Genomic DNA, 57,671 nt, shown 5'->3' with positions numbered 1-57,671 from the left:
ATACTCTGCGTTTGCAGTTTACCGGTACCTCCCATCACATCGGCAATCATATTATTGAGTTTGACGACGCCGATCATGCCCACGGCGTGGTCTACTCCAAAAACGAACACGAAACCCCCTGTGCCAATGGCGATACAGAATGGGTCATCATGCAGATGGTCTACTGGGATAATTACGAGCGCATCGACGGCCGCTGGCTGTTCCGCAGACGCCTGCCTTGCTACTGGTACGCCACTGATCTCAACAAACCGCCGGTGGGTGACAACAAGATGCGCTGGCCGGATCGCGATACTTATGAGGGCGGTTATCACGAACTCTTCCCAAGCTGGAAGGAGTTCTGGAAAAACCCACCCACCGAGGACGAACCTCAGGTAGCCGAACCGGCACCGCTGGATGAATTCCTGTACCGCATGCGCGGAGATGCTCCTTTTCCGCGAATTGTTGTGCGTTAAAAACTCTCTCTATAGGCGAACAGATAATGACAAAATCAGAAGACTATGGATTAGGGCCGGCATCCTTCCCCCGGGGATGGTTTATCGTTGCCGACAGCACTGAGTTGAGTGTCGACAAGCCCCAGGCGGTGAAACTCTTTGGCCGGGATCTCGCCCTGTATCGGGGAGAGAGCGGTAATCCGGTGATGCTGGATGCCCATTGCCCGCACATGGGTACGCATCTGACCGCCAGCGACAGTACCGCACTGGTCAACAGCGGGCAGCAGATCGAAGGTGACTCAATTCGCTGCCCCTATCACGGCTGGCGCTTTGGCCCCGACGGTCAGTGTGACGACATTCCCTACTTTGACGGACCCTGCCCAAAGGCTGCCAAGATCAGATCCTATCCGGTAAAAGAAGTGATGGGCTGTGTGATGGTGTGGTTCGATCCCGAAGGTGGTGAACCGCTGTTTGACGCCCCCGATCTACCGGAATGGAATGACCCCGGCTGGGTCCAATGGAAGCTCAATTGTCTGGGCGAGCTGGACGTACATCCGATCGAAGTGCTGGACAATATGGCCGACGTGGCTCATTTGGGACCTACCCACGGGGCACCTTGCGAGTACTTTGAAAATGAACTGCGCGATCACATTGTGATCCAGCGCCAGGGCGGTGTACTGAAGCAGTATGGTTGTCTGTTGCAGTCCACCACCTGGTACACGGGACCTGGTCTGTTGTTATCCAAGCAGAAGTTTGGCGATCAACTGATTTACGAGTTGATTGCCAACACCCCCGTTGAAGACGGCAAAGTACGTGTTTGGCACGGCGCGCTGGTGCGTTCGGCGAATGAGGTGGCCACAGAAGCGGATATCGCCAAAGCACGCGAAGCCCAGGCCGGGGCGCTGCAGTCGTTTTCCAGTGACTTTACGGTGTGGAAAAACAAGCGCCCTGCCACTCAAATCATGAAGGTTCCGACCGATGGGCCCTTCCACAAAATTCGGGCATGGCACCAGCAGTTCTATTGCGAAGCGGACAAAGTGAGCGAACTGCAAGCCAAGCACAACGGTATCTACCATGTTCGCGGCATGGAGACACCGGATGATGATGCCAGATCACTGGACGTCGGGCTCTTTGATTGAGTGTTGTGCCCTCAAGCATGCCTTTTAAAAACTATGAAACGAGTGAAGAATCCATGAGAACACCGATCTATAAATCACGCCCCGTCGCACCATATCCCGCTCGATTTGAAGCGGAGAGAATCAACGACTTTATCGTGATGTCCGAAGGTTACTCCAATACCTACCTGATTGAGACGCCTGAGGGCAGTATTCTGGTTAACGCGGGCATGGGGTTCGAGGCACCGGTTCACTATGAAAACTATCAGGGTGAGTCTACGCAGGCCAGTGATATCAAATATCTGATTACCACCCAATCCCATCCTGACCATATTGGCGGCGTGCAGTTTTTCAGGGACATAAGCCCTGATCTCACTTACATTGCCCAAGCGGGCGGCGATGAGCACAAAGCCTATGAAGCCAGACTCACTGAGTTTCGCTCCCGGCGTTTTGCATTTCGCTTCAGAGAAGAGTTCGACAAGACATTTTCTTACTATGCCGCCCACGGCTATACCAAGCTCAACAAGCAGGATTCTCCAACCCCTGATCTCACCTTCGAGCACCGCCATGAGTTCAGCCTGGGCGGTCTGGATGTTGTGTTGATTGCCGCCAAAGGGGCGGAAACCAATGACTCATTGATTGTGTGGTTGCCGCAGCACAAGATCTGCCTGACCGGTAACCTGTTTGGCTGTCCGTTTGGGCACTTCCCCAATCTGGTCACCATCCGCGGTGATCGCTACCGGGATGCACTGACCTGTGCCGCTGCCGCACAGACTGTTCTCGACCTGGAAGCAGAGCTGATCCTCTATGGTCACCATGCGCCGATCGCAGGCAAAGAACTGATTAAGGCCGAGGTAACCGCCTATCGCGATGCCATCCTTTATGTGCACGACGAAACCGTCAAAGGCATGAATGAGGGTAAGGACCTGCATACCCTGATGCGCGATATTCAACTGCCCGCCGAGTGTGAAGTCGGCCAGGGCTACGGCAAGGTTTCCTGGAGCGTTCGCGCCATCTGGGAAAGCTACACCGGCTGGTTTCATCATCAATCCACCACAGAACTCTATAGCGTTCCCCAGCGTACGATCAACAGGGATCTCATTGAACTTGCGGGAGCCGATAATTTGATCGAACGTGCCCAGGGTAAATTCGCCGATAATCAACCGGAGCAGGCGTTGCATTTGTTGGACATCGTGCTGGCGGAAGACCCGGATGCCGAGGAGGCAAAGGCTCTGGCGATTGCCATTCACGAGAAGCTGTTGAGTGAAAGTGAAAACTTCTGGCTTAGCGGGTGGCTGGAAAACCGCATCAAACTGCTCAAGGGTGGCAATACCGCACCTCTTACCTTGAAATAAACGTTGTGATCAAAAGAATAGGAGCCGCGTGATGTCTGGCGGAATATTAATTGAGGATCTGGCTGAGCCTGTGTTCACCGACAAGCAACGTTCAGCACTCCAATATGGAGAGTCGCTGTCTGTTGACTTGAGCAGGGCTTCTATCCTGGCAGCAGCGGAAAAGAAAACCGGGCTCAGTGATTGGGGCCCGGAGGATTTTCTACAGCGACTGGATCTGCTCTGTGATGAGTGGAACAGTGACGATGGGCTGAATAATCTGGGCCGCTTGTCGCTGCGCAATAAGCTTGTTCAGCACGCCACCAGTCGGTTGCTGATTCAGCATCAGTTTAATCTGCATCCGGAGATCCGTGCGGTTGAGATTGACTCTCCGATCATCGTGGCGGGTTTGCCCCGTTCCGGCACCACCCATCTTCTTAATTTGATGGCGTCGGACTCACGTTTGCGTGCACTGCATCTGTGGGAAGCGTACGAACCGGTACCCATGCCGGGGGAGACACTATTGCCTGATGGTACAGACCCCCGTTACCAGCGTTGTCAGAAAGCCTGGGATTCATTGCAGGAGCTGGCCCCGCTGATTGGTGCCATGCACCCCATGAACCCGGACCACATCCATGAAGAGCTGGAGCTCATGGGGCCCAACTTTGGCTCTTATAACTACGAATGGCTCAGTCTGTCACCGCGCTGGCGTGATCAATACTTCGCCGAAGATCAGACCTATCAGTACGAGTACATGCGGGATGTGCTGAAATTGCTGACCTGGCAACAAAAGGATTCCGACAAGCCAACGCGGTGGGTACTCAAGTGTCCGCAGCACTTGGAACAACTGCCCGTGCTGCACAAGGTATTCCCTGACGCCACTGTTGCTATCACCCATCGTGATCCTGCGTCGGTGATTCAATCAGCGGTCACAATGTGGACCTATAGTCAACGGATGAGCCGCAGCTCCATCGATCTGGACGCAATTGTGGCCTACTGGATTGACCGTATTGAACATCTCTTACGCGCTTGTGCGGAAGATCGTCATCGGTTGCCATCGGACCAGAGTATCGACGTTCCCTTCCACGTGCTGGTGGAGGACGATATCGGTATGGTTGAGAAGATCTACGAAAAGGCCAATTTGGCCATGACGGATCGCGCCAGATCGGAATTGAGTCGTTTCGTGCATACTCACAAAGAGAACTACGGTAAAGTGATCTACGATATGAAACGCCAGTTTGGCATCGATCCGGATGAGCTTCGAGAGCGGTTCAATTTCTATTTTGATGCGTTTCCTGTAAAACGCGGACGAGGTTAAGTACCCTATGCGCCTATCTAACATGCCGTTTGGTGTATCCATTGTCGCTGCCGCGTTCGCGGCTCAAGCGCTTGCATTGGGGCTCGGTGCGGGTATTTATCCGGTGTTTATGGCATACATCGAATCCGCCTACAGTATCAACCGTGCGCAAGCCAGTCTGGGCCTGCCGCTAATATTTATTGTCGGCGCACTGGTGTCTCCGCTGATCGGCGCACGGGTGGACCGCGGTTCGCCCAAAACCATTATGAGCGCTGGTGCGCTGTGTATGGGGGCCGGCCTGGCTCTGTTGTCCCAGGTGCAGTCTCTGGCCTTATTCGTCTTTATATGGGCCATTCTGGTTGGTGCCGGACAAGCCATGCTGGGTACCATTCCCGCCACCTCGGTGGTAAGCAACTGGTTTCTGGCCAGACGCAGCACCATGGTCGCCGTTGCGGCCACCGGTATCACTGTGGGCATGGCTATTGCCCCTCTATTGGCGGAATGGTTGATAGAGATGCTCGGCTGGCGGCAGGCGTTGTTCGGTCTGGGGATCATCTGCACCGGATTGGGAGTGCCCGTCGTGCTGTTGGGCATTGTCAAGCGACCACAGGATGTCGGCCTGGCCGTGGATGGCGCGGTCAACGCCAGTGATCCCACCAGTGGCGACCCGGTATCGGGGGCGGCCGATGCTGGAGCTGATGAATCGACACCGATCTTTGGTGATAAACGCTTCTGGTTGATGGCCGCCACCTTTGCCACCCTGGCCGGTCTGTCACTGGCTTTTACCACACATGTTGTCAGCTGGGCGGGAGAAAGCGGTTTTGAACGCAGGTTTGCGGTGATGTTACTGTCAGTAGCTGCGATATCGGCAGCGATTGGTAAGCTGTCCTTTGGTTTCCTTTGCGATCTGATTGGTCTGCGCAAGTCTCTGTTGACCGGTGTCGGGGCACAAGTGCTGGGGTGGTCGTTGATGTTGATGGCTCCGCATCCATTAGTGTTTGCTGCGGGCACCATGTGCTTTGCGTTCGGCACCGGTTGTATCGTTCCCTTGCAGGCAGCCACCATCAGTCATATCTGGGGGGGTGCCAATTTCGGTCGTGTGATGGGTTGTACCGGACTGGTGGCCATTATCAGTATCCTGCTGGCACCGACGGTGTTGGGAATCGCCTACGAGGCAACCGGAGGGTACGACCTGCCGATGCTGGCGGTACTGCCGGTATTGTTTGTGCCCGGGCTTCTGTTTATGGCGCTGCAACTGGACGCCGAAGACTCTCCCAAGGCGGTAACGCCGGCGGAACTCTCATAACGTTGAAATAGGGCCGCGTCACAGGTTCGTACTCCACGCGTTAGACCCGTAGAAGGGTGGATTAGCAAAGCGTAATCCACCTTGGATCAGGCGCTTTGGGGCTAATTGGTGGATTACGCCTTCGGCTAATCCACCCTACGCTCGGACAGCCAATTTCTATTTAACCAACCATAAAGGTGATGTTGTAACAATGAAGAAGCTAATGTCGTTTTGTATCGCATTTACTTTAGCGCTGAGTTTTTCACTGAATGCAGCCGCTAATGACGAGGTTAAGAATAGCGGCGAGGTTAAGGAAAAAGCGGTTCAGCATTTGATAGTGAAAGATGTAGAGTCAATGGATCAGGCCAGGAAAATTCTTATTGAAAAAACAGCAGAAATTCAAAGCAAGAAGAATCTGGATGCGCAGACCCTACACCAGATCCACATGATTACCTACACTTTGGAAAAAGGCGTGGCTTATTATGCCGAGAACCTGACCGGTGAATGGCAGGCATTGGCAAAGGAAATTGCGGTAGTTGTGGAAGATATTCATATCAACTCTGAAAACAACCGCCCGCAAAAAACAGGGGATCACTTGAACAAGTACTTTGCGCTGGCAGATCGCTTTATCTCGGGGCTTTAGTTGACCGGCAGCGGATGCAAGCTGATAAGGTTTCCTCTGCCGTAATGCCGGTGGAGCCCTCTCGGCAAGGGACAATATCAAGGCCGCCTCGATATGCTGGAAGATGCTAAGCTACTGATAAAAGTGATAGAGAGCGGAAACTTTTCTGAAGCGGCGAGGGAGCTGAACGTGGCTGTCTCGTCCATCAGCCGTCGAATCAAGAAACTTGAAACCAGGCTGGGGGCACCGCTCTTTTATCGAAACTCTCGTAAGTTTGAATTGACCACCGAGGGCAGAGCTTACTATAGCTACATGAATGAAGCGCTTCGCAATGTTGTTAAAGCGGAGCGTGCGGTTCAGGTGCTTTGCGGTTCTTATGAAGGCTCTATCCAAATCGCGTCTGGAAAAGCGCTGACCAACCATGTATTGGCGCCAATCGTGGCGAGATTCTCACGAGAGCACCCGAATATCTCGATTAAGATTCACAGCTCTGATGAATCACTGACCTTTGCACCGAAGGATGTCGATATCGTTTTTTATATGGGCGAGCTGAAAGACAGTGAGCTGATAGCGACTGAGATTATGCAAGAAACACTGGTTCTGGTCTGTTCACGGAGTTTTTTGGAAGAAAATGACGTTGACCGCAACGACAAGGTGGAGCTCTTCAAGCATCACATCACTTACCCATCGAATTACGCCAGTGACCTGCGCAAACAGGAAGGTCTGGCATCCTTCAGTGGTAACGCCTTCCCAAAAATTGTGATTAATGACTCTGAGAGTACCTACCATATGGTGAAGGCGGGCATTGGTGTCGCCGTCCTGCCCAGATTTGTTGTCAGCGAGGATGTCTCAAGCGGCAACCTTATTGAACTTAATGATATCCTTGCGCCTATTAAGGCCAAGGTGAATGCCGTCTTTCAGGTGCCTCCGTCCAAAAGTCCACGTATCAATAAGTTTATGCACTACGTGAATCTGCATCTGCGGGGCGGTTGAATTCCACTATTCGCTTCAACACCTGCACTTGAAGTACAGGTGTTGAAACCATATCGCGTAATCCCCTAAAAATAGTGCCAATCCAGAAACTAAGCTGTCACAACCCCGCATGGAATGGGCTATATTCGTAGGGTGGATTAGCAAAGCGTAATCCACCTTTTATCTGCTGCTTTCCCCGCAATCGGTGGATTCCAAAAGTAGGCGCTCTAGGCGACGGCTTCGCCTAATCCACCCTACACTTCAGACTTAAGTAGTGTGTTCAAATGGGCACTAACTACCAGCTGTAGTCCACGCCCACGGACCAGCTGCGCGGCGAATTATAGCCCCCGGTCACCATACCGAGACCCAAATCAACGGCGTCGGTCAGTACACGCTTATTGTTCAGGTTCTTACCTGCGGCATAGACGCGCCACTGCTCATCTTGCGAGACCCAGGTCACCTGTGCATTCCATATGCCGTGTGAATCAGAAATGGCATTACGCAGAGAAGCTTCGCGACTGTCCCAGGGTTGGGTGGCCGGAGTTTCATCGGTATAGGCATATTGCAGGAACAGCTCAACACCTCCGATTGCGTCCAACGGCAGTTGGTAACGAGTACTGATGTTACCGCTCCACTGAGGGGCTCGACCGGTCTTCATAAATTCGGCGACGTCCACGGCTACGAACTCACCATCCACTTCCTGTTGTTCCATAGACTCTTTGACCTCGGCATCGAGGTAGCTGAGGTTCAAGTCCATGCGCCAGTCCTGCGTGAACGCGTAGCCGATGGTCATATCGACACCCTCAGTAACGGCCGCACCAAAGTTGCCCACAACGGCTTCAAGATCAAGGCTGCCGTCTTCGTTTTCCAAAACAATAAAGTTACGGAACTGAACATCATCAATTTCGTTTCTGAACCACTCGATATTGAATAACATACGACCGTTCATTAGCGTGGATTTAAAACCGATGGCGTAGGCGGTCAGGGTTTCTTCGTCAAAGTTTGATGTGTCTGAATCGGGGATGCCATTAAACCCCCCGGATTTAAAGCTGGTCGATACACTGCCGTATACCATACCCAGGTCCGGTATGCTGTAACTCAAGCCAACCAGATAATCGAAGCTGCTCCATTCGCCCTCTTCGTCAATCACTTGCACACCGTCATCAAGATGCATGACCGATTGAGTGAATAAGGGCGCCCCGAGCTGAGCCGTCATTGCCTCGGTGGCGCCGGAAATTCTGTCATCGTACCAATACTGGTTGCCCAAACCATCGACAAACAAGGCAGCCAGAATATTGGTGTTCTTGTCTATATTGATGCTCTCTTTTTCTTCCTCGGTGTAACGGCCGCCAATGTTAAGTGTCAGCTGTTCCGTAATATCCCATTCAATGTTCACAAAGGCCGCTTTGCTTTCGAGCTCGGATTTTGCTTCCAGTGATTCCTCAAGGATGATCATCCCGGGGTTCAGTTCCTGTCCGGCCAAAGGCAACCATTGATTCAGGGTATCTTCAACGCTGGGCTGTGATCCAAGGATTCCGGTAAAGGCATCCCGGACTCCGGCGACGGTGAGATTATTAAACAGGGAAGTTGTTAACAGCGCATCCTGAACACTCGGATTATTCTCGTGGTCGAAGTAGTAAAGACCCGCGATAACGTTGAGATTGTCTGAAGAGTAGGATAACTGCAATTCCTGCGAAAACTGCTTGTCTTGTGGGCCTGAGGTCGTAGCGACATAGCCGTGGGCCGTGCCATCTACTTCCGTGTTACGTATGGTTTCGCTTCGGTAGCTGGAAGTGATTGATTTCACCGACCAGAGATCGTTGATTTCATAATCCACCACCAGGTTGGCGAGCTTGGACTCCACATTGAAGCGGCCGGGATCAACGTCGGTACTGACATGGTCTTCGTTGCTATGCTGAGCATCAGTCGAGCGATCGATGGGCAAAAATTCGTAGGCTTCCAGACCACTGGGTAAGATGAAATTGGACGCTTCAGCAATCTGAAGCTGTTCTTCCCGCGTGAGCACCGAGTAAATTTGCGTGGGTACCCGACTGACCGAATCATTCTCGATATGGCTGTAGGAGAAGTTTACCGAAAGGTCGTCGGTTGGGTCCCAGGCCAGGGCAATTCGAGCCCCCCCCAAGTCCTCGGTCCAGTATTCCTCACCGGTATTCACATCTTCTTGTAAGCCGTCCCTCTCTTTATGGCTTATGGTGATAAGCCCGGACAGGGTTTCGGTAATGGGCCCGGTCACACTGGCTTTTATCCCCAGCATTCCGTCGCTGCCAAACTGGGTTTCAATGCTGCCACCGAATTCGTCCGAGGGTTTCTGGGAAGTGAATTTGATGGCGCCGGCGGTGGTATTGCGACCGTACAGCGTCCCCTGGGGACCTTTGAGTACTTCCACCTGCGCCACGTCGAGCAGATTTACGAATTGACCGGATTCCCCCAGAATATAAGTATCGTCGATGTAGATGGCGACACTGGGTTCAAAGGAGCCTCCGAAGGGGGAGCCCACGCCACGGATCGAGGCGTTGGTGGATCCCGACGTCAAGCCACCGGTCTCCGCGATGTAGACGTTACTGACTGCGCTCTGCAAATCGGTAACATCATTGATCTGCATCTGCTTGAGGGCATCTGCATTGAACGCAGACACGGTAATAGGCACATCCTGAATGCTTTCCAGGCGTTTACGTGCTGTGACTACAATTTCTTCCATTGCATAGGATTCATCCTCCTGTGCTTGCACACCAGGGGTGACGGCCAATTGAATCGCTATCGCCATCCACGTTGGCCTAAACACCTTATTTACCTTAGCTAATTGAGATTTGTTGATCATCGTCGACTCCCCATTATTATTTTCGGGTTTTGGGTTCTGCTATACGCTCTAACAGCTTGTCCCAAGCTAGCAGAATGGCAGCGCAGGGAAATAGCTCAAGGTATCAAATTGCTTTCCTCAAGCTACCAGATTGTCTGTGTCTGGAACCTAAGGCCTGTTTCCGGCGTTGCCAGCAAGTCAAAGCAAGGAACTTGTTAGTCAATGATAAGTTTATGGGCACCACAGCCCTTTTAACGGATGTATGCTGGCAGTACCTTGACTCGTATCCTTGCTTGATTCGCAAAGCAGCTTGGCGCTTCAGGGTATCTCAGTGAGGTGCAACTTTACTTACACTTGATCATTCGCCAATACATTGAGGACAAGACAAATCATGGATTCTCTCGCTGACATTGAAAGCATTAAACAGCTGAAGTCGCGCTATTTTCGCTTCCTGGATAACAAGCAATGGGACCAGTGGAGATTGTGTTTTAGCGATGATTTCTCTGCGGTCTATGAAGGCCCTCACCCCGATATTGAGTTCAAAAGTGCCGAAGAACTGGTCGAGAAGCTCCGCACCGCCCTGGCGGAGGTACCGACGGTACACCAAGGACATACTTCGGAGATCACCGTTACGTCGGGCGATACGGCAACCGGCATCTGGTCTATGTATGACCGGGTTGTATCACCTCAATCCTCCTTTGAAGGCTGGGGGTTTTACCACGAGCAATACCGCAAAGTGGACGGTGAATGGAAAATCAGTCACCTGCGGCTCAAGCGGCTGCTGATCAGCCCATTGGCAGGGGAGTGACAAGCCATGAAACAGTTTACAGGCAAAGTGGCGCTGGTCACTGGCGCCGCGTCCGGTATGGGACAGTCCATCGCCATTCGCTTGGCCGGCGACGGCGCCACCGTAGTGGCTGCTGACATCGATACCGAAGGTCTCGAGGCGACGGTTGCCAAAATCAGGGAGGCCGGCGATCAGGTAACCGCTCATCACTATGACGCGGCGTCAGAAAGTTCCTGTACTCAATTGGTGCAACAGGCGATTAAACTTCACGGCCAGTTGGACATTGTCGCCAATGTCGCCGGCATCGCCGGGTTTTATCATCTTCACGAGACCACCACGGAGCTGTTTGAGCGATACCTGGCAATTAATTTGACCAGTGTCCTGGTGATCTGCCGTGAGGCAATGCCGCATCTGAAAGAAAGTCGCGGTTGTATCATTAACTTCGCCTCGATCAATGCCCGCATGCCAGTGGCTTATCACGCCGCCTACGATGCCTCAAAAGCCGGGGTACTGGCCCTGACCAAGAGCATGGCGCAGGAGTTTTCCGAGTTTGGTGTCCGCTGTAATTCGATCTGCCCCGGTGGCTTTGATACCCCCATGAACAAAAACCTGAGATGGGCAGAGGGCATGGACTTTAAACTGATTGCCAAATTACACAATCCCAAGATTCCCATGGCTCACCCGGATCGAATTGCCGGGGTTGCCGCTTTTCTGGCCTCGGAAGACGCCTCTCACGTTAACGGTGAACAAATTATTGTTGATGCCGGTGTAAGTTCAATCATTTAACGGAAAACCAGAGATGAATATAGCCACAGATATTCGCGAACAATTGCAACTGCCTCCCCTGGATCAGATCGGGTTCGTGGTCAAGGACCTCGATAGCGCCATTGCTCTCTATGACCCCATGTTTGGGCCATTTGATGTGCAAAGGTATGGTGAGATTACTTATAACTATCGCGGACGCGAGGAAGCCTGCGAACTGGATATCGCCTTTGGAAAAATCGGCGATATCGAAATAGAGTTGATTCAATGGGTGTCAGGTGGTGGGCCTCACAAGGAGTTTCTGGATGCGGGCCGCGAGGGTATGCATCACCTGAGATTCCTGGTTGAAAACCTGGAGGAAAAAGTATCCGAAGCGGAAAAACTGGGTTATCAGAAAATTTGGGGCAAGCGTTTCGGCAAGGGCCTGGCGGTTGCCTATATGGAACGGGAAAATGACCCACTCATTGTTGAGTTTCTTGAAAACCATCGCGGTGTCTGACTATGAACTTGCATGAACTCAAAAAGCACTACGGCCCCGTGGCTTTGGTGACAGGAGCTTCCTCCGGCATTGGTGAGCAATTTGCCGAAGTATTGGCAGAGGTCGGGTTTGATCTGGTGTTAGTCGCCCGCAGGCGTGATCTGTTAAACACCTTGTCGGCAAGGCTGACAGAAAAATTCTCCACCATCACAACGGTTGTCGAGGCGGACCTGACGGACGCGGCGTCCATTGACCAAATTATGGAACACTGTGAGGGCCTGGATATTGGTCTCTTGGTCAGCAATGCCGGTTTCGGACTGAAAGGCCTGCATCAACACAATGCCCCGTCACAATTGTTGGATATGTTAATGGTTAACTGCCAGGCCCCCATGCAGCTGACGCACCGGTTTATACCCGGTCTGCGCCAGCGGCAGCGGGCGGGCGTTATCCTCACAAGCTCCGTGGAAGCGCTGATGGGGTACCCCTATTCGGCCGCCTATGCCGCCAGCAAAGCCTTTGTCAGTAACCTGGCGGAGGGTTTGTGGGGTGAGCTCAGCACGGAAGGTGTTGATGTCTGTGCCATATGCCCCGGCAGCACGGACACACCGGCACACGATCTTCAAGGTATTGATCGCAGCAAAATTGATGAATACATGGCTCCCCGCGAGGTGGCAGAGCTGGCGCTGACTCATATTGAGGACGGCCCTGTCTATATTGTCGGCGAGAAAAACGAGCACAGAGCCCGGGCCCTGGCAAAAATGCCGCGCAGAGAATCGCTGCCCTTGGTGCGAGAAGCCATGCAGCAGGTGTTGTTGAAGTGACTGAGCGCTACAGCCCCTGTGTTTGAGCGCTTGTGACCTCACGGCAATGGCGCCGGCTTTGTCAGAATAAATCCACTGAACTTTAAACTTCGCCCAGGGGGTGCGCATAAGACAATGCCCAGGAACTCACTACACGATATAGCCATTATCGCTACACATAACACCCGCCAGGCCCGGCGCCTGGAGGGTGAAAACGATATGTCGTTGATCATGGAGGCCATCCGCGGGGTTATTGCCCAGGCCGGTATCAAAGCCACCGACATTGACGGTGTCAACGTTAATACGCCGGTGTGGGGATTAAGCCCACGAGAGGCGAGCCAACTGCTTGGCACCCAACCGCGCTGGGTCGGCAACGACTTTATGGGAATTGCCGCGGTGATGGAGGCCGCTGGAGCCATTGCCACCGGCCAGGCGGAAATGGTGCTGGTGGGCTCCGCCCAGGCCGGTGAATACGGTGGTGGTGGCGCCGTCGCCCCCTGGACCCGACCGACGCACGAATTTGTTGAAAGCTACGGTTTGTACACGGCTGCGGAGTTCGCGTTCAGCGCCCAGCGTCATATGCATCTCTATGGCACCAAGCAAGAAGCCCTGGCGGAAGTGGCCGCGACCGTTCGCAACAACGGCGCTCGTCATCCGCTGGCGAGTTGCTATGGCAAAGACCCGATTACCGCAGACGATGTTCTGGCGTCTCGCATGGTGGCATCACCGTTTCATCTGCTGGACTGTTGTCTGACTTCCGAGGGTGGCGCCGCGCTGCTGATCACCACCGCCGAGCGGGCTCGTGATCTGGACGTTGATCCGATTTACATCCTGGGTGCCGGTACCGACCGTCAAGGCCTTTCCTACACCCGTGCGCCGGTCTGGGATACCTATGGTGCCATTGGTCAGCGCGCCGCCAAGCGTGCTTATGGGCAAGCCGGTATGGGTCCGGGGGACATCGATGTTTGCGAATTCTACGACCCGTTTTCTTTTGAAATCATTCGCCAATTTGAAACCTTTGGTTTCTGTGACCTGGGAGAGGGCGGCGACTTCGTGATGGATGGAAATATCGGTCTGGATGGGAAGTTTCCGATTGTTACCAACGGCGGTCTGATGTCCTTTGGCCACGCTGGCACGGTACAAATGCTGCAAAAGGTGATTGCGGCGGTTGAGCAACTGGCCGGCCGCGTGCCCGATGCACTGAAAGTACCGGGGGCAGAGGTCGCCATGGCTACCAACGGCGGCTCGGCCGCACTGTTTTGTGATGTGATGATATTGGGACGGGAGCAACTGCAATGAGTACATGGGGCAATACAGAACTACTGAACAAACCCGGATTGCCTGAGCCTCGGCCGACGGAACTCTCCAAACCTTTTTGGGAGGGTTGCAAGCAGGGCGAGCTGCGGGTGCAGCAGTGCCAGGACTGTAAGGGTTATGTGTTTACGCCGGAGGTTGCCTGTACCCACTGCCTGTCTGACCAGTTGCAGTGGGTCAGCAGCAGCGGCAAAGGGACGCTGTACAGTTACACCGTTATTCATCGTCCCCAGCGCCCAGAATTCGAAGCGCCTTATGTGGCGGTGATTATTGAGTTATCGGAAGGCTGGCACATGCTCAGTAACCTGCTGGACTGTGACCCGGACAATCTGACCATTGGATCGCCGGTGCAGGTTGAGTTCGTACCCCGCGGCGAACAGGTTCTGCCGATGTTTCGTCTGCAGTCATAACACTATCCTCTGGTGCACCGACAATGAGTAATCAGGAACAACAATTGCTGCAAACGCTGCGCGCCCATGTGGGCGAGCAGGCCACTGCCGTGGTGGCTCGTGACCCGGTCAACCTGCCGACCATTCGCAACTGGTGTGACGCCATTGGCGACACCAATCCGGTGTACACCGAGGTGGATGAGAGCGATATCGAAGCGCCGGCTGCGATGCTGGACGTCTGGACCATGGCCGGGAATATTCCCCGTAGCTATGACCCCAATGACCCGCGCAATAAAGTCTTTGCCTTGCTGAATAAGGCGGGTTACCGAACGGTGGTCGGTGCCAATACCAAAGAGATTTACTGCCGCCCGCTGCGTCTTGGAGAACTGCTCACCGGAAAGATGACATTGATCGATGTGTCGGATCTCAAGACCACGGGTTTGGGCTGCGGCTACTTTGTCAGTACATTGACCGAGTTTACCAACCAGCAGGGTGAGCTGGTGGGCAGTTGGGAATTCAGAACCTTCAGCTTTAAACCCCGCGAGCGCTCAAGCAAGGGGAGCAAAGACCGGCAACCGGTTCCAGAGCATCTGCAGGTGCGGCCACGCCCCGGTAAAATGCAGGAGACCGAGTTCTTCTGGGACGGTTGTGATCAGGGCGAACTGCGTATCCAGCAGTGCAATGGCTGTGAGCGACTGGCACACCCACCCGTGGTGCGCTGCCCCGAGTGCGGCAGCTATGATCTGGGCCACCGGGCGGCCAGCGGCAAAGCGACGCTGCACGCGTTTGTGGAGCCCGTTCATCCACCGATGCCATTTATGCAATACCCCTATATCTGTGGTGTTGTTGAATTGGAAGAGGGCACGCGGCTGATCACCAACATTGTTCACTGTGCACCGGAGCAGGTGGAAATCGGTATGCCACTGGAGTTGGTATTCCAGCAGCCGGACCCGGATCTGACACTGCCCATGTTCAGGCCGGCAGTGCCCTCGATCAACAAAACCACGCTCAATTTTGACGACTTGCAAGAAGGGCAGACGTTACCGCTTTATCCCATTGATGTGACCACCAATCTGGTGGTGGGTGGCGCCATTGCCACTCGGGACTTTGAGGATATTCACCATGAAGTGGCCGCAGCCAAGCGGGCGGGCCTCAAAGATGTGTTTATGAATGTGCTTACCACTAACGGTATCTGTGCCCGTTATGTGAGCGAGTGGGCGGGACCCGATGCCCGTGTCAAAGAAATTGATATCCGCCTGGGAGCCCCCAATGTGGTGGGCGACACCATGACGCTCTCTGCGACTCTGGTATCCAAGCAACGCGTTGATGGAAAAGGACGGGTAACCTTGAATCTGCGCGTCGCCAACAGCATGGGTAACCATGTCACGGGTACCGTGACACTGGAATTTCCAACACAGGCCGCCGCCGGAGGAAGCCTCTGATGACAATGACATTTTCGGGTAAAACCGCCATTGCCGGCATCGGTGCCACGGATTTCTCCAAAAACTCCGGCCGCAGTACCCTGCGTCTGGCTGTGGAAGCCTGTGAGGCTGCCATGAAAGATGCCGGTGTCAGTGCCGATATGATTGACGGCATGATCACCTATACCACCGATGAAAACCATGAGATTGATCTGTGTCGCAGCCTGGGGGTGGAAAAGCTGACCCATTTCAGTCGCATTCACCACAGTGGCGGCGCCGCCTGCGGTACCATTCACCAGGCGGCCATGGCCGTTGCCAGTGGTGCCTGTAATTACTGCCTGGTTTACCGGGCTTTTAACGAGCGCTCAGAGCAACGTTTTGGCGCCGGTGTGCAGGAACGGCCGCCGACACCAACGCCCATGGATGTGGATTTTGGCTGGAGTTCTCCCTTTGGCCTGTTAACGCCCGCCAGCTGGGTGGCGATGTTCGCCAGTCGTTATATGCACGAGTATGGCGCGACAACAGAAGATTTTGGTCGTGTGTCGGTGGCGGCGCGTCGTCACGCCGCTAATAATCCCAATGCCCATTTCTATCAAAAACCCATCACCCTGGAAGATCACCAGAACAGTCGCTGGATTGTCAAACCCCTGCGACTGCTGGATTGCTGCCAGGAGACGGACGGCGCCCAGGCACTGTTGGTCACCAGTGTGGAGCGGGCGCGGGATCTCAAGGGCAAACCGGCGGTCATCTCCGCGGCCGCACAGGGCTCCTGTGACGATCAGCAGATGATGAAGAGCTACTACCGCAAGGACATCTCCGGGCTGCCGGAAATGGAGTTGTGTGCCGATCAGCTCTATCGCAACGCGGAAATCACACCCGGCGATATTCAGGCGGCCATCCTCTACGATCATTTTACCGCCGGGGTGTTGCCGCAGCTGGAAGCCTATGGCTTTTGCGATCGCGGCGAGGCCAAGGACTTTATCAAAGACGGCAACATCGAGCTGGGGGGACGGCTGCCGATCAATACCCATGGTGGCCAGATCGGTGAGGCCTACCTTCACGGTATGAACGGCATTGCTGAAGGCGTTCGCCTGATTCGGGGGGATTCCTGCAACCAGCCGCAAAATGTCGAAAACGTGCTGGTGACCTCGGCAACGGCAGTACCGACCAGCGCGCTTATATTAACGCAGGACAGCTAAGGCCTGCACTCGGGTCACTCTTGGGGGGCGATAAGCCTCCCTTGACCCTTTTCGCCCACAATTAATTTTCTGCCTATAATAGATATGATCTATCAGTGAGGCGGTTCCCCTGGGCACTTCAATTCCAGTAAGATGTCAAACCAACCAATTTGAGCGAGTCGAGGCCGTGCCCTGATGCATAGCGATAATCAGCCGATACCCCCGGGGTTAAAGCCACAGACCGTTACTGAAATCCCCCATTTGATGGGGCACTACTGCCGGTATATGCAGCGGGTGGCAGAAGAGAATCAACTACATCTCTCCCCTGAGGCCATTGCCGCAGACGATGATTGGCAGCCTCGACACTACGCCCACCTGATCCGTGAGGTCGCTGAGCAACTCGATGACGAATTTATGGGTGCCATGCCCGATGGCATCAAGCCCGGAGCGTTTCGTCTGTTTATGGAATTGATCTCCAGCCAGGAGACCCTGGGTCGAGCCCTGGAAAAACTGGCGGCACTCTATGGGACCGCTACTGACAGCGTCACATTTGCCTTGCGGGTGGATGGCGACAATGCCAGCTGGGATATGACCATCAATCCCGCGGATGCGGACCCCGACGCCTATCTGCGGGAGGTGCTGCCTCGTACAGTTCACCGTTTGTCCAGTTTTCTGATTGGCGAACAAATCAAGTTAAAGGAAGTTCGGTTCACTCACGGTACCAATGGCCCGGCCATTGAATATGCAAGAATCTTTCACTGCCCGGTGTTGTTTGATCAGTCGCGGCAGGTGATGTCTTTTGATGCCGCTTATCTTGAACGCCGTATTGTGCGTGGCGAGGAGGATCTGGCGGTACTCTGGGCTGCCACCCGCGACCAAGTGGATGGCGTCACCGTACCCGGTAATACCTCGGTGGGCGAAGCGGTGCGAGCTGAGGCTCGGTTGATGTTCCTGAACTCCCAGCAGTTTCCCACCCTGGAAGAACTGGCGGATCGTTTCTGCAAGAGCCCCCAAACGTTGCGTCGTCGCCTCAAGGAAGAAGGTGTTCGCTATGTGGACCTCAAGGAGGGTATACGTCGCGAGGTGGTGGTGCAGTGGCTGGAGAACCCGGCAATCCCACTGAAACAGGTGGCCGATATCGGCGGCTTTGCAGAACCGGCGGGTCTGTCGCGGGCGGTCAAACACTGGTTTGGCATGAGCCCATCCGGTTATCGTGAACAGATGGGCTATTCCCAAAAGATCAACGCATCCTAGTCAGGCCTTTATCCGGAGCCGTGATTTGAGCATCGCCAATGCAGCAGGATTTGAGCAACGCTCTTCACTCAAGGCTCTGGTGGAAATCATCCAGTCGGTACTTGAGGCTGACTCTGTGGGCGCTGCCCCCGCAGACCTGACGGATATTCAGGCATTTTCCCGCTGGTACCTGGACTGCATTCAACAGCTTGAAAAGTCCGTGGCCCAAAGCCACAACCAAAAACCTTTTATCGATACCGAGTTTGAATTGATGTGCCGCTGTGCCCTTACCGGTGGCAATCTGCGCGAAGCGATTGAGCTGGCGGTGCAGTTCAGCCGGGTGGTGTATCCTCGCGGGGGTAAGCAGTCGCTGCAAACCGAGGCACAGACGGCGATCTTCAGTTTGAGTACCATGCGCTCGGAAAACAACCCCACCAGTGATCTGCTCGATATTACCGGTCTATACGCCTACTATCGGTTGTTCCAGTGGCTGGTGGGGGTCGATTTTGAGCTTCAAGTCGTCAGGCTGGGGCCCGCGCAACGAGACAATATTCTGCCGCAGCTCTGTCTGTTCAATGCGGCAGCGTTGGCGGGAGGCCAATCCTACACACTGGAGTTTGATCCCGCTTATCTGGAATTGCCTACGATTCGCTCCGCTACCGAATTACCGGCCATGCTGAGCGCCTTTCCCGCTTATCTGCACAGCACCGCGGCCAGTGATCTGCCGCGTCAGGTGCGTGCCATGTTACTGGCCAGTATACAGCGCGGCAGCCCCTTGCCCGGTCTCACTGAAGTCGCGGATACTCTGCGGATTCCCCATTCCACCTTCCGGCGCCACCTGGCCACGGCTGGCGCGTCTTTCACCCAACTCAAAGAAGACTGCCTGCGCCAGCAGTCACAGCATCTGCTCTCCAACACTGACTTGCCGGTCAGCGCAATCGCTCAACGTCTCGGCTACCGCGACGATCGCTCCTTCCGCAGGGCATTTCACCAGTGGTTCGATCTCTCTCCCGCACAATGGCGAGATCGCCAGGATCAATCCAGTTTGCCTTGATCTGGCAGGCCAAATAACTGAGCACTTGCGGCATGGAACGGTTTTAGCGCCTTGCTAGCATGGGTTGTTATTACTGCAACGTGGAAGAACCCATGATGGAATCAAAATTAAGCCGCCGTGTCGCGGTGGAGCCAGGCATCTGGCACGAACCGGATGATGGCAAGGTACAACTGATCGGCATGCGCTGCCCCAACTGCGGGGAGATCACCTTTCCAAAAACCTCTCGCTGCCTCTACTGCCAGAATGAAGAAGTCGAGGAATACCTGCTGAAAAATGAAGGCACAGTAACCGCTGCTTCGGTAGTCACCCGGCCTCCCGCCAAACACTATCGTGGCCCGGTGCCCTTTGCCATTGGTTTTGTCGAACTGGAAGACGAGTTGAGAGTGTGGACACCCTTGGCCAGTAGTGACCCTGAGGTATTCAAATCCGGTATGGAGGTGGAGTTGGTTCTTCAGGATCTCTACCAGAACGACGAGGGCGATACGGTGGTCGGTTTTGCATTTACACCCAAAGAGGAGGCGTTGCGATGAGAGAGGTTGCTGTAGCCGGCGTCGGGCTAACCAAATTTGACCGTTATGACGGCCGTAAGGGTCGCCCCTTCAAGAATTTTGATGAGCTGGGGGAAGAGGCCATTCTGGCGGCACTGGACTATGCCGGGTTCGAGTGGCGCGATATCGAGGCCGTGTTTGGGGCGCATGCCTTCCAGGGGGCTTCCGCCACCAACCATTGTCTGAACCGCATTGGCCTCACCGGTATTCCGGTGGTCAACGTTGAGAATGGCTGCGCCAGCTCCCAGTCGGCATTTCGGCTGGCCTACCAGCAGGTGGCCTGTGGTCTCTATGACGTGATTCTGGTGGTGGGCTTTGAAAAAGTACCCACAGGCCTGATTGATAACCCCACCGTGCCCAAGTGGCAGCGGGAGATGGGGCTGGATGTGATGGCCGCGCTCTCGGGCTGTAGCGTGCAGAAGTACATGGAAGACTATGACGCGGTACCGGAAGACTTTGCCCGCGTGGCGGTGATGGAACGGCGTAACGCCAATAAGAACCCCAAGGCCTTTTTCTATCAAAAGGGCGAACCCACGGTCGAGGAGATTCTGGCTTCACCCACCATTACTTCACCCCTGACGACCCTGATGATGTGCCCCAACGGTGATGGTGCTTCGGCGGCAATCGTCTGTACCCCGGAAAAGCTCAAATCCCGCAAGAATATGGTGACTGTCGCCGCCTCGGTGCAATCCAGTGGTCTGTACGGCAATCCCCAGGAGCTGCAATACCTCCGCCATAAGAATCCTTCGGTGTTTGAGAGAGGGGGGCAGATGGCCTATGAGGCCGCGGGTATTGGTCCGGAGGATCTGAGTGTTGTACAGGTGCACGATCCCTATACGCCGGTTTTCTTTAACTGCGTGGAAGATCTCAAACTGTGTGAACGCGGTGAGGGACCTGCGCTGATGCGCGAGGGCTACTTTGACATTAATGGCACCACGCCCGTCGGCACCGATGGCGGCACCCTGGGCCGCTCACACCCGGTGGGGGCAACCGGCATCGCTGAAATCGCCGAGTTGTTTTATCAATTGAGGGGTGAATGCGGCCCCAGACAGGTTGCCAACGCCAAGGTCGGACTGGCTCACAACGCCGGTCCAGGGCCAACCTGTATCGTCACCGTGCTCAAAAAGTAACTATCCACTACTCCCTCTGCCTCTTTTGGGAAAAGAGGGAGTTTTACCAAAACTTTTACAAACTTCACAAAAAGGATGTTTTTTTCCGTAGTGATAGCATGAAGTTGTAGAGGCTTAAGACCAGACACAAAGACCAAAGATCCTGTAACTGGAGAGAAAAATGCTACCGAAGAGAAAATCCTTTGAACGTTCGACGCTGACAGCCGCGGTTATTGCCGCCAGTGCGAGCTGGTATATTCCTGCAAGTGCAGAGACCTTCGAGCTGGAAGAGATAATCGTTACTGCGGCACGTCGGGCTCAATCTGTGGAAGAAATTCCCTATAATATTTCAGCCGTTTCCGGCAATGCCATTGCCGATGCCGGGATCAGTGACCTGCAGTCCCTGACCCGCATGATTCCCGGCCTCACCAGCGCCGATACCGGTGTCCGGGGTGGTGGAGTCAACAGCAACCTTATTATTCGCGGCCTCAACACGGGCAGTGCTTCCAACAATACACTGCAACCCAATATCAGCGTGCCGCTGGTATCCACCTATGTGGATGAGACGCCCCTGTTTGTGAACCTGAAGATCAACGATATCGAACGCGTTGAAGTCTTGCGTGGCCCTCAGGGTACGCTCTACGGTTCCGGCTCCATGGGCGGTACCCTGCGTCTGATTCACAGAAAACCGGATACCCAGGCATTCAGTGCGGATATCTCCGGCAAGCTGTCATTCACCGATGATTCGTCGGAAGAAACCTACAGCACCGATGGTGTCTTCAACTTCCCGCTGAGTGACACCATGGCATTGCGCGTCGGTCTCGGTTATGAGGAGATTGGCGGCTTTGTTGATGCCAATGCGCGGGCTGTATTCGGCAGTGACGGACAACCCCTGTTGGCCGACCCTTCAGATCCCCTTAACAGTGGCCTTGTGTTCACCGAACAGGAAGACGTCGACAGTGCTGACGTTAAGTACTTCAGGGCGTCGCTGCTGTGGGATGTCAGCGATACAGTGGAAGCTCAATTGACCTATCATCGTCAGGAGGAGAGCTCTGACGACTTCAGTGTGCAACGCATCGGCGATGAAAACGAGAACAGTATTCCTCTTGGGGCGCCCATGGATCGAGAGGTGGATCTCTATGCGTTGGATATCAGCGCGGACGTAGGATTCGCAACCTTTAGCTCATCGACCTCCTTCTACGACAACCAGGCATCATCTGCCTCTGACGGCACTGGGTTTATGGAGAATATTTCCAATAGTGATCCGTTTATCTATGGCGGTTTTCCCCGCGTTTTGTCGACATTGGAGGCCGAGTACCGAGATCAGTCGTTTGCCCAGGAATTTCGCCTGGTCTCTAACGGCGATGGAAAAATAGACTGGGTGGTTGGTGCCTTCTATCGTGACCAGCGAATTGACATAACCACTGATCCGCAATTCCTGCATGGTTTTGACCAGTGGTCTGAACTGTCCGGCTCCGGTCATCTGGTTAGCGATATCATTGGTATTCCGGGACTGTTTGATACTTTTGCAGACTTTGTTGAGGCCAATGGTGCCCTAAGGCCAAGTCAAACTGCATTAACCGATCATGTTTTCAACTTTGACCGGGATTATTCCTTTGAAGACCTGGCGGTATTTGGTGAGCTAACCTATCACGTGACTGATGCCTGGCAGGTAACCGTCGGAATGCGTCAATTCTGGCAGGAATTCGAACAGGAACTGTTGCAGCAGTTGCCCGTCTGCGGGCCCTATTGTTCCCCAACCGGAACCGACCCCAACGGATCTCTGACCAGTCAATCGAAGGAAGAATTCCAGGACAATATTTTCAAGATCAACACCTCATATGATCTTGATAACGATACCATGGTCTACTTCACCTGGGCTGAAGGTTTCCGCCACGGCGGTGCCAATGGTCTGGCCATGGGCAACTGTGCCCTTTGTGAGACCGACGAAGGCCTGCTGGTGTTTGATTCCGATACTGCGACCAATACTGAAATCGGTATTAAAGGGACCCTGTGGGACAACACCAACTATACACTGTCCGTATTCCATATTGACTGGCAGGACGTACAGTTGGAAGCCTTTACCGATCCGGCCTCTCTACCGTTTGTCTTTAACGGCGAATCGGCACGTTCCCAGGGACTGGAACTGGAGATTAACTCGCAATTGACCGAGTCTATTACCGCCACTCTCGGTTACGGATATGTGGACGCGGAGCTGACCGACGACTTTATCGTTGAGTCTGTGGTAGGTGAAGATGGCAGCAAGTTGCCCGGTGTGCCCAAGCACCAGCTGTCACTGTCGATGGACTATTTCAAGCCTCTGGATAATGGTGCCGAAATGCACCTGCATGTGGACGGTTTCTATCGAGACCAGGTCACCTCTACCATCAGTGATAAATTCTATGACAGCTTCTCCGGCACTGTGGTGAATGATGCAGACAGAGCTGGCTTCAGAGAACTGGATGCCTTCAGTATCTGGAATGCCTCAGCCAATATCAGCAAGGATCAATGGCGCGCCGGTATCTTTGTCACCAATCTGACCAATGAAGAGGGTGTTACCGGTATCGTCACCAACGAGTCGAGCGCCTACAACCGTGAATTCGTAACGCGTCCACGTACTATTGGTGTTTCCGTCGGTTACCGATGGGACTAATCTGATCTCTCTCCCTTTGGGCCCCGTGGGGGGCCCTTTTTTTCCCTTTTTCCCCAAGACCGGTTTTTCCCTGAGGAGAGGCTGAAGGTAGTGTTGTTATGAACAAAGAGAAATTTATCCGCGGCATCCCCAAAGCGGACCTGCACATGCATGTCGAAGGTGCCATCGAACCGGAGATGGCCATAGCGCTTGCACAGCGCAATGGTGTGGATCTGCCTTACCGCAGCGCAGATGAATTGAAAGCCGCACTGGATTTTCAATGTTTGCAATCATTTCTGGCGGTACTCAAAAACCTGGTATCACTGCTTATCCATGAACAAGACTTCTATGAGGTAACCTTTAACTACCTGAAGAAGTCCAGCTTCCAGAATGTCGCCTATGCGGACCTTATGTTCGACCCCCAGGCCCATATGAGCCGCGGCGTGGCTTTTGACACGGTTATCCAGGGGATTCACCGGGCGCAGCAGGATGCTGAGAAGGAATTTGGAATCCGCTCCCAGCTGATCATGAATTTTCAACGCGACGCTTCTATTGAAAGTGCAGAACAGGCACTGGACGAAGCGCTCCGCTATCGGGACCGGATTGTTGCGGTCGGATTGGATAACACGGAGCTGCCACAGTTCTATACCTTATTCACGGATCTGTTTCGGCGCGCGCGGGCAGCCGGTTTCAAGCTGACCTCCCATTGCGATGTTGATGAGCCGACCGCCGTTGATCATATTCGCGGCTGTTTCAACCAGCTGCAGGTAGACCGTCTGGACCACGGTGTCAATGTGCTGGAAGACGAACAGCTGATGGAGCAGGCCCGATCGCAGCAGATCTGTTTTACTGCCTGCCCGACCACCGACTATATTACCGTCAAAGACCCGCTCAGTGACCCCTATGTGCAGCGGGTGTCCCACGCCGCCAAAGCGATGCTTGAAGCGGGGTTATGTGTTACGGTCAATACCGATGACCCCGGCATTATGGGCGGGCGTTATATCAATGATATTTTGATAGATCTCGATCGGTTAGTGACATTAAGCAAAGCGGAAATTGTGCAACTGATGCGCAACGCTTTTAACAGCATCTGGGTCAATGAACAGGAGCGACAGGACTACCTGACGGCTCTTGAAAACTATGCCGAAACCTACGCAAACCACGGCGAATTATGAGTAAGCAATTGCAATCAACGGCCAAGGGTTTCCTGGGTTTCAGTCCTGCGGATTGGCGCCTGATCGTCGCTTTGTCCACTTTGCAGAGCATCGCATTTCTGCCGTTGGCGTTGGCGCCTGTTTACCTGGCCACACTCACGGCTGAACTGGGGTTGAGTGAAACCGGTGCCGGTGGGCTGTTAACCCTGGAATTCCTGGCTTTGGCCCTGACATCTTCCCTTGTGGGCTCGGTCATCAATCGCTTCTCCCTGTCCTATCTGTCGCTGCTGGCGGGGGGGCTGCTGGTACTGGGTAATGCCGCCTGTGTGTTTGTCGCCGATCCCAATTCGGTGCTGTTTGTGTTGCTGCGGGTGATGTGTGGGTGTGGTTCAGGCATTGCCATGGCGGTGGCGATCTCCGGTGTGCTCAACGTTTCCGATTCTGATCGTGCCTACGGTATCGTGGGTGCGGGCAGCTTTACCCTCAGTGCCACCACCCTGGTGTTAGCGAGTGCGGTACTGGAGCAGGGCGGAGCCAGCTATTTGTTTGCCCTGCTTGTCGGCATCGTATTGCTTTACACATTACCTTCGCCCGTGCTGCGTCGCTCAAGGCTGCCACATCAAACTCCAGGCGACACTGCCGACACCGGCTCGCTGCCCGTACTAAAACTCGGGGCAGTGTATATGGTGTTTGTGATGTTGTACGGGTTGGCGGTCAACATCGGCTGGACCTTTTCACTGCAAATGGGTCTGGCCACTGGGCTGTCCTCAGTAGATGCCACTTCCTGGTTGAGCGCCAATTATTACCTGTCCATGCCGGGCAACCTGTTGGCGGCCTGGTTAGGGCTGAAATATGGCCGCTCCCCGTTTTTCAGTGGTCTGTTGGCGCTCGGTATCAGCCTATGGCTGGTCTTTACCCTGCAGTTGCCTGAAGGTTTTATGATGGGGCAACTGATCTTCGGCTTTTTCTACGGCCTCACCTTGCCTTATATGTACGGTGTGGGTGCTGCTTTGGACAGCCAGGGGCGCTGGGCGGCAATCACCCCCGGGATGTTTATGTTCAGTACGGTAATATCGCCGCTGTTGGGCGCATACTTGCTGGAAGTAAGCGGTTCGGCCTGGGTAGGCTGGCTGCTGGTGTCGTTTCTGCTGGTGGCGGCGGTTGTCTTGTGGCAGGTTCTGAGCCGCCTGCCAGCCACCCAACCCGGCTCGGAGCCAGCAATCAATCTTCAGTCTCTGACTTGATGTTATACTCCATCAAAATGGGTAAAGACATCAGTCGGAGTCAACGATGGAAGGCTTTGAATCAGTGATCTCGGGTCTGTTTTGCGACGATATCGTCGAATTTGTCAACCTCCCTCATGTGGACTCGTTTCCGAAGCTGTCGTCCTACAAGCGCTTCAGGGTGCGTTACGACAACGAGGATGAAGCCGGCTATGAGCTGATTTACCATATCCGCGATGGCTTGGTGCTGCGGTTTTTTGATTTGCAGATGCGGCGCGATAACCAAATGCCTTTCAAGTATGAGGCAGGTTATTTCAGCTTCTATTTTACGCTCAGCGGGCAACATATGACTCTGAAGGGGGAGGGTGAAGACTTCCTGAATACGGAGAACCTCTGTGCGATAAATTACCATTCAGAACAAACCACCTGCCAGGATTTCTCTAAGGCCAATGTCCGCTACTGTGTTGTCAACATTGTGATCAAGAAATCCCTGCTGGAAGCTGAGTTCTTTGATCACATTGAAGAAAATGCCCCGGAAATCCTTCAGCCCATTTTCTCGGAAGCAGAAACCTCGTTAAGCCATACCCTTGCCGTCGATGTGGACATTCGTCAGGCCCTGCAAATGCTGTTGAAGTCAAACCATAGCGGCATCATCAGAGACCGCTTTATGGAAGCCAAAGTCACGGAACTGATCTGCCTGTTGATGACGGCCTTGAAGCAAGAGGAGCAAACATCGGATTCCAGGGAAGTTGGGGTACGAGAAACCGCGTTGTTGGAACAGGTCAGGTCGTCGCTGGTAGAGGATCTCTCCTCGCCCCCCTCTATCGATGAGCTGGCCAGGCGTGTGGGTATCGGCAAAGCCAATTTGCTGGAGCTGTTTAAACAGATTTACGGTATGACCCTGCGCAACTACCTGTTGCAGGAGCGAATGGAGAGCGCCAAAACACTCTTGCTGGACAGAAGCCTGAATATCAACGAAGTGGGATGGCAACTCGGTTATGAATACGCCTGCAATTTCACCACGGCGTTCAAAGACTACTATGGCTTGACCCCCAACGCCTACCGCAAAATCGCTTCCGCCAAGTAGTGCAAAATCACCTCCTGCGCAATATTGCCAGAAGTGACAGCTCGCGATGTTGAGCTGTCACCTGAAGCCAAGTATTTGAATTTCACCGATAATTCGCCGCCTGTTTGCCTATGGTAAGCTCATTTTAAATAATCAAGAGATAACGGCGTATGATGAACAACCTATTGCGGATACTGCTGGTCGTCGCTTGTTGTCTGTCGGGACCGGGTTATGCTCATCCAGGCCATGAATCCCGGCTTGAGCAGATTAATGCACTGATCAAAGACAACCCCGGGGAGCAAACCGTCTATATACTCAGAGCGACTGAGTATTCCCGCATGGGTGAGTGGGATCTCGCCGACCGGGATTTCAATACCGCCGCAAACCTGGGTGATGCATCGGCGCTGTGGTTCGAACAGGGCAGGCATCAATACCGACAGGGCCATTTCGAAGTGGCCTACCAACTGTTCAACCGCTATTCGCTTCAACACCCGAATGATGCCAATGGCTTACTCTATCAAGCCCGGTCTGCCGCACAGCTGCAACAGTGGCAGCGGGCATTCACGAAATATCGTCAACACTTTAATGTGAATAAGAACGCACACCCCGGTGATTATCTGTCAGCGGCCCAGTTGTTGGCGTCTCATCACGACGATGGGATTGAACAGGCCCTGCAGCTGCTGGATCAGGGGCTGCGTGAACTGGGCAATGGTTCTCATCTGCAGCGCTTTGCTGTTGAGCTGGAGCTGCGTCGCGGCGAAGTACAAAAGGCCATTCAGCGCTGGCGTGACTTGCAGCCTATGTTGGGTGAAAGTCCGGCCTGGAAGGTGGATATGGCCAAACTGCTTCTGGCTGACAGCAACAACAGGGAGGCGGATCTGCTGCTGGCGCAGGCAGACTCCCAGTTGCAGGCACTTCGTATCACGCCGGCCCGGATTGAATTACTCAACAATATCAAAACCCTGAGAGAGCAAGCAGAGCACACTCTGTAATCAGCGAATGACTTAAATTGCAATTGGGCATAGGGAACGGCGATGCCCCGATATTTGGAGACTTATATGATTGTATCACCGAGATATATCACGGCAGGTTTTGGACTCTTGCTGGGATCTCTATTGGCCGGATGTGCGCAAATGATGGAGGGCCAGGCCAGTCAATGTACAGGTACTGAACAGCCACCTTCGCGTCTTTTGCTGCAGCAGGTTTCCGATAACAGTGCCATTATCCAGTGGCGCGGTGAGGCCAATTCCGTTTGCCTTGGAGAGAAGGCCAACAAGCTCTCCATGCGGGTAGAGGCGGTTGAAGAAGCAAACCACAAAATCGCGCGTGTCACCGGTTTAAAACCCGATACCCGTTACTTCTACTCGTTGGGTGGCTCCGGGAATGCTCCGCAGGGTCAGTATTTCTCCACAGCGCCCAAAACCGGCCAGCTGCCGGCGGACGGCAATTCCCGCATCTGGCTGATTGGAGATTCCGGCACGGCCTCCGTGAAGGACTCAAAGACAGGCAAGTCCAAATACCCCTGGCAAGCCAAGGCGGTTAAAGACGGTGCCCTCAAATTTATCAGCGAGCAGGGCGGCAACGAGCCTATCGATGCACTGATACTCCTGGGCGACAATGCCTACCCGGCAGGTACTGATCAAGAGTGGCAGGCGGGCCTGTTCGAGGTCTACCCGAACATTCTCAATAAGGTGCAAACCATCCCCACCATCGGCAACCATGAAATGGGTGTGTCGCACCTGGATCTGTGTACTGTGATTAAACACCCGGTCTGCCAGAAGGGGCCGATGGTGAAACTGATTCCGGGAGCCAGTCAATCCGCGGACCCGGATACCTATGACAGTACCGGTGACGGACCTGACGGCACCGGTCTTCCCTATCTGGATATCTTTACCTTGCCGACCAATGGCGAGTTGGGGGGCGTGCCCAGCGGCACCGAGCAGTACTTCTCCATGGATTACGGTAATGTCCATATCGTCAGCCTCGACTCCCAGTTGTCAGTCATCGACCCCGACCAGCGTCAGGCGATGCGCGACTGGCTGGTGGATGACCTGCAATCTCACCAGCAGGACTGGACCATTATTGTGTTCCACCATCCGCCTTACTCCAAGGGCAGAAACCACGATTCCGATGAGGAGCAGCGCGAAATCGACATGAGGGAGTTGTTCACCCCGGTATTCGAACAATACGGTGTGGATGTAGTCTACAGCGGTCACGCGCACTCCTACGAGCGCTCCTGGTATCTCAATGGTCACTATGGCATGTCAAATAGCTTCGACGCTGCCAGGCACACGGAAACGGACAGTTCCGGCAGTCCCAGCTTTGGCTTTTCCGATAATCCGTATCCGCAGATCAGTGCCGTTTCCGGCAAGGACGACAAAGCGGTCTACACCGTTGCGGGCAGCAGCGGCAAGATCGCCGACCCCGAGGATAAAGCAAAAGTCTGCGGTCCCAATCAAACGGTATTTTGTATCCGCGAAGACTGGCTGTCGCACCCGGCCCACCGCAGCTTCGATAAGGTCGCCGAGGATTACCTGCCCAATGGTATTGAGCGTTTGGGTTCGGTGCTGCTCGACGTTTCAGAGAATCAGCTAGTGTCGCGTTTTATCGACGATAAGGGCAACGTACTTGATCACTTTGTGATCACCAAATAACGCTACTTTGTCACGTTGAAAATTCATCCAACGTAGGGTGGATTAGGCGCAGCCGTAATCCACCAGGATGTGGCACTGAGTGAGAATAATGGTGGATTCCAACAGTAGGCGCTTTAGGCGACGGCTGCGCCTAATCCACCCTACGCAAGCGGTGGAGAATTATCACCAATGAAAAATGAACAAAGCCAATGGGATCATCACGTGGATGTGCTGGTGGTCGGGTCCGGTAACGGGGCTCTGACTTCAGCGTTGTGCTGCTACGAGATGGGTACCAAAGACGTATTGGTGGTGGAAAAGGCAGAAAAATACGGAGGCACCAGCTCAATGTCCGGTGGTGGCCTCTGGATTCCCGGTAATCGCTATGCCAAGGCTGCGGGTGCACAGGATTCTTTTGAAGAAGCCAAAGAGTATCTTCAACATACCATCCCCGATGGGGATGTACCTGAGGAAATGATCGATACTTATCTGCGCAACGGCCCCAAGATGATCGATTTTCTCCATGAGCGAACTCAAATTCGCTACCGCAGTCTGGAGCACTACCCGGACTATTACACCGACCTGCCTGGCGCGAGGGAGGGGCACAGATCCATCGAGCCCGAACCGGTAGACGCCGCCTTGCTCGGCGAAGACTTTAAAACACTGGCGCTCAGTCACCATATGATGCGCCTGTTTGGTTGCGTACACTTTACACAGGTGGAAGCGGCTATTCTGACCGCACGGGTCAAGGGTTGGTTGGGGCTGACCTTTAAGTTGTTGCTGAACTGGTTGATCGACATCCCCTGGATGCTGAAATCGCGAATTGCCAGACGACTGTGTACCGGCTCTGCGGGCATCGCCCGTTTGCGCTTGTCCATGCAGGAGCGCAATATTCCCTTGTGGCTGAACTCACCGATGCGGGAACTGATCACCGACGCCGACGGCCGCGTTGTCGGTGCACTGATCGAAAGGCAGGGCAAGAAAGTTCGAGTGCAGGCGCGCAAGGGCGTTATTCTTGCCAGCGGAGGTTTCGAGCAGAATCAGGCGCTGCGGGAAAAATACCTGCCAAAACCCACCAATACCGCCTGGAGTGCCGCCGTCAAAACCAATACCGGCGACGGTCTTCAGGAGGGCTTGAAGTTGGGTGCTTCCACCCGTTTGATCAACAATGCCTGGTGGTGCACGACGCTCTGTACTCCCGGTGAAGCGGTGCCGAGATTGTCGATTATGGAGAAATCGTTTCCCGGCTCCTGCGTTGTGAATGCCAATGGCAAGCGCTTTGCCAACGAATCGCAAAACTACATGGCCTTCCAGAAGGAGCTGTTCAAGGCTCACAGTGATGATGTCCCTTGCGCGCCGGCTTATCATATTTTTGATTCCCGTTTTCGTCGCAGTTACCTGACGGGTCCTCTGATGACCAAGGACATCAAGCCGGACTGGACGATTCCAAAGGCCTGGTATGAGCAAAAATTCGTCGCCAAGGCCGGCACCGTGGGGGCGCTGGCTGAACAGATCGGTATCGATGCGGCGAACCTGGAAGACACCGTTGCCAAAATGAATCAATACGCTGAAACCGGTAAAGATCTGGAGTTCCAGCGCGGCGACGTTGCCTACGATCGTTACTATGGCGATCCCACCATCAAGCCCAATCCGTGTCTCGCGCCCATTGCGGAGGCACCCTTCTATGCCATGCGGATTGATGCGGGAGATTTTGGCACTCAGGGCGGCCTGGCAACCAATCCCAATGCACAGGTACAAGCGGAGGATGGTGGTGTCATTGATGGCCTGTACGCGGTTGGTAATTGCAGCGCAGCCGTGTTGCCCACCTATCCCGGTCCGGGGTCAACACTGGGGCCGGCCATGACCTTCGCCTATCAGGCAGCCAAGCACATTACGGGTTATCAGGAATGACGAGTTCAACGCTTCCCGTCGTGGCTATTCTGGGTGGCACCGGTGAACTGGGCACCGGCCTGGCTCGTCGCTGGGCGCTGGCGGGCTACCCGATCATTATCGGATCTCGCGATCGACAAAAAGCCCAAGCGGCTGCAGAGGAGCTACAAACAAAAATGTCTGCGGCTGGCCAATGTCCTGCCAGTGTCGATGCGCTGGACAATCTCAACGCTGCCAAAGCCGCTGATATCGTCGCGCTTACCGTGCCCTTCAGCCACCAGAAAAATACGCTGGAAGCCGTAAAAAAAGCGCTGGAGGGCAAGATTCTGATCGATGTTACCGTGCCTCTGGTACCGCCGAAAGTGGCGCGGGTGCAATTGCCTGCAGAGGGTTCGGCGGGCCAGATAGCCCAGGCGCTGCTCGGTGACAACTGTCGGGTGGTATCCGCCTTCCAGAACGTTGCCGCCAGCCATTTGCAACAGGAGCGGGACATAGATTGTGATGTGTTGGTTTGCGGCAATGACAAGGACGCTCGATCGCAAGTGATTGAACTGGTCGAAGCGGCGGGCCTGCGAGGCTTTCACGCCGGTGGTATTCACAATGCGGCGGCGGCAGAGGCCCTGACTTCGGTATTGATTTCCATTAACCGACAGTTCAAATGCCACGCCGGCATTCGTGTTACCGGTTTGCCCGAGTAAACCACGGGTACGGATTCGGGCGAGCTGTGCAGATCATTGTTCCGATTAAAACGCTGAAACTGGCCAAACAGCGACTGCGCCATGTTCTACAGCCTGCGGATCGAATGGGCCTCGCCAAAGCCATGTTGCGCGATGTACTCAATGTCGTCGCCGATCACAATACTGTAAACAGAGTGGTATTGGTTTCCGACGATTCATTCGCCCGACAGCTGGCCACTGAATTCGATACGGAGCTGCTGTTGGAATCCGAGCTTCAGGCCTCCGGACTGAATGCTGTTTTGCAGAAAGCGACCGAATCCCTATCCCCAAAGGCGAAAGAACCCCTTATGGTTCTTCACGGAGACTTACCCATGCTCAGTGCCGTAGACATAGAAGCGTTATCACTGGCTTACCATGCCTCCCGCGCTCCAACTTGGGTAATTGCTCCGGATCGCCATGGAACCGGAACCAATGCGCTGTTGTTCCCGGTTACCGATATTCCACGATTTGATTTTGGGGCCATGAGCTTCCGGTCACATGTACAACAGGCAGACCAACGCTCCTGCAGCGTGCAGGAGACCCAACTCGAAGGACTGAGGTGCGACATTGATATACCAGAAGATCTGAAAATTCTCGCCTCCGCCAGTGGCAATCGGGTTGCTCCCAACAGCCGCGCTTTCTTACGTCAGTGCGGTTTTGAGGTGGCGTCATGATGCGGGAGGAAGCACTGGCGTTGGCCAGCGAAACGGATACCCCCAGGCTGATGCGTCAGGCCCGTGGCTTGAGAGATCAGGGCTTTCGGAATCTGGTGACCTATTCCCGTAAGGTGTTTATTCCGTTAACGCAATTGTGTCGCGATGTCTGTCACTATTGTACCTTCGCTCAAACGCCGACCAGGGTTACTTCAGCTTTCATGTCGCTCGAACAGGTGCTGGCGACGGTGCAAACGGCGAAAGAACAGGGTTGTAAAGAAGTCCTGTTTACTTTGGGAGAGCGTCCCGAGCTGCGCTATAAGGCGGCGGCGAACGCTTTATCTGCCATGGGATTTGACTCCACTCTGGATTATCTCGGCCATGTGGCGGATCGGGTGCTGCGAGACACCGGATTGCTTCCACACATTAATGCCGGTTGCATGTCCCGTGAGGAGATGTTGAAGCTCAGGTCCGTCTCAGCTTCGATGGGATTAATGTTGGAATCGGCATCGTCGCGTCTTTGTGAAAAGGGTATGCCCCACTACGGTTCACCGGATAAAGATCCGTCGCGCCGCTTAGAGACCCTGCGACTGGCCGGAGAGTTGGAGATTCCGTTTACCTCCGGTATCTTGATCGGGATCGGAGAAACCCGCCGGGAGCGCATCGAGTCTCTGTTGCAGTTGCGGGATCTGCACCAACAGTACGGTCATCTGCAAGAGATCATCGTTCAGAACTTTCGCGCCAAGCCGGGCACCAGAATGGCGATGGCGCCGGAGCCTGACTTCAACGAATTATTGTGGACCATAGCCGTTGCCCGGCTGATATTCGGTCCACAGATGAGCATACAGGCGCCCCCGAATCTGAGCCCGGGAGTATTGCCGCAATTGATCAATTCAGGCCTTAACGATTGGGGCGGGGTATCTCCGGTCACCCCCGACTTTGTCAATCCCGAAGCCCCCTGGCCACACCTTGACCAATTGCAACGGGAAACGGCCTTTGCCGGTAAGTTCTTGCAGCAACGTTTAACGGTCTATCCGGACTATGTGGCGGAAGGGCAAAAGTGGCTCGATCCCAATGTGCGAGCGACCGTTATGTCGATGGCGGACACGGAAGGTTACGCTCGTACCGACCATTGGGTGTGTGGCGATTGCAGTGAGGTTCCCGACTCTGAATTACAGCGCATAGAGACAGAGGTTCAGGCTGACGACGTCGATGATCGCCTGCGTGAAGTCGTCGGGCGCGCCAAATCCGGAAGTGCGCTGACAGAAGCGGATATTGTGAGACTGTTTCAGGCCCGGGGGCCGGAGTTCAGCTTTGTTTGCCAACAGGCCGACGGTCTGCGCCAGGAGGTTAAGGGTGACGCGGTGACCTACGTGGTGAATCGCAATATCAATTACACCAATGTGTGTTACTTCAATTGCCGCTTTTGCGCTTTCTCCAAAAGCAAGGGTCGCCAGAATTCCGGCGATCCGGCCTACGATCTGCCTTCTCAGGAGATTGCCCGGCGGGCCCTGGAAGCCCGGCAAGGGGGTGCCACCGAAGTCTGCATGCAAGGGGGAATTCATCCTCGTTACACGGGGCAAACCTATCTCGATATTCTGGCGACCATCAAAACCAGCACGCCCGATATGCACGTGCACGCCTTTTCTCCGCTGGAGGTATGGCAGGGGGCACAAACGCTTAACATCAGTGTCGCGCAGTTTCTGGATCAGCTGAAGCGAGCCGGTCTCGGCAGTCTGCCGGGTACCGCCGCCGAGATTCTGGATGATGAGGTCCGCGATATTATCTGCCCCGACAAGATCAATACGTCTCAATGGCTGGAGGTCATTGAAGCGGCGCACAACACCGGGCTCAAAACCACGGCAACCATTATGTTCGGCCATGTGGACAAACTGTACCACTGGGCGCGGCATCTGATTCGTATCCGCGATCTGCAAGCCAAGACCGGTGGCTTTACGGAATTTGTTCCCCTGCCGTTCGTTGCCACCGAATCGCCTCTATACACCAGGGGCAGATCTCGTAAAGGGCCGACTTTTCGGGAGACAGTGCTGATGCACGCCGTCGCGCGCTTGGTATTGCATGGTCAGATCGGCAATATTCAAACATCCTGGGTAAAGTTGGGGCGCTCCGGTGTGAGGGCAATATTGAAAGCCGGGGTCAATGATCTTGGAGGCACCTTGATGAATGAGTCTATCTCCCGGGCTGCGGGCGCCAGTCACGGCCAGGAAATGCAAGCTGGAGAAATCAGGGCATTGGCTGCGGAAGCGGGGCGCTCTGTTCAGCAACGTAACACACTTTATCAGCCCCTTGCAGTGAACCAGACTGCAGTGAACCAGGCTGCAGTGAACCGGCCACCTGAAGAATTGGCTGAAATCATTCATACTTCGATCACGCAGTGTTTGTCGTTTTAAGTGATGGCCGGAGGTTCCCATTCCATGAAATATACCCTGAGGCATCTGGAAGTCTTCCTGGCTGTCGCCAAGGAGCAGAGTATCAGTAAGGCTGCTGAACAATTGTCCATGTCCCAGTCCGCCACCAGCGCCGCTTTGCAGGAGTTCGAACACCGCTACGATATGCAACTGTTCGACCGCTCGGCCAAACGCCTGCGCCTGAACAGTAAGGGCGCTACCATCAGGTCCAAGGCCGAACGGCTGATGGCCCACGCCCGCGAGTTTGACAGTGAACTCAAGCAACATGAGGAGCTTGGGCATCTCAAAGTGGGCGCCAGCCTGACCATTGCCAATTATCTGGCAGCGGGTTATCTCGCCAGTTACATGCAGCAACACCCGATGGCTGAGGTCGAGATTACTGCTGCGAGCTCACCGCAAATCATTGACAAAGTTCTCAACTTCGAAGTGGATGTGGGCTTGATTGAAGCCGAGATGCACCACAACGATCTCTCCCAAACACTTTGGCGCGAGGACAATATGGTCGCCTTTTGCCGACCGGATCACCCGTTTGCCAAGAAAAACAGCCTCAATGATCGTGACATTCTCGCCTGTCACTGGATTGTCCGAGAGCCTGGAACCGCCCATCGAAAAACATTTGACGAAGCCATGCATGGCCTGCTGGTGGATCTGGATATTCGCTTGCAGCTGCCCCAAAACGAGGCGATCAAGAATGCGGTAAAAGCCGGCCTGGGGGTGGGGTGTCTGTCGGAACTGGCTATTGCCGATGAAATAGAGCAGGGCACCCTGCTGGCACTGCCGCTAAAGCGGCGCCCGATGAATCGGCACTTTTACATTGTTACTCACAAGCACACCGCCCCAACTCAGGCGGTGGAACGCTGGGTCGCGCTGTGTAACAAAGACGCCGATGGCCATGATCCGGAAAAACAGGACAAGTTGTCCGGCAAACATTGATTTTATTCTTCCGAGATTTCACGGATAGTAACCACCGCAATTGACACCTGTTGGAATATGATTAACGAATTTGGTGCCTGGCTGGTTGCGTTAAATTTAATCGCGATCGTGGGATTACTGCTGTTTACCCAACTGAGACCCTGGAAAGTGTTCCTGGGTTCAGGTTGCCTGCTGTATCTCTCTGGTGTGCAATCCCTGGAAAATGTGCTCCAGGGCTACACCAATTCCTCACTGCTGGTTCTTATTTTACTGTATTTTGTCTCGCTGCCCCTGGAGCGTACCACTCTGGTCAGGCGTAGCATTCGTGCAATCGTCGAGGGTTCCCAGTGGGGGCGCACACTCAAGCTGGGTGTGTTCAGTGCCGCCATTTCCGCCTTCGTCAACAATACGGCGGTGGTCGCGGCAACCCTGGGGCCGATCAAGCGACAACAAAAAGTGGCTCCCTCAAGACTGCTGTTGCCCTTGTCCTATGCATCCATTCTGGGGGGAACGGTCACCCTGATTGGTACCTCCACCAATCTGATCGTCAACGGTTTTGTGCAACAGGCGGGTTATCCTTCGCTGGGCTTTTTCGAGTTCAGTGCCATTGGTCTACCGGTATTGGCCTGTTGTCTGGTAGTGATTGTGATACTGGCCCCACGCTCCTTGCCTCAACGTCAGGCTTCAGAGGCGGCTGCCAATCAGGAGTATTTTCTCGAACGCCAGGTTCAGGTGGATTCGCCCATGATTGGCCGTTCCGTGCAGGATAACGGGCTGCGAAGTCTGGAAAAAATCTTCCTGGTGGAAATTCTGCGCCAGCACCGGGTGATCGGACCGGTCAGCCCGCAGGTTTGTCTGCAGCGTGATGACATCCTGGTATTTTCAGGCGATGTTTCAAATATCGATCTGTTGGATGAATTTTCCGGCCTCGCGACACCGGAGCATTTTGACGACAGTGTCAGGGAAAATCTGGTCGAGGTGATTGTTTCGCCCACGGCCGGTGTCGTCGGGCGCTCGATCAAGGAAGTCGACTTTCGCTCCAAATTCGACGCCGCTGTGGTGGCCGTCAAACGCGGCAGCGAGCGCCTTCAAGGGGGCCTTGGTGGCTTGCGCTTAAAAGCCGGAGACTCGCTGGTGCTGGCCGCCGGCCCGAACTTCACCAAGCGTAACGAAGCGACCGGTGAGTTTATTCTGGTTGGTGGTATCGAGTCCAATCGACTGCTGAAACGCACGGAAGAATCCATGATTCTGGGTGGATTTGCCGTGATCGTTGCACTTGGCGCCATGGGGTTTATTCCTCTGATCAAAGGCTTGATCGTGATGATCGGGGTGCTGTTGTTTACCCGACTGTTGACTCTGGAAGATATCAAGGCGCGTTTCCCGTTTGAGCTGTTGGTGGTCATTGCCGGCGCACTGGGGCTGGCACAAGCCATGTTTGATACCGGGCTCAGCGACGCTATCGGAGCCTTTGCCGGGCAGCATCTCTCAGGGCTGCCCCCGCTGGGGGCGTTGATAGGCGTGTTCCTGCTGACCTGGTTGTTGACCGAGTTGGTGACCAACAATGCGGCCGCCGCCATTATGTTTCCATTGGCATTGGCGGTGTCCTCGCAGTGGGGCGACCAATACCTGCCGTTTGTCATGGCCGTGGCCTTTGGAGCCAGCGCCAGTTTTCTCTCCCCCTACGGCTACCAGACCAATCTGATGGTATACAGCGCCGGTAACTATCGCATTGGTGACTACCTCAAGTTCGGTCTGCCTGTGCTGCTGGTGTATGCGGTGGTGGCGATTACCATGATTTATCAGCATTACGATCTGTAATGGATCTCCATGATCCTGTTTTTTCGATGCATGAGTCCTGAAGTTTGAGATTTTTCTGAACAACGTCGACCCCTATACTGGAGTTGTTTTTATGGGCACCTTTGAAGGATACCAATCTATGGACCATTGCAACGCTCACGGCGGCACCCTTGTCAATCTCTACGTTGAGGGCCGAGCCCTGGACAACGAGAAGGAAAAAGCCAAGAGCAACCGCTCCTGGGACCTGAGCGACAAGCAGATGCTCGATATAGAGCTGCTGCTCAACGGCGCCTATTCACCGCTGGCCGGTTATCTTTCGGAAGAGGATTACAACGCTGTCGTGGACGGCATGCGCTTGTCTGACGGCACCCTCTGGCCGATGCCCATTAATCTGGACGTGACCCGGGAATTTGCCGATGAAACCAGCATTGGTGATGAAATCACTCTGAGAGATCCTGAGGGTGTGGTGATCGCGAATTTGACCGTGACCGATCTCTGGACCCCCGATCGTGAACTCGAAGCCCGCCAGATTTTCGGTACGACCGACGATGCCCACCCGGGTGTGCAGTACCTGCTTAATCAGAGTAATCCGGTCTATCTGGGCGGAACCCTGGTAGGTGTAACACCGCCGCTGCACTACGATTTCGAGCGTTATCGCAAATCGCCCCAGCAGTTGCGGGAGACCTTCCACAGCAACGGCTGGAACAACGTCATCGCATTTCAGACTCGCAACCCGATCCACAAGGCTCATGTCATCATGATGAAGCGATTGATGGCCAGGCATCAAGCCAATTTGGTGATTCATACCGCGGTGGGCAAAACCAAAACCGGTGATATTGATCACTTCTGCCGGGTGCGCTGTTACGAAAAGATCCTGCCCCACTTTCCCGAAGGCAGTATCGATATCAGTATTCTTCCTCTGGCCATGCGTTTTGCCGGACCGCGCGAGGCGCTGTGGCAGGCGATTATTCGCCAAAACTACGGCTTTACTCATTTTATTGTCGGCCGTGATCACGCCGGTCCGGGTCGCAATAATCGCGGTGGAATGTTTTATGACGCGCTGGAAGCGCAGGAATTGGTTTCCTCCTTTCAGAGCGAACTGAATATTCAGGTACTGAAAGCGCCATTTCTACGCTACGTAGAGCAGCGCAGCGAATTTGTTGAGGAGCATGAACTCCTGTCCGGGGAGGCGGGACTGTATATTTCCGGCGGCGAACTCAAGCAAAAACTGGTCAAGGGTGAGGAAGTCCCCGATTGGTTTGCGTTTCCGGAAGTGGTGCAGGAGTTGAACAGAACCTTACCACCGAGGGCAAAGCAGGGTTTTACTCTGTTCTTTACCGGATTGTCCGGGTCGGGAAAATCCACGCTCGCCAATGGCGTGATGGTGAAACTACGGGAACTGGGTGGGCGCAACATTTCACTGCTGGACGGTGACGTTGTGCGCAAAAACCTCTCCAGTGAACTGACCTTCTCCAAAGAGCATCGGGATCTGAATATCCAGCGGATTGGTTATGTCGCCAGCGAGATCAGCAAGAACGGCGGTATCGCTGTCTGCGCTCCTATCGCCCCCTATACCCGCACACGCCGTATTGTGCGCGACATGATTGAAGCCGTAGGCGTATTCGTTGAAATCCATGTGGCCACACCCATTGAGGTGTGCGAAAGCCGAGATCGCAAGGGGCTCTACGCCATGGCCCGTGCGGGCAAGATCAAGGGCTTTACCGGTATCGACGATCCCTACGAGGTGCCCGAAAACCCGGAAATGAGCATCGACACCTCACAGTATTCCATGACCGATGCGGTGGATCAGGTTGTCAGCCGTCTTCGTGAACTGGGCCTGATTGACTGAGCCCTAGAAACTACACACTAACTTCGAAAAATGCAGGTTAAGATAATGGATGCAAAAACTCTTACTCACCTAAAACTGTTGGAAGCTGAAAGTATCCAGATCTTCCGGGAAGTGGCCGCCGAGTTCGATAACCCAGTGATGCTCTACTCGGTTGGTAAGGACTCTTCGGTACTGCTGCACCTGGCCCGCAAGGCATTCCATCCCGGCAAAATTCCATTTCCGCTGCTGCACGTGGATACCACCTGGAAGTTCCGCGAGATGATTGAATTTCGTGATCGCATGGCCAAAGACTATGGTTTCGATCTGCTCACCCACATCAACCAGGATGGGGTGGCGATGGGTATTGGTCCTTTCTCCCACGGATCGGCTAAGCATACCGATGTGATGAAGACTCAGGCTCTGAAGCAGGCCCTGGATCACTACAAGTTTGATGCCGCCTTCGGTGGTGCCCGTCGCGACGAGGAAAAATCCCGTGCCAAGGAGCGGGTCTACTCCTTCCGCGACAAGAACCACCGCTGGGACCCCAAAAACCAGCGTCCCGAGCTGTGGAACATCTACAACAGCAGCGTCGATCCCGGCGAGAGTATTCGTGTATTCCCGCTGTCCAACTGGACCGAGCTGGATATCTGGCAGTATATCTTCAAGGAAAGTATCGAAATTCCCGATCTCTACTTCGCCAAGGAGCGTCCAGTGGTCGAGCGCGACGGTGTTCAGATCATGGTGGATGACGACCGCATGCCACTGGAAGAGGGCGAAAAGCCCCAGATGAAGAAAGTTCGTTTCCGCACCTTGGGCTGCTATCCGCTCACCGGTGCCGTGGAATCGGATGCCGCGACCCTGCCGGAAATTATTCAGGAAATGCTCCTGACCAAAACCTCCGAGCGCCAGGGCCGCGTGATCGACAGCGATTCCGCCGGTTCCATGGAGAAGAAGAAAATGGAAGGTTACTTCTAAAACCGCTTTTTCGACAACGAACCGTAACCACCTTACAAATTTGACCAAGACCGCCAATCACCCGGCGGTCCGACAAAAGAAAAGAGACGATCATGATTGAATCCAGCGCACTCGTTGAGAACGATATCCTCAGTTATCTGGAACAACACGAAAACAAAGAACTGCTTCGGTTTTTGACTTGCGGCAGTGTCGACGACGGCAAGAGTACCCTCATCGGTCGGCTGCTGCACGACTCCAAAATGATCTTTGAAGATCACCTGTCGGCGATCAAAAATGATTCCAAGAAATTCAACACCACCGACGAAGAGTTTGACCTGGCGTTGCTGGTGGATGGCCTGCAGAGTGAGCGCGAGCAGGGCATTACTATTGACGTGGCCTACCGCTACTTCACCACGGACAAGCGCAAGTTTATTATCGCTGACACACCGGGGCATGAGCAGTACACCCGCAATATGGCCACCGGCGCTTCCAACTGTGACCTTGCCATTGTTATGGTTGATGCCCGTCACGGCATTATGACGCAGACCAAACGCCACAGCTTTATTGTCTCACTGCTCGGCATCAAGCACGTGGTGGTTGCCATCAACAAGATGGATCTGGTGGACTACAGCGAAGAACGCTACAACGAAATCGTAGCGGAATATAAGGACTTCGCCGCTCAGCTGGATATTCCCGATATTCGCTTTGCACCCATCTCCGCGCTGCGTGGCGACAATGTCGTCAACCCGTCGGAGCATACTCCCTGGTACACGGGGGAGACTCTGATGAGCACCCTGGAAACCATCGAGATTGCCGCTGATCGCAATATGGAAAATTTCCGTCTGCCGGTTCAGTACGTGATTCGTCCCAACCTGGATTTCCGCGGTTTTGCCGGTACCATTGCCTCCGGTTCAGTCAAGCCAGGTGATGAAGTGGTGTCCCTGCCGTCCGGTAAATCCAGCCGCGTCAAATCCATTTCCACCTTCGATGGGGAGTTGGAATCAGCCGGAGCCGCCGAAGCTGTCACCTTGACACTTGAAGACGAAATTGACGTTAGTCGCGGTGATATGCTGGTGAAGAAGGGGGATCTTCCCTGCATCAGCCAGGGTGTCAAGGCTCACGTGATCTGGATGGCAGAGGCGCCGCTGAAGCTGAACAAGCAGTATGCGATTAAGTTTGTCAGTAAAAAAGCCGTGGGTAATGTTGTCGCCATTGAGCACAAAATCGACGTCAACACTCTGGAGACCAGTGCTGCAGAGCAGCTGGAACTCAACGAGATTGCTGTCTGTGACCTGAGTTTTGATCTGCCGGTGATCTTTGATCGCTACAAAGAGAATCGTATCTCCGGTGCCTTTATTATTATCGACCGGATCACCAACGGTACCGTGGGTGCGGGCATGATCATTGACGATCTGGATGTGGCCGGGCTGGATACCGGTGCTTCTTCAGCAGAGCTCAAGAGTGAAGTGCGCGAAAAGCTGGAGGCGACCATTGGTCAGTTGGATCAGTTCAATGACGGTCAGCTGATTGCGATACTCAAAACCCTCAAGGGTCTGTAAGCAGCAATCAGTTTGGTATTGAGAAGCTTCAACAGCGTTAACCTATTATTGTTTTAAGGAAACTTTCATGGCCGACTACGATGTTTTTAATGGCGATGCCGACGGAATCTGTGCCCTGATTCAGCTGCGCAACAGCGAACCAAGTGATGCCCAGCTGGTCACCGGGGTCAAGCGCGATATCTCCCTGCTAAAACGCGTAGAGGCCGGTCCTGGAGACAGTGTGACGGTGTTGGATATTTCCATGGACAAGAACAGCCAGGATCTGGGGCGTATTCTCGAAGCGGGTGCCTCGGTATTTTATGCCGATCATCACTTTCCCGGTGAGATCCCGGATTCAGGCAATCTTACCGCTCTGATCAACGAAGCCCCCGATACCTGTACCAGTATTCTCGTCAACAAACATCTTAAGGGCGAGTTTCTGGGTTGGGCAGTTGTCGGGGCTTTTGGAGACAATCTGAAAAAGAGCGCTGAAGCGCTGGCCGCAGGTCTGCAACTCTCGGCTGAGGACCTCCAGGCGTTGGAAAACCTCGGCATCTATATCAATTACAACGGCTACGGCTCAGACCTGGAAGATCTGCACTTTAAGCCGGCCGACCTCTATCAAAAACTCTTGCCTTATAAGAACCCGTTGGACTTTATCCGGGATGGAAACCCGGACTTCCAGAAACTGGAGCAAGGCTACCTGGAGGATATGGCGGCCGCTGCCGATACCCAACCCCATGCCAGCACCGACAACAGTGCGGCCTTTATTCTGCCCAATGAAAAGTGGGCTCGCAGGGTCAGTGGTGTTTACAGCAATGACCTTGCCAATCGCAACCCCGACCGGGCACACGCCGTGTTGACCGAAAAGTCCAATGGTAACTACCTGGTGAGCGTACGGGCGCCGATCAACAATAAGACCGGCGCTGTGGATTTGTGTCGACAATTCCCCACCGGTGGTGGGCGCGCAGCGGCAGCGGGTATTAACGACCTGCCGGCGGATATGCTGCCCCAGTTGATTGATGCCCTGGAGAAGCAGTACGGCGGCTGAATGGCCGTGTATTCTGAGTCTTGAGCGCAATTAGGCAATTCCCTCTTTAGTGTGCTAGCATTCGCCCCGAATTTCAGGTGCCCATGTGGATAATCGGGAAGCAGGTGAACAATCCTGCGCTGCCCCCGCAACGGTAATGGACGCATTCGCGCATCAATTGCACGGGTGTTTTTGCAACAGCCACTGTCGGTTTGGCTCAAACCATCGATGGGAAGGCGCAAACCAGTCCTAAGCCCGGAGACCGGCCTGAGCGTGATTAGTATTGATTCAGGCGGGGTGACCTGAAGGCGATATCCGGGCCGTTGGTTTCTCCACATTGCCTCCTCTTTGCGGATTTTGCTGCTCTGTTTACCCCGAATCTGAACGGATATCGGGGCTCTGTTATGGTTTCCTCCTTTTGTGGACTCGCCCGCACCGGCGGGGTGTCGACCATGTTGTGTCTGGGTGCGTGGCTGCTGATTGCCTTCAATCTGCAAGCTGCCACCGTGGTGGCGGTGGTATCGCCGCGCAATGCGCCAGATGTGTTGAGTGGTGCCCATCGATTCCTGCAGGCACATAGCGATCACCGTATTCTATTGCGTACCACCGATCAGTTTATCCATTTGTCGGAGGCAGACCGACACAAACTGCTGGCCGAGGCAGATCTGGTGTTTGCCGGTGGGGTCTTCGGTGAAACTGCTGAGTGGTTAAACCGGTTTGTTAACCACCAGCCCAATTCGATCCCTTCTTTTGTTGCCGTGCACAGTGACCGTCGTCTGGTGCGTTACTCACATGTACAGCGTAATCCTCTGCTGGTCGGCGCTGATATTGATGCCCTGATGGCGGAGCCTCCCGCAGACCGTCATATTAACCCTATGGATTGGGCCAGCCAACAGCTGGCAAATTTTGCACGGTATCGCCCCTGGCTATTGGCGAAAACCTTCTGGGCCGATCGCGACAGCACCAATATGGACGGCTTGTTTCGACATCTGATGACACTTGCGGGCGCAGCGACTTCGGTGCCCGACCCCCAATTGCGGCCCTCCCTGCGGATTTTTCACCAGGGCAAACCGGTATCCCCTGAAAACCTGACACTGGCTGCCGATAAACGCTGGGTGGCATTGCTGGACTATGAGACTGGCGACCGCCCCGGTGAGCGCGAGCTGCTGCAACAGCTGTGCAGTCGCATAGAAGGTGCGGGTCACGGCTGCCTGTGGGTGCTGGCCAAGTGGGGGCCGGCGACCGTAAAGGCCGTGCAATGGTTGCTCACCCATAAAGATCAATTGGGCGCAGTGGTGTCGGTGCAGAACTTTGTGATGGGGGGCGGGGAAGGGCGCGAGTCTGTCAATAAACACCTGGCGCAATTAAATGTGCCGGTGCTAAAAGCCCTGCGCCTTACCGACAGCAGCGCTGACGAGTGGTTGTTGTCGGAAGAAGGGTTGCGCTGGGACAGCGTGCACTACCGGGTCGCCATGCCGGAGTTGCAAGGAGTGGCTGAGCCCATGGTCGCTGCGGCGATGACGGTGCCAAGCCTGGATAAACTCACCGGTGTTGAGCTGAGCCGGTCTCAACCTATTGAGAGTCAAGTATCTCAGTTGGCCCGCCGGTTAGACCGTTGGCTGACTCTGCAGCAAAAAGCCAATCGCGATAAGCGAGTGGCGATTGTCTACTACAACCATCCGCCCGGTCGCCACAATATCGGCGCCGACAATCTCAATGTACCCGAGTCGTTATTTCAGATTCTGCAGCAACTGAAGGCGGCCGGATACGACACCGGTGAGCTGCCCGAATCGCAGCAGGCGCTGTTGGATCTATTGCAGGAGCGTGGTGTGAATTTGCCTGAGGATCGTCAGGCTCTGGCGGCCATGGCGAAAAAGGTGTCCACTGTGGAGGCTGATCAGTATCAACATTGGTTTGAACAACTGCCGGTCACGCTACAGCAGGAAATGGAAAATGGACCGCTGGGGTATTTGCACAATGCGCTGCAACGTGCAGTGACCCTGGAGGATCGCGACATTGGCGAGCGCCTGCTGCGACGGGTGGTGGAAGACCTGCACCACGCCATTGATGGCGCCGACCATCCGGCCCGGGAGCGGGTTGAGCGATTGCTGCAGCAACTGAAATCCACCTACAACCCATCGCCGGATACCGTTGGCAACAGCAAGGTGGACTGGGAACGCGCAGGGCAGTTGGTGCAAGCCATCGCCGACACGGGTGTAGAGGGATTGCGTGGCTGGGGCAAAGCCCCGGGCAAGGTGATGGTGCACGACAATCGCCTGCTGATTCCGGGGCTGCAATTTGGCAAGGTGTTTGTGGGGCCACAGCCGCCGCGCGGATGGGAGCTGAACGAAGAACTGCTGCACGCCAATCTGTCGTTCCCGCCACCGCACCAATACCTGGCGTTTTACCAGTGGATTCGCAATGGCTTTGGCGCAGATGCCGTGGTGCATTTGGGGCGCCACTCCACCTACGAGTTTTTGCCCCGCCACCGGGTGGGTATGAGCCAAGAGGATTATCCTCTCGCATTACTGGACGACCTGCCCAGTGTATATCCCTATATCGTTGATGGTGTGGGTGAGGGTATTCAGGCCAAACGGCGCGGATTGGCGGTCATGGTCGATCACCTGACACCGCCCCTGGAGAGCACCCAACTCTATGATCGTTTGCTGGAATTGCGGCAGTTGGTGGAGAGTTATGAAGCTGCCCCCGAGGCGGCTGGCGCCATGCGTGATCGGGCTATCGTGGCGATCAAAGCGTTGGTGGAAGAACTGAAGCTGCGTGACGAACTGGTGGCCAGTATGTCCGGCGAGCTGGAGGTGCGGGGTATTACTGAATTTGATCAAGTGGATGACGAGCTGCTGGTTCACGAAGTGGGCCACTACCTGACGCATCTGCAAGAGGACTTTATGCCCTTGGGTTTACACGTGTTTGGCCGCGACTGGACGCCGGAAGCCGTGGACACCCTGCTCGGCTCCATGCTCCAGGATCGGACCGATGAGCCAGAATCAGTCGCCCGTGGTTGGCGCCAAAAACTGGCGGACTCACCGGCGGCAGAAGCACAGGCCCTGCTCAATGGTTTGAACGGTCGATACATTGCCCCGGGCAAAGGCAACGACCCGATTCGCACGCCGGAAGCTCTGCCCACCGGCCGCAACTTTTTTGCATTGGATGGCAGTCTGATTCCGTCACGCCTGGGTTATCAGGTCGGTGTGGAGCTGGCGCAAAAAGCACGTACCAACACCAGTGACAACAGGGCTGATGATCAGGGTAAAGACAGCGACGCCGTGGTCCTGTGGGCCTCGGATGTCGTGCGCGACGAGGGCGCGATGATTGCGTTTGGTTTCGATATGTTGGGGGTACAACCCGAGTGGAGTAGCCGCGGCATTGTCACCGGGCTAAAACGGTTGGACGTGGGCGCCATGACGGAGTTCGGTCAACCCCGACAGCGTCACGATACCGTCTTTACCACCTCCGGCTTATTCCGTGATCTCTATGGCGCTCATCTGGTTTGGTTGGAACGGGCCGTGTTAATGGCTCTGGACGCATCTGCAGATCTCATTGTTGAACAGTACCCGGCGCTGACTCTTGCCCTGAACAATGCCCTGACCCCGCTGGGCAGTCAGCGTTCGTCAGGCAAAGAATCCCTTGCCATCAATCTTGTCGCCGCCCGTTGGGTGGAAGATGCGAGGTTAGCCCTGCGCCAGGGCCTGGGCGCAGAGCAGGCTGGACGACAGGCCACCTATCGCATTTTTGGCGACGCCCCGGGTACCTATGGCGCTGGTGTTAACCGCATGGTGGAGCGCTCCGGCAGCTGGCAGGACCGCGCCGAGGTTGCTCAAGTGTATTTACGTCGTATGGGTCACGCCTACGGCGCCAATCTGCATGGAGAACCGGCGCTGGACACATTTCGCCAACGCCTGGCCAACGTCAGTAACACCTATATGGGCCGCTCCAGTAACCTTTACGGCCTGTTGGATAACAACGATGCATTTGATTACCTGGGCGGTTTGAGTCTGGCGGTGGAAACGGTGAAAGGCGACGCGCCTGAGAGTTTTATTCTGTTTCACCCCGACAGCGAAAACCTGTCGATGGAACCGCTACAGGTCGCATTGCTGTCGGAGCTGCGTGGCCGTTTTCTCAACCCTCAATGGTTAAGCCCGTTGATGGATGAAGGTTATGCCGGCGCCCGCACTATGGGTAGCGAGTTTCTGGAATATCTGTGGGGCTGGCAGGTGACCAACCCGGCGGTGATTAAAAGCTGGGTCTGGGATGAAGTGAAGGCGGTCTATATCGATGACAAGTTGGAGCTGGGTCTGGACCGGTTTTTGGAGCAGGACCATAACGTTCATGTAAAAAGCAATATGCTCGCCGTGATGTTGGTGGCCGCGCAAAAAGAATTTTGGCAAGCGGAGCAGCAAACCCTGGAGCAACTGGCCCAGCAGTTTACCGACTTGGTGCTGGCCAACGGTTTGCCGGGTAGTGGGCACACCAGTCCCGATCATCCGCTGTTTGATTGGTTGCAAAGCTACGTTTCGGCCGCGCAGTATCAGCAACTGCAACAGCTGCTGAGCGCAACTAAGGTGGACGCCAGCGTGGAGGCAGCGCCCTCAGTGGTTGCCGAAATTTCACTGCAAGATGCCGCAAAGCAGCCGAGCTCGGACTCGCAGAGTTCATCGCAGCAACCGAGTCAGACACAAACCCAATCGGATCAATCCAGCTCGACTGAGGCACTGGCCTTTGATTATTACTGGTTGCTGTTATTGGGGCTACTGTTGGTGGGTATTGGTTGGTACCGAGGTTCAAGGGTACCAGTCGCAGTGTCTCAATCGTGACATTTTAGAGGACAACGTTATGTTTACTTCTTCAACCTTGGGATTGCTGCACCTGTTGGTCAGCTACCTGCTGCAGCCCGTTATCTGGTCACTATTGATTCTGACGGCCCTTGCCGTAATGGATATAGGGACGCTGGCAGGCGAACGCTTGCGTGGGCTAAAACGATGGCACGCTACGGGAAATATCGCCTGGGTGGAAAAACAGGCCACCAAGCGGATAGAACGCAGCGACTTTTTTACCCGCATTGCTCCCATGTTGGGTTTAATGGGCACCCTGATTCCCCTGGGGCCGGGGTTATCTGCCCTGGGTGATGGGGAGTTAAGTGTGTTAACCACCGCCATGAGCGTGGCCTTCGATACCACCGTATTGGGATTGCTGGTGGGTATTCTGGGTTTTGTGATGGGACGTTTGCGCCGCCGCTGGTACGACGACTTGTTAACGGCGATGGAAACGCAGCAGTCCATAACTGACAAAACCCGAGAATTTGTCAAAGCGGTTGAGAACAGTGTTGTTAAAACAGAGACCGTAAGGGAGCTGACGGATGCCTAGTCGCTGGCAGCAGGGGCGCTTTGCCCAGAGCGATGATGACCCTCTCGGGCCGCTCGCCAACTTGTTGGATCTGATGCTGGTGTTTGCCTGTGGTCTGATAGCGGCACTGATTGCCATGAGTGAACAGCTGCAGCAGCATTTTCAGCCTGAAGATTCTTCCCAGCAGGGGGCGCCGCAATCTCAGGTGGTCGAGCGCGGTCGAGAACTGCCGCAATTGCCGGGAGCGGGCTCGGCGGGCGGCCAGGGTTACCAGCCGGTAGGGCAGGTCTACCGCGACCCGGCGACTGGCAAATTGATTTTGATCGGTGAATAGCGTGCGCTATTTATGGAGAGTTCCATTTCTGGGGTTTAGTTTGCCGTCGCTTACCAGGACCACCATCGACTTGCAATAGCACGGACCCGGTGGCTGTGAGTCAGCAATGATTAATGCTATTGTAGCTCTAAAATGTGTGGGTGGTATGCATGTCGTTACTGTTTGAAGAGCTGGACCATGAGGAAACCCCTTTGGGGGACATCAGCCTACGGCGGCGCTCCGACCTCCGCCTCGGAGGAAAAATCCTTTACGAAGTGAAACTCAACGATGAGTTTCTGATGTCCAGCTTGTTTACTGAAGCGGAAGTTCAGCTCTCAAAGCTTGGCCTGGCCCATTTGGCGGGGGAAGAATTGGATGTGGTTGTCGGAGGTCTGGGGCTGGGCTATACCGCGGCCGCGGCTCTGGAAAACCCGTCTGTCCGATCACTCACGGTTGTGGATATTATGCAGCCGGTCATCGATTGGCACCGCCGAGGCCTGGTACCACTGGGAGAACAGCTGACTTCCGACCCTCGCTGCCGGCTGGTACGCGCCGACTTTTTTGAGGTGGCCACCTCGCCGCAATTGGGTTTCGATGGAACCAGTAATAGCCAGCAGGTTCATGCGGTATTGTTGGATATAGACCACTCGCCGAGCCATTGGCTCAACCCGGACAACAGCACCTTTTACACCAAAGAAAAGCTCGATAAACTGGCCGACAAACTCCTCTCCGGAGGCGTATTCGGGCTTTGGTCCAACGATGCTCCGGATCCAGCGTTTGACCTCCTGCTCAGCCAGGTATTCGAGCGGACGGAGTCGCATATCGTAACTTTTCCGAACCCGTACATGGGCGGAGAATCATCCAATACGGTCTATCTGGCCTATAAGGGATAACTTCCATCATTTCTTTCCCAGAGGGAACTGAGAAAAACTCAAGAATCAGAAAGAGTTGCTCTATGCCGCCTTTACCGAGGGCTGGGCCAATTATGCGGCCAATCTCTCCTACGAAATGGGCAGCGGCGGGATGCCATTGCCTCTGCCGGAAAAACATGTGGAGTGGTATATGTCCAATAACTCCTGATGTTGCCAAATGAACAGATTGGGGATATGGTTGCGGGTTCCAAATTGAATCATATGACTTAATCGGAGCCTGATATGCCTTCCCCAAGCCCCTCGGAACTCAGCAAGCAGCGCCTGATACTTGCGGCCCTCAAGCTATTTGCCGAACAGGGTATCGATGCTGTGTCTCTGCGTATGATCAATCGAGAGGCCGGTGCCAAGAACAATTCGGCGCTGCACTACCACTTTGGCAGCAAAATTGGCCTGGTGGAAGCGGTGATCGCCTTTTTCCAGGACTGGTTTGAAGAGGCCCGTGAGGCGTCATTCGAACTGGTGGAATCCCAAAAGAAACCCAAGGTACGTGATATCGTCAATGCCTTTCTGGCTCCCTATCTCAAACTGTTGAAGGAAGAGGAGTGGGGCTACAACGCCATTCGCTTTATCGCCCGTATGGAGATGGAAGGGGGGGCGGAGATCCAGGATATCCTGCGGCGCTTTGCCAACAAGGCCATGAAGCGCTTTACCCGGTTGTTGACCGTGGCCCTGCCCGATGTCCCACCCAAAATGGTGCGTCAGCGCTGGAATTTCTGCGTGACCAGCATTATCCAGGGTTTGGCAGACCACAAGAACCTCAGTAATTCCTATATGGGTGACGTGAATTGCGGGCTGGACAAGCTCGGAGGCATCTACCTTGACTACAATGTTGCCGGCCTTAAGGCTCCGGCGGGCTGAATCCGGTGTAGGGTGTAGTGTTCTAATAACACTGGACACCTTATTGAGAGATGATTCATCTCAAACATTACGGGTTCATTTATACACAAGAGTTCAAAGAAGAGGCAGTTGCTCTGGTCACAGAGCAGGGTTACAGCGTCCCAGGCTGCTGGTTCAACAACTCAACTCTTGTCCATAGTGGCGTATTCTCTTGGTTGGTTTCTTTGTTGGGCGACAATAAATCAGCCAGATACGCCGCTTCTTTTCAACTCCTCAAATCCCAGATTTAGTGATAACTCGATTTATCAAACTGTAACAATTCAAAGTTTACGGTTGTAAACTAATTATTTACAGAAATGATATTTCAATATAATATTAGCCGAATATAAGTATACATGCGTAAACATTTGAGTCAGTGATCGGATGCTCTTAAATGAGGAGGACACCATGACCTATGTAGGTACACACCTTAAATCCGCCAGGCTGCAGGAGCACTACGACGCCATCGTGATCGGCTCCGGCATGGGAGGCCTGAGTGTGGCCTCGGTGCTGTCCCAAAAGGGCCGCCGGGTACTGCTGCTGGAGCAGCACAATGTCATTGGCGGCTGCACCCACGCCTACGCCAGAAAGGGCTACGAGTGGAACATCGGCCTGCACTACATCGGTGACCTGCACAGCCCCGTCACCATGACCAGCAAGTTGTTCGACTATGTCTCGGATTCGAGCCTGCAGTGGGAACCCATGCCCGAAGTCTACAACCGGATCTTTATCGGTGATCGCGAATACCCCTTCAGCCAGGGTGAGGGCGCTTACGCTCGCGAGTTGAAACAGTGGTTTCCCGAAGAGCATCAGGCCATTGACCGTTACATGGAGCTGCTGGCTGCGGCGGTGGCCTCATCGCGCAACTTTTTCGCGGAAAAGGCCATGCCCCGGGAACTTGGTCGCCAGAATTATCAGGCGTTAAGTGGCGAGTTCCTGAAGTTCTCCGAGCGGACAACCTACGACGTGCTGTCGGAGTTAACCGACAACCAAGAACTGATTGCGGTGATCTGCGGCAATTACGGAGACTACAGCCTGCCTCCCAAACGCAGCGCCTTTGCCATGCACGCCATGCTGGTGCGTCACTATTATCGAAGCGCTTATTACCCGACGGGTGGCGCAGCGTCGCTGGCGAAAGCCATTGTTCCAGTGATTGAAGCCAAAGGCGGGGATGTGGTCTACGGGGCAGCAGTGTCACAGGTACTGGTTGAATCTGACTGTGCCCGCGGCGTGCGACTTAGCAGTGGTGAGAAAGTCATGGCTACCTGCGTTATCAGCAATGCCGGCGTGCAGAATACTTTTGGTGATCTCCTGCCCGATGACCTGCCCGTCAAGACTCAGTGTGAACAGCAATTGCAGCAGGTAAACGACGCCTACTGCGCGGTGGGTCTCAATATTGGGCTGAAGGCCGACGCCGCGAGCCTGGGACTTTCCGGCGGCAACATCTGGGCGCACCCCGGAGCGGATCTGGATGGCAATATCGAGGCTCACAAAAACGATTTCGAGGCGCCGTTTCCCTGGTCGTTTATCACTTTTCCATCGGCAAAAGACAGCAGTTGGCCTGAACGCTTTCCGGGTAAGGCCACCATCGAGATGTTTGCCGCCACTGATTTTGCCCATTTCGAATCCTGGGCCAATACACCCTGGCAAAAACGCGGTCAGGCCTATGAGTCGCTAAAGGCCGACATTGCCAAACGAATGTTTGCGGAGCTGTATAAATACGCGCCCCAGATCGAACCCTATGTGGACTATTTCGAAGTATCAACACCGGTCAGTTACCAGCATTTTCTGCGCCGCAAAAGCGGCAACTTTATGGGGATTGAAGCCTCACCGCAGCGATTCCAGCAGCAATGGCTGCGTGCGGACACACCGATTGAAAACCTGTTTCTGACCGGACAGGATATCACCACCGATGGGGTCATCAGTGCGCTGATGGCCGGTGTGATGACGGCATCGCGGGTGTTGGGTGAGAATGTCATGGCTGAGGTCGCGCGTCGCCAATCCGACTGAGCCGCCAGGGCGTGGTTGTGGTAGCATGGCGCCCTGAAATTTAACGGGGGCAGGCTTTGAGAACATCGCGGGAGCAAATACTGGCGGTTGCCAGCCAGCTCTATCTGGAGCAGGGGGCCAAGGGCATCAGCATGCGCAAGATTGCCTCGGTCATAGGCATTACCCCCATGGCGCTATACCGCCATTTTGAAAACAAGGATGAACTCCAGTGTGCCCTGTTAAAGCAGTCCTTTGTGACCTTTGGCGAGTATCTGTATCCGTCATTGCAGGAGGACAGTCCAGAGCAGCGTTTCCACCGTTGCGTGCGGGGTTATTTTGAATTCGCCAGGGAGCAGAGAAATTACTTTGGCCTGATCTTCCTGGCCACCAACCCCCTGGACAGTCCCGGAATCCCGGCAGTGATCGAAAAAGAATCCGCACCGCCATTTCGTTTTTTGATGGACCGGGTTAGAGAATGTATGGACGCCGGCTATTTCAAGCGAGGCGACGTCTACGACTGCGCTATCACGCTGTTGGCTCAAACCACCGGCATGGCGTCGCTGTATCTGTCGAACTCGATCCAGATGGGTGACGACAAGGCCTGGTCCCAGTACGAGAAGGCCATGCAGATGGTGCTCACCGGTATTCTCGCCGACTAACCCGCCTGCACATCCCTGGGTGAATCGCCGAAAAAGCGCTTGAATTCGCGGCTGAACTGGGACGGGCTGTTGTAGCCCACGGCGTAGGCCGCGTCGCTGGCCTGGCGACCGCCCAACAGCAGCTCGCGGGCTCGGTGCAGGCGGATACTTTTGACAAACTGGATGGGCGACAGACCGGTAACCTGCTTGAAATGCTCGTGCAGGGAGGAACTGCTCATGCCCGCCACGTCCGCGATCTCGGTGACTTCCAGGGCGCGGTGAAAGTTCTCTTCGATAAAGTGCACCACCGGCGTAATGCGGTTTGCACCGGAGTCGTTGCGCACGCAGTTGCGCAGCAGGTTGCCGTGGGGGCCCTTTAAGACCTCATAGAAAATCTCCCGCTTCAGGCCCGGCCCGAGAATGGCGACATCCATGGGATTGTCGAGCAGCTGCAGCAGCCGCAAGATGGCGTTGCGTAACGGCGCAGTCAAGGCACAGGCACTGGCGATGCCCGACACCGGCTGGGTGTGCGGGCTGTTGAACTGGCCATCCATCTCCAGCATCAATTGGCTGACCAGGGTGCGGTCGATGTCCAGGCTGAACCCCAGAAAGGGCTCAGTGGCGGTGACATTGCGCATTTCCCATTCGATCGGCATGGTCAGGGAGTTGATGAGGTAGTGATCCGGATCGTAGGTGTAGACGCTGTCGCCATAAAAAACCTGCTTGCGCGCCTGGCCAATGACGCAGATGGCCGGTTGCAGGACGCCCGACGTGCGAGGCTTGTTAAATGAGGAATGATTGATCGTCAGGCCTTCGAGCGGTGTGCGTTGCATGCCGTCAACCTGGCAGTGAGAGGCAAGGGCTTGGGATAGCTCGCCGTTCATAGTCGGATTCCTGATTGCACCGGATTTGCCAGGATTATCTCAGGATTATGGCAGCTGACTCCACACAAAAACCGGTTCCCGGAGTTTTAGGCAAATACAAAACAGGATTTGGATAATCCCGCCGTGCAGACAGATGTCATAGTGCACACCCCCATCATTCCATCAACAGCTCAATAGGAAGTACAGCCATATGCCGATCACAATTCGTGTCAACGAGGTGGAAAAAAGCGTCGACAGCAGTCCAGATACACCGCTGCTGTGGGTGTTGCGTGACGAGCTGGATCTTACCGGCACCAAATTCGGCTGTGGCATGGCCCAGTGCGGTGCCTGCACCGTACATCTCAATGGCCAGCCGATCCGCTCCTGTGTGACCCCCGTGTCCGTCGCCGAGGGCAGCAACATTACCACCATCGAAGGCGCCGCCAGCAAGGCGGCCAGGGCGGTGCAGCAGGCCTGGATCGAGCGGGAAGTGGCGCAGTGCGGCTACTGCCAGTCCGGCCAGATCATGTCCGCCACGGCCTTGCTGACAAGCAACCCGAATCCCAGTGACGCCGATATCGACGCCGCCATGGGGGGCAATATCTGCCGTTGTGCCACCTATGTAAGGATTCGCGCCGCCATCAAGGATGCCGCCACCCAACTGGTGCAAGGAGCCTGAGTTTATGTCTGTCACTGATACCAATCGCCGCAACTTCCTGAAACTGAGCGCCGGTCTGGGTGCCGGTCTGGGCCTGGCTGTATCCCTGCCGGCCAGCACCAAGACTGAATCCGCCGCCACTGCTGAAAAGCAGGACAGTTACGAATTTAACGCCTTCCTGCACATCACCCCTGACAATCAGGTTATTGTGATCATCAAACACCTGGAAATGGGGCAGGGCGTCAGCACTGGCCTGGCCACTCTGGTGGCGGAAGAGCTGAATGCCGACTGGAGCCAGGTGCGCATCGAAGCCGCTCCCGCCGACGCCCGTCGCTACAACAACCTTTTCTGGGGGCCGGCCCAGGGAACCGGGGGCAGCACGGCCATCGCCAACTCTTTTGAGCAGTTGCGCAAGGCGGGTGCCACCGGCAAGGCCATGCTGGTGGCCGCCGCCGCGACGCGCTGGGGCGTCAACACGGCCGACCTCAGCGTCAATCGCGGTGTGGTCAGTCACAGGGGCTCAGGCCGCCGGGCCGATTTTGGTGAACTGGCCGAGGCCGCGGCCCTTCAGCCAGTGCCGGCCCCCGAGACTCTGGCCTTGAAATCCCCCAAAGACTTTGAGCTGATTGGTCAAAACCTGTCGCGCAAGGATCGTGGCAAGACCGATGGCAGCGCCATCTACACCCAGGACATAAAGCTGCCCGGAATGCAGGTTGCCGTGGTCGCTCATCCTCCCCGCTTCGGGGGCAGGGTCACGCGGGTCAATGATCAGCCGGCGCTGGCATTACCCGGCGTCGAACAAGTGATCTCCCTGGGCAATGCGGTGGCTGTGGTAGCGCAGGATTACTGGAGTGCCAAAAAAGCCAGGGACCGCCTTGAAATAACCTGGGACGAAAGCGAGGCGTTCAAGCTGGGCTCGGCAGATGTCATGGCCCGCTTCAAGGCCGCTGCTGACCAGCCCGGTGTCGTCGCTCGCAGCGAGGGCGACAGCGACAAGGCGATAAAGAGGGCCGCCAGAACCCTGGAGGCCAGCTTTGAATTTCCGTTTCTCGCCCACGCCACCATGGAGCCGATGAATTGCGTCGCCCTGGTCAGCAAGGATGGCTGCGAGATCTGGAACGGCGCGCAGTTGCATACCGGCGACCAATACGCGGTGGCCGGGGAGCTGGGGATCAAACCGGAGCAGGTCAAAGTGAATACCCTGTTTGCCGGCGGCAGTTTCGGCCGCCGCGCCAATCCGCACTCGGACTATATTCTGCAAGCGGTGCGTATCGCCAAGGCCATGCCGGGCACGCCGGTAAAGCTCGTCTGGAGCCGGGAGGATGATACGCGGGCCGGATACTATCGTCCCGCCTATCTGCACAAGATCCGCGCCGCTCTGGATGAGCAGGGCCTGCCACTGACCTGGCAGCAAACCATTGTGGGGCAGTCGATTGTCGCCGGTACGCCCTTCGAAGGCATGATCCAGCAGGGGGTCGACCCGACCATGGTGGAGGGCGCCAGCACACTGCCGTATCGGATTCCGAATCTGCACGTGGATATGCACAGGGTTGATCTGGGTTTGCCGGTACAGTGGTGGCGTTCCGTCGGCCACACCCATACGGGCTATTCCACCGAAGTGTTTCTTGATCAACTGGCGCAAATGGCGGAAATCGATCCGGTCGAGTATCGACGCCGTCTGCTGCAAGATCATCCCCGCCATCTCGGCGTGCTGAACCTGGCGGCAGAAAAGGCGGCCTGGGACAAACCCCTGCCCAAGGGTTGGGGGCGGGGTGTCGCCGTGCATAAGTCTTTCAACACCTATGTGGCGCAGGTGGCTGAAGTATCCACGGGCCCGAACGGCCAGTTCAAAGTCGAACGGGTGGTATGCGCGGTGGATTGTGGCATCGCGATCAACCCCGATGTGATTCGCGCCCAGATGGAAGGGGGGATCGGTTTTGGTCTGTCCCCCGTTCTGATGAGTGAGATCACCCTTGATCAGGGTCGGGTCGTGCAGTCCAACTTTCACGACTACCGCGTGGCCCGCATCACCGACATGCCTGAGGTGGAGGTTCACATTGTTGCCTCCGCAGAGCCGCCCACCGGGGTGGGTGAGCCAGGCACACCGCCCATAGCCCCAGCGGTGGCCAATGCCCTGGCCAATGCCACCGGCCAGCGTTTCCACCGTTTGCCCATTAAAGTCAGCTGATCAATCCCCCTCTCCCTTGATGCCGGCTATTGCCGGCATCTGTCTTTTTCAACACCCTTCTCCTCAAACAATCCATCTTTCATCGTGCTGCCGCGACAAAAAGTGCCGATCGGCACTGAACTTGTGCCTTCCTGCTATATAATCCGCTTGACTTAGATATGATCCGCGTGACTTAATATACCCATCGTGAACAAACGCCCTAATCCATGCGTCTTATTCAATTTGGCTTTAAAAGGTAGAGCTCCTATGACTGCAAACACTAAAACCGTCCATGACCAATATATCCTGACTTTCAAGTGCCCCGAACGTCTGGGTATCCTGGGCCAGTTCTCCGGTTTAATGCAGGATCTGGGGGCGTTTATTACCGAGATTTCCCACTACAGTGACCAGCAGACCAACACCTTCTTCTCCCGCACTGTGTTTGATGACCGCGACATGAAGGTCACCATTGTTGAGT

The 57,671-nt window shown here is 54.9% G+C and carries 48 protein-coding genes and 1 riboswitch (1 of these 49 running past the window's edge); of the genes, 46 read left to right on the top strand and 2 right to left on the bottom strand.

Annotated elements, in window-relative coordinates:
• The 7 genes from HBA55_RS00235 to HBA55_RS00205 all read left to right on the top strand — a co-directional run.
• Window positions 1-452 carry the 3' portion of a nuclear transport factor 2 family protein gene (locus HBA55_RS00235; protein WP_166985169.1) on the top strand. Its footprint begins 202 nt before the window's first position, so the window shows 452 of its 654 coding nt (coding positions 203-654); its start codon lies beyond the left edge, outside the window; it ends in the stop codon at window positions 450-452.
• A gap of 26 nt (window positions 453-478) precedes the next feature.
• Window positions 479-1,570: an aromatic ring-hydroxylating dioxygenase subunit alpha gene (locus HBA55_RS00230; protein ID WP_166985166.1), complete on the top strand. Its 1,092-nt coding sequence runs from the start codon at window positions 479-481 to the stop codon at window positions 1,568-1,570.
• A gap of 53 nt (window positions 1,571-1,623) precedes the next feature.
• A complete protein-coding gene (locus HBA55_RS00225; protein WP_166985163.1) occupies window positions 1,624-2,901 on the top strand; it encodes an alkyl sulfatase dimerization domain-containing protein in 1,278 nt (425 codons plus the stop codon).
• A gap of 31 nt (window positions 2,902-2,932) precedes the next feature.
• Window positions 2,933-4,195, top strand: a complete 1,263-nt coding sequence (locus HBA55_RS00220) for a sulfotransferase family protein (protein ID WP_166985160.1) — start codon at window positions 2,933-2,935, stop codon at window positions 4,193-4,195.
• A gap of 7 nt (window positions 4,196-4,202) precedes the next feature.
• The gene (locus tag HBA55_RS00215; RefSeq protein WP_166985157.1) at window positions 4,203-5,480 is read left to right on the top strand and encodes an MFS transporter; all 1,278 of its coding nucleotides are present in this window, start codon (window positions 4,203-4,205) and stop codon (window positions 5,478-5,480) included.
• 190 nt (window positions 5,481-5,670) lie between these two features.
• Window positions 5,671-6,102, top strand: coding sequence for a DUF6746 family protein (locus HBA55_RS00210; RefSeq protein WP_206019473.1), 432 nt, complete (start codon window positions 5,671-5,673; stop codon window positions 6,100-6,102).
• 93 nt (window positions 6,103-6,195) lie between these two features.
• Complete coding sequence (locus tag HBA55_RS00205) at window positions 6,196-7,074, top strand: LysR family transcriptional regulator (protein ID WP_166985154.1); 879 nt, start codon at window positions 6,196-6,198, stop codon at window positions 7,072-7,074.
• A gap of 274 nt (window positions 7,075-7,348) precedes the next feature.
• On the opposite strand, the gene HBA55_RS00200 is transcribed toward HBA55_RS00205, so the two are convergent.
• Window positions 7,349-9,838 carry a TonB-dependent receptor gene (locus HBA55_RS00200; RefSeq protein WP_166985151.1) on the bottom strand — a complete coding sequence of 830 codons (2,490 nt, stop codon included), beginning with the start codon at window positions 9,836-9,838 and terminating at the stop codon, window positions 7,349-7,351.
• A gap of 424 nt (window positions 9,839-10,262) precedes the next feature.
• Here HBA55_RS00200 and HBA55_RS00195 point away from each other — a divergent pair, with 424 nt between their 5' ends.
• The 36 genes from HBA55_RS00195 to HBA55_RS00025 all read left to right on the top strand — a co-directional run bounded on the left by HBA55_RS00195 (window position 10,263) and on the right by HBA55_RS00025 (window position 53,526).
• Entirely contained in the window at window positions 10,263-10,679 is a 417-nt protein-coding gene (locus HBA55_RS00195) for a nuclear transport factor 2 family protein (RefSeq protein WP_166985148.1), read from the top strand.
• Window positions 10,680-10,685: 6 nt separating this feature from the next.
• Entirely contained in the window at window positions 10,686-11,444 is a 759-nt protein-coding gene (locus HBA55_RS00190) for an SDR family NAD(P)-dependent oxidoreductase (protein WP_166985145.1), read from the top strand.
• Window positions 11,445-11,457: 13 nt separating this feature from the next.
• Window positions 11,458-11,919, top strand: coding sequence for a VOC family protein (locus HBA55_RS00185; RefSeq protein WP_166985142.1), 462 nt, complete (start codon window positions 11,458-11,460; stop codon window positions 11,917-11,919).
• Between the two features lie 2 nt (window positions 11,920-11,921).
• The gene (locus HBA55_RS00180) at window positions 11,922-12,719 is read left to right on the top strand and encodes an SDR family NAD(P)-dependent oxidoreductase (protein ID WP_166985139.1); all 798 of its coding nucleotides are present in this window, start codon (window positions 11,922-11,924) and stop codon (window positions 12,717-12,719) included.
• A 114-nt stretch (window positions 12,720-12,833) separates the two neighbouring features.
• A complete protein-coding gene (locus HBA55_RS00175; protein ID WP_166985136.1) occupies window positions 12,834-13,997 on the top strand; it encodes a thiolase family protein in 1,164 nt (387 codons plus the stop codon).
• Entirely contained in the window at window positions 13,994-14,422 is a 429-nt protein-coding gene (locus tag HBA55_RS00170) for a Zn-ribbon domain-containing OB-fold protein (RefSeq protein WP_166985133.1), read from the top strand. The genes HBA55_RS00175 and HBA55_RS00170 overlap by 4 nt, the downstream gene beginning before the upstream one ends.
• Window positions 14,423-14,445: 23 nt before the next feature.
• Window positions 14,446-15,843, top strand: coding sequence for an OB-fold domain-containing protein (locus HBA55_RS00165; protein ID WP_166985130.1), 1,398 nt, complete (start codon window positions 14,446-14,448; stop codon window positions 15,841-15,843).
• Window positions 15,843-17,021 carry a lipid-transfer protein gene (locus HBA55_RS00160; RefSeq protein ID WP_166985127.1) on the top strand — a complete coding sequence of 393 codons (1,179 nt, stop codon included), beginning with the start codon at window positions 15,843-15,845 and terminating at the stop codon, window positions 17,019-17,021. Before HBA55_RS00165 ends, HBA55_RS00160 begins: the two co-directional genes overlap by 1 nt.
• 174 nt (window positions 17,022-17,195) lie before the next feature.
• Entirely contained in the window at window positions 17,196-18,254 is a 1,059-nt protein-coding gene (locus HBA55_RS00155) for an AraC family transcriptional regulator (RefSeq protein ID WP_166985124.1), read from the top strand.
• A 25-nt stretch (window positions 18,255-18,279) separates the two neighbouring features.
• Window positions 18,280-19,287 carry a helix-turn-helix domain-containing protein gene (locus HBA55_RS00150; protein ID WP_166985121.1) on the top strand — a complete coding sequence of 336 codons (1,008 nt, stop codon included), beginning with the start codon at window positions 18,280-18,282 and terminating at the stop codon, window positions 19,285-19,287.
• Window positions 19,288-19,379: 92 nt separating this feature from the next.
• Window positions 19,380-19,817, top strand: coding sequence for a Zn-ribbon domain-containing OB-fold protein (locus tag HBA55_RS00145; protein WP_166985118.1), 438 nt, complete (start codon window positions 19,380-19,382; stop codon window positions 19,815-19,817).
• Window positions 19,814-20,965, top strand: coding sequence for a thiolase family protein (locus tag HBA55_RS00140; RefSeq protein WP_166985115.1), 1,152 nt, complete (start codon window positions 19,814-19,816; stop codon window positions 20,963-20,965). The genes HBA55_RS00145 and HBA55_RS00140 overlap by 4 nt, the downstream gene beginning before the upstream one ends.
• A gap of 160 nt (window positions 20,966-21,125) precedes the next feature.
• Window positions 21,126-23,597 (top strand): TonB-dependent receptor, encoded by a 2,472-nt coding sequence (locus HBA55_RS00135; protein ID WP_166985112.1) that lies wholly within the window; start codon window positions 21,126-21,128, stop codon window positions 23,595-23,597.
• Between the two features lie 98 nt (window positions 23,598-23,695).
• On the top strand, window positions 23,696-24,751 hold the full coding sequence (gene add, locus HBA55_RS00130; protein WP_166985109.1) for an adenosine deaminase: 1,056 nt from the start codon (window positions 23,696-23,698) through the stop codon (window positions 24,749-24,751).
• On the top strand, window positions 24,748-25,974 hold the full coding sequence (locus tag HBA55_RS00125) for an MFS transporter (protein WP_166985106.1): 1,227 nt from the start codon (window positions 24,748-24,750) through the stop codon (window positions 25,972-25,974). The genes add and HBA55_RS00125 overlap by 4 nt, the downstream gene beginning before the upstream one ends.
• Before the next feature lie 46 nt (window positions 25,975-26,020).
• The gene (locus HBA55_RS00120; protein ID WP_166985103.1) at window positions 26,021-27,040 is read left to right on the top strand and encodes a helix-turn-helix transcriptional regulator; all 1,020 of its coding nucleotides are present in this window, start codon (window positions 26,021-26,023) and stop codon (window positions 27,038-27,040) included.
• A 149-nt stretch (window positions 27,041-27,189) separates the two neighbouring features.
• On the top strand, window positions 27,190-28,011 hold the full coding sequence (locus HBA55_RS00115) for a tetratricopeptide repeat protein (protein WP_166985100.1): 822 nt from the start codon (window positions 27,190-27,192) through the stop codon (window positions 28,009-28,011).
• A 66-nt stretch (window positions 28,012-28,077) separates the two neighbouring features.
• The gene (locus tag HBA55_RS00110) at window positions 28,078-29,673 is read left to right on the top strand and encodes a purple acid phosphatase family protein (RefSeq protein WP_166985097.1); all 1,596 of its coding nucleotides are present in this window, start codon (window positions 28,078-28,080) and stop codon (window positions 29,671-29,673) included.
• A 168-nt stretch (window positions 29,674-29,841) separates the two neighbouring features.
• Entirely contained in the window at window positions 29,842-31,560 is a 1,719-nt protein-coding gene (locus tag HBA55_RS00105; protein WP_166985094.1) for an FAD-binding protein, read from the top strand.
• Entirely contained in the window at window positions 31,557-32,237 is a 681-nt protein-coding gene (gene npdG / locus HBA55_RS00100) for an NADPH-dependent F420 reductase (RefSeq protein WP_166985091.1), read from the top strand. Before HBA55_RS00105 ends, npdG begins: the two co-directional genes overlap by 4 nt.
• Window positions 32,238-32,263: 26 nt before the next feature.
• Window positions 32,264-32,929, top strand: a complete 666-nt coding sequence (gene cofC / locus HBA55_RS00095) for a 2-phospho-L-lactate guanylyltransferase (RefSeq protein WP_166985088.1) — start codon at window positions 32,264-32,266, stop codon at window positions 32,927-32,929.
• Window positions 32,926-35,319 carry a 5-amino-6-(D-ribitylamino)uracil--L-tyrosine 4-hydroxyphenyl transferase CofH gene (gene cofH / locus HBA55_RS00090; RefSeq protein ID WP_166985084.1) on the top strand — a complete coding sequence of 798 codons (2,394 nt, stop codon included), beginning with the start codon at window positions 32,926-32,928 and terminating at the stop codon, window positions 35,317-35,319. Before cofC ends, cofH begins: the two co-directional genes overlap by 4 nt.
• Before the next feature lie 24 nt (window positions 35,320-35,343).
• Window positions 35,344-36,270: a LysR family transcriptional regulator gene (locus HBA55_RS00085; RefSeq protein ID WP_166985081.1), complete on the top strand. Its 927-nt coding sequence runs from the start codon at window positions 35,344-35,346 to the stop codon at window positions 36,268-36,270.
• A 57-nt stretch (window positions 36,271-36,327) separates the two neighbouring features.
• Window positions 36,328-38,067, top strand: coding sequence for an SLC13 family permease (locus HBA55_RS00080; RefSeq protein WP_166985078.1), 1,740 nt, complete (start codon window positions 36,328-36,330; stop codon window positions 38,065-38,067).
• Window positions 38,068-38,185: 118 nt separating this feature from the next.
• Window positions 38,186-39,895: a bifunctional sulfate adenylyltransferase/adenylylsulfate kinase gene (locus tag HBA55_RS00075; protein ID WP_166985075.1), complete on the top strand. Its 1,710-nt coding sequence runs from the start codon at window positions 38,186-38,188 to the stop codon at window positions 39,893-39,895.
• Window positions 39,896-39,940: 45 nt separating this feature from the next.
• Window positions 39,941-40,849: a sulfate adenylyltransferase subunit CysD gene (gene cysD / locus HBA55_RS00070; protein ID WP_166985072.1), complete on the top strand. Its 909-nt coding sequence runs from the start codon at window positions 39,941-39,943 to the stop codon at window positions 40,847-40,849.
• Between the two features lie 92 nt (window positions 40,850-40,941).
• Window positions 40,942-42,387 (top strand): sulfate adenylyltransferase subunit CysN, encoded by a 1,446-nt coding sequence (gene cysN / locus HBA55_RS00065; RefSeq protein ID WP_166985069.1) that lies wholly within the window; start codon window positions 40,942-40,944, stop codon window positions 42,385-42,387.
• Between the two features lie 67 nt (window positions 42,388-42,454).
• On the top strand, window positions 42,455-43,417 hold the full coding sequence (locus tag HBA55_RS00060) for a DHH family phosphoesterase (protein WP_166985066.1): 963 nt from the start codon (window positions 42,455-42,457) through the stop codon (window positions 43,415-43,417).
• Between the two features lie 58 nt (window positions 43,418-43,475).
• Window positions 43,476-43,681, top strand: a riboswitch (cobalamin riboswitch).
• A gap of 119 nt (window positions 43,682-43,800) precedes the next feature.
• Entirely contained in the window at window positions 43,801-48,228 is a 4,428-nt protein-coding gene (locus tag HBA55_RS00055) for a cobaltochelatase subunit CobN (protein WP_240945843.1), read from the top strand.
• A 19-nt stretch (window positions 48,229-48,247) separates the two neighbouring features.
• Window positions 48,248-48,778 carry a MotA/TolQ/ExbB proton channel family protein gene (locus HBA55_RS00050; protein ID WP_166985063.1) on the top strand — a complete coding sequence of 177 codons (531 nt, stop codon included), beginning with the start codon at window positions 48,248-48,250 and terminating at the stop codon, window positions 48,776-48,778.
• Window positions 48,771-49,091, top strand: coding sequence for a DUF2149 domain-containing protein (locus HBA55_RS00045; RefSeq protein ID WP_166985060.1), 321 nt, complete (start codon window positions 48,771-48,773; stop codon window positions 49,089-49,091). The genes HBA55_RS00050 and HBA55_RS00045 overlap by 8 nt, the downstream gene beginning before the upstream one ends.
• A gap of 149 nt (window positions 49,092-49,240) precedes the next feature.
• Entirely contained in the window at window positions 49,241-49,963 is a 723-nt protein-coding gene (locus HBA55_RS00040; RefSeq protein ID WP_166985057.1) for a class I SAM-dependent methyltransferase, read from the top strand.
• A gap of 55 nt (window positions 49,964-50,018) precedes the next feature.
• On the top strand, window positions 50,019-50,150 hold the full coding sequence (locus HBA55_RS37715; protein WP_277345499.1) for a hypothetical protein: 132 nt from the start codon (window positions 50,019-50,021) through the stop codon (window positions 50,148-50,150).
• Window positions 50,151-50,224: 74 nt separating this feature from the next.
• Window positions 50,225-50,860, top strand: coding sequence for a TetR/AcrR family transcriptional regulator (locus HBA55_RS00035; protein ID WP_166985054.1), 636 nt, complete (start codon window positions 50,225-50,227; stop codon window positions 50,858-50,860).
• 426 nt (window positions 50,861-51,286) lie between these two features.
• The gene (locus HBA55_RS00030; RefSeq protein WP_166985051.1) at window positions 51,287-52,888 is read left to right on the top strand and encodes a phytoene desaturase family protein; all 1,602 of its coding nucleotides are present in this window, start codon (window positions 51,287-51,289) and stop codon (window positions 52,886-52,888) included.
• A gap of 56 nt (window positions 52,889-52,944) precedes the next feature.
• Window positions 52,945-53,526, top strand: a complete 582-nt coding sequence (locus HBA55_RS00025; protein ID WP_166985048.1) for a TetR/AcrR family transcriptional regulator — start codon at window positions 52,945-52,947, stop codon at window positions 53,524-53,526.
• Here the strand turns inward: HBA55_RS00025 and HBA55_RS00020 are convergent.
• A complete protein-coding gene (locus HBA55_RS00020; protein ID WP_166985045.1) occupies window positions 53,523-54,389 on the bottom strand; it encodes an AraC family transcriptional regulator in 867 nt (288 codons plus the stop codon). The two genes, HBA55_RS00025 and HBA55_RS00020, sit on opposite strands and share 4 nt — an antisense overlap.
• 190 nt (window positions 54,390-54,579) lie before the next feature.
• On the opposite strand from HBA55_RS00020, the gene HBA55_RS00015 reads away from it, so the two are divergent.
• The 3 genes from HBA55_RS00015 to HBA55_RS00005 form a co-directional block, all read left to right on the top strand.
• Window positions 54,580-55,047, top strand: a complete 468-nt coding sequence (locus HBA55_RS00015; RefSeq protein ID WP_166985041.1) for a (2Fe-2S)-binding protein — start codon at window positions 54,580-54,582, stop codon at window positions 55,045-55,047.
• Between the two features lie 4 nt (window positions 55,048-55,051).
• Window positions 55,052-57,214 carry a xanthine dehydrogenase family protein molybdopterin-binding subunit gene (locus tag HBA55_RS00010; protein WP_166985038.1) on the top strand — a complete coding sequence of 721 codons (2,163 nt, stop codon included), beginning with the start codon at window positions 55,052-55,054 and terminating at the stop codon, window positions 57,212-57,214.
• A 246-nt stretch (window positions 57,215-57,460) separates the two neighbouring features.
• Window positions 57,461-57,671: ACT domain-containing protein (locus HBA55_RS00005; RefSeq protein WP_476704288.1), on the top strand; the 211-nt coding region annotated here is incomplete at its 3' end.

Origin of the sequence: Pseudomaricurvus alkylphenolicus (assembly GCF_011683955.1) — a bacterium.
GTDB classification, from domain to species: Bacteria; Pseudomonadota; Gammaproteobacteria; order Pseudomonadales; family Cellvibrionaceae; genus Pseudomaricurvus; species Pseudomaricurvus alkylphenolicus.
This window is presented reverse-complemented; position numbering and strand designations above follow the sequence as displayed.

Coding starts and splice junctions, on each gene's coding strand:
- HBA55_RS00200 (WP_166985151.1), bottom strand. CDS start 9,838: ATGGCGATAGCGATTCAATTGGCCGTCACCCCTGGTGTGCAAGCACAG.
- HBA55_RS00125 (WP_166985106.1), top strand. CDS start 24,748: ATGAGTAAGCAATTGCAATCAACGGCCAAGGGTTTCCTGGGTTTCAGT.
- HBA55_RS00030 (WP_166985051.1), top strand. CDS start 51,287: ATGACCTATGTAGGTACACACCTTAAATCCGCCAGGCTGCAGGAGCAC.
- cysN (WP_166985069.1), top strand. CDS start 40,942: ATGATTGAATCCAGCGCACTCGTTGAGAACGATATCCTCAGTTATCTG.
- HBA55_RS00010 (WP_166985038.1), top strand. CDS start 55,052: ATGTCTGTCACTGATACCAATCGCCGCAACTTCCTGAAACTGAGCGCC.
- HBA55_RS00160 (WP_166985127.1), top strand. CDS start 15,843: ATGACAATGACATTTTCGGGTAAAACCGCCATTGCCGGCATCGGTGCC.
- HBA55_RS00140 (WP_166985115.1), top strand. CDS start 19,814: ATGAGAGAGGTTGCTGTAGCCGGCGTCGGGCTAACCAAATTTGACCGT.
- HBA55_RS00215 (WP_166985157.1), top strand. CDS start 4,203: ATGCGCCTATCTAACATGCCGTTTGGTGTATCCATTGTCGCTGCCGCG.
- HBA55_RS00080 (WP_166985078.1), top strand. CDS start 36,328: ATGATTAACGAATTTGGTGCCTGGCTGGTTGCGTTAAATTTAATCGCG.
- HBA55_RS00195 (WP_166985148.1), top strand. CDS start 10,263: ATGGATTCTCTCGCTGACATTGAAAGCATTAAACAGCTGAAGTCGCGC.
- HBA55_RS00055 (WP_240945843.1), top strand. CDS start 43,801: ATGGTTTCCTCCTTTTGTGGACTCGCCCGCACCGGCGGGGTGTCGACC.
- HBA55_RS00015 (WP_166985041.1), top strand. CDS start 54,580: ATGCCGATCACAATTCGTGTCAACGAGGTGGAAAAAAGCGTCGACAGC.
- HBA55_RS00035 (WP_166985054.1), top strand. CDS start 50,225: ATGCCTTCCCCAAGCCCCTCGGAACTCAGCAAGCAGCGCCTGATACTT.
- npdG (WP_166985091.1), top strand. CDS start 31,557: ATGACGAGTTCAACGCTTCCCGTCGTGGCTATTCTGGGTGGCACCGGT.
- HBA55_RS00060 (WP_166985066.1), top strand. CDS start 42,455: ATGGCCGACTACGATGTTTTTAATGGCGATGCCGACGGAATCTGTGCC.
- HBA55_RS00185 (WP_166985142.1), top strand. CDS start 11,458: ATGAATATAGCCACAGATATTCGCGAACAATTGCAACTGCCTCCCCTG.
- HBA55_RS00110 (WP_166985097.1), top strand. CDS start 28,078: ATGATTGTATCACCGAGATATATCACGGCAGGTTTTGGACTCTTGCTG.
- HBA55_RS00155 (WP_166985124.1), top strand. CDS start 17,196: ATGCATAGCGATAATCAGCCGATACCCCCGGGGTTAAAGCCACAGACC.
- HBA55_RS00115 (WP_166985100.1), top strand. CDS start 27,190: ATGATGAACAACCTATTGCGGATACTGCTGGTCGTCGCTTGTTGTCTG.
- cofH (WP_166985084.1), top strand. CDS start 32,926: ATGATGCGGGAGGAAGCACTGGCGTTGGCCAGCGAAACGGATACCCCC.
- HBA55_RS00020 (WP_166985045.1), bottom strand. CDS start 54,389: ATGAACGGCGAGCTATCCCAAGCCCTTGCCTCTCACTGCCAGGTTGAC.
- HBA55_RS00085 (WP_166985081.1), top strand. CDS start 35,344: ATGAAATATACCCTGAGGCATCTGGAAGTCTTCCTGGCTGTCGCCAAG.
- HBA55_RS00205 (WP_166985154.1), top strand. CDS start 6,196: ATGCTGGAAGATGCTAAGCTACTGATAAAAGTGATAGAGAGCGGAAAC.
- HBA55_RS00170 (WP_166985133.1), top strand. CDS start 13,994: ATGAGTACATGGGGCAATACAGAACTACTGAACAAACCCGGATTGCCT.
- HBA55_RS00135 (WP_166985112.1), top strand. CDS start 21,126: ATGCTACCGAAGAGAAAATCCTTTGAACGTTCGACGCTGACAGCCGCG.
- HBA55_RS00105 (WP_166985094.1), top strand. CDS start 29,842: ATGAAAAATGAACAAAGCCAATGGGATCATCACGTGGATGTGCTGGTG.
- HBA55_RS00045 (WP_166985060.1), top strand. CDS start 48,771: ATGCCTAGTCGCTGGCAGCAGGGGCGCTTTGCCCAGAGCGATGATGAC.
- HBA55_RS00145 (WP_166985118.1), top strand. CDS start 19,380: ATGATGGAATCAAAATTAAGCCGCCGTGTCGCGGTGGAGCCAGGCATC.
- HBA55_RS00220 (WP_166985160.1), top strand. CDS start 2,933: ATGTCTGGCGGAATATTAATTGAGGATCTGGCTGAGCCTGTGTTCACC.
- HBA55_RS00075 (WP_166985075.1), top strand. CDS start 38,186: ATGGACCATTGCAACGCTCACGGCGGCACCCTTGTCAATCTCTACGTT.
- HBA55_RS00180 (WP_166985139.1), top strand. CDS start 11,922: ATGAACTTGCATGAACTCAAAAAGCACTACGGCCCCGTGGCTTTGGTG.
- HBA55_RS00175 (WP_166985136.1), top strand. CDS start 12,834: ATGCCCAGGAACTCACTACACGATATAGCCATTATCGCTACACATAAC.
- HBA55_RS00225 (WP_166985163.1), top strand. CDS start 1,624: ATGAGAACACCGATCTATAAATCACGCCCCGTCGCACCATATCCCGCT.
- HBA55_RS00040 (WP_166985057.1), top strand. CDS start 49,241: ATGTCGTTACTGTTTGAAGAGCTGGACCATGAGGAAACCCCTTTGGGG.
- HBA55_RS00050 (WP_166985063.1), top strand. CDS start 48,248: ATGTTTACTTCTTCAACCTTGGGATTGCTGCACCTGTTGGTCAGCTAC.
- add (WP_166985109.1), top strand. CDS start 23,696: ATGAACAAAGAGAAATTTATCCGCGGCATCCCCAAAGCGGACCTGCAC.
- HBA55_RS00165 (WP_166985130.1), top strand. CDS start 14,446: ATGAGTAATCAGGAACAACAATTGCTGCAAACGCTGCGCGCCCATGTG.
- HBA55_RS00120 (WP_166985103.1), top strand. CDS start 26,021: ATGGAAGGCTTTGAATCAGTGATCTCGGGTCTGTTTTGCGACGATATC.
- cysD (WP_166985072.1), top strand. CDS start 39,941: ATGGATGCAAAAACTCTTACTCACCTAAAACTGTTGGAAGCTGAAAGT.
- HBA55_RS00210 (WP_206019473.1), top strand. CDS start 5,671: ATGAAGAAGCTAATGTCGTTTTGTATCGCATTTACTTTAGCGCTGAGT.
- HBA55_RS00230 (WP_166985166.1), top strand. CDS start 479: ATGACAAAATCAGAAGACTATGGATTAGGGCCGGCATCCTTCCCCCGG.
- HBA55_RS00190 (WP_166985145.1), top strand. CDS start 10,686: ATGAAACAGTTTACAGGCAAAGTGGCGCTGGTCACTGGCGCCGCGTCC.